The sequence below is a fragment of the Kitasatospora sp. NPDC059408 genome (assembly GCF_042751525.1).
Taxonomy (GTDB): Bacteria; Actinomycetota; Actinomycetes; order Streptomycetales; family Streptomycetaceae; genus Kitasatospora.
Window position 1 is genome coordinate 162,093 of the sequence record NZ_JBHYWI010000004.1, and the last position, 55,667, is coordinate 217,759.

At 74.5% G+C, this 55,667-nt stretch carries 43 protein-coding genes; 17 read left to right on the plus strand and 26 right to left on the minus strand.

Features of this window, described 5'->3' with window-relative positions; translation table 11 throughout:
• Positions 1-117: 117 nt before the first annotated feature.
• From ACFXDE_RS05330 to ACFXDE_RS05345, 4 genes are all read right to left on the minus strand, one after another.
• Positions 118-2,493 carry a bifunctional salicylyl-CoA 5-hydroxylase/oxidoreductase gene (locus tag ACFXDE_RS05330; RefSeq protein ID WP_380491092.1) on the minus strand — a complete coding sequence of 792 codons (2,376 nt, stop codon included), beginning with the start codon at positions 2,491-2,493 and terminating at the stop codon, positions 118-120.
• Positions 2,490-4,163, minus strand: a complete 1,674-nt coding sequence (locus tag ACFXDE_RS05335; RefSeq protein ID WP_380491094.1) for an AMP-binding protein — start codon at positions 4,161-4,163, stop codon at positions 2,490-2,492. Before ACFXDE_RS05335 ends, ACFXDE_RS05330 begins: the two co-directional genes overlap by 4 nt.
• Positions 4,164-4,373: 210 nt before the next feature.
• Positions 4,374-5,273 carry an acyl-CoA thioesterase gene (locus tag ACFXDE_RS05340; RefSeq protein ID WP_380491096.1) on the minus strand — a complete coding sequence of 300 codons (900 nt, stop codon included), beginning with the start codon at positions 5,271-5,273 and terminating at the stop codon, positions 4,374-4,376.
• A complete protein-coding gene (locus tag ACFXDE_RS05345; protein ID WP_380440877.1) occupies positions 5,273-5,755 on the minus strand; it encodes a cupin domain-containing protein in 483 nt (160 codons plus the stop codon). The genes ACFXDE_RS05340 and ACFXDE_RS05345 overlap by 1 nt, the downstream gene beginning before the upstream one ends.
• A 95-nt stretch (positions 5,756-5,850) precedes the next feature.
• Between ACFXDE_RS05345 and ACFXDE_RS05350 the strand changes: the two genes are divergently transcribed.
• The 3 genes from ACFXDE_RS05350 to ACFXDE_RS05360 all read left to right on the plus strand — a co-directional run bounded on the left by ACFXDE_RS05350 (position 5,851) and on the right by ACFXDE_RS05360 (position 8,233).
• Positions 5,851-6,270 (plus strand): RidA family protein, encoded by a 420-nt coding sequence (locus ACFXDE_RS05350; RefSeq protein ID WP_380491098.1) that lies wholly within the window; start codon positions 5,851-5,853, stop codon positions 6,268-6,270.
• Between the two features lie 137 nt (positions 6,271-6,407).
• Positions 6,408-7,295: a fumarylacetoacetate hydrolase family protein gene (locus ACFXDE_RS05355; RefSeq protein ID WP_380491100.1), complete on the plus strand. Its 888-nt coding sequence runs from the start codon at positions 6,408-6,410 to the stop codon at positions 7,293-7,295.
• 62 nt (positions 7,296-7,357) lie between these two features.
• Positions 7,358-8,233 (plus strand): PaaX family transcriptional regulator C-terminal domain-containing protein, encoded by an 876-nt coding sequence (locus tag ACFXDE_RS05360; RefSeq protein WP_380491102.1) that lies wholly within the window; start codon positions 7,358-7,360, stop codon positions 8,231-8,233.
• Here the strand turns inward: ACFXDE_RS05360 and ACFXDE_RS05365 are convergent.
• Entirely contained in the window at positions 8,172-9,632 is a 1,461-nt protein-coding gene (locus ACFXDE_RS05365; RefSeq protein ID WP_380491104.1) for a DHA2 family efflux MFS transporter permease subunit, read from the minus strand. The genes ACFXDE_RS05360 and ACFXDE_RS05365 overlap by 62 nt on opposite strands.
• A 200-nt stretch (positions 9,633-9,832) precedes the next feature.
• Here ACFXDE_RS05365 and ACFXDE_RS05370 point away from each other — a divergent pair, with 200 nt between their 5' ends.
• The 8 genes from ACFXDE_RS05370 (at position 9,833) to ACFXDE_RS05405 (ending at position 14,732) form a co-directional block, all read left to right on the plus strand.
• Positions 9,833-10,180 carry a YciI family protein gene (locus ACFXDE_RS05370; protein ID WP_380440910.1) on the plus strand — a complete coding sequence of 116 codons (348 nt, stop codon included), beginning with the start codon at positions 9,833-9,835 and terminating at the stop codon, positions 10,178-10,180.
• Positions 10,177-11,448 (plus strand): RNA polymerase sigma factor, encoded by a 1,272-nt coding sequence (locus tag ACFXDE_RS05375; protein ID WP_380491192.1) that lies wholly within the window; start codon positions 10,177-10,179, stop codon positions 11,446-11,448. Before ACFXDE_RS05370 ends, ACFXDE_RS05375 begins: the two co-directional genes overlap by 4 nt.
• Before the next feature lie 211 nt (positions 11,449-11,659).
• The gene (locus tag ACFXDE_RS05380; RefSeq protein ID WP_380491106.1) at positions 11,660-12,142 is read left to right on the plus strand and encodes a hypothetical protein; all 483 of its coding nucleotides are present in this window, start codon (positions 11,660-11,662) and stop codon (positions 12,140-12,142) included.
• Positions 12,130-12,729 carry a hypothetical protein gene (locus ACFXDE_RS05385; RefSeq protein WP_380491108.1) on the plus strand — a complete coding sequence of 200 codons (600 nt, stop codon included), beginning with the start codon at positions 12,130-12,132 and terminating at the stop codon, positions 12,727-12,729. The genes ACFXDE_RS05380 and ACFXDE_RS05385 overlap by 13 nt, the downstream gene beginning before the upstream one ends.
• An 11-nt stretch (positions 12,730-12,740) precedes the next feature.
• Entirely contained in the window at positions 12,741-13,196 is a 456-nt protein-coding gene (locus tag ACFXDE_RS05390; protein WP_380491111.1) for a peptidase inhibitor family I36 protein, read from the plus strand.
• A gap of 37 nt (positions 13,197-13,233) precedes the next feature.
• Positions 13,234-13,695 (plus strand): hypothetical protein, encoded by a 462-nt coding sequence (locus tag ACFXDE_RS05395; RefSeq protein ID WP_380491113.1) that lies wholly within the window; start codon positions 13,234-13,236, stop codon positions 13,693-13,695.
• 14 nt (positions 13,696-13,709) lie between these two features.
• Positions 13,710-14,018: a hypothetical protein gene (locus tag ACFXDE_RS05400; RefSeq protein WP_380491115.1), complete on the plus strand. Its 309-nt coding sequence runs from the start codon at positions 13,710-13,712 to the stop codon at positions 14,016-14,018.
• A 75-nt stretch (positions 14,019-14,093) separates the two neighbouring features.
• Positions 14,094-14,732, plus strand: a complete 639-nt coding sequence (locus ACFXDE_RS05405; RefSeq protein ID WP_380491118.1) for a nucleotidyltransferase domain-containing protein — start codon at positions 14,094-14,096, stop codon at positions 14,730-14,732.
• A 45-nt stretch (positions 14,733-14,777) separates the two neighbouring features.
• On the opposite strand, the gene ACFXDE_RS05410 is transcribed toward ACFXDE_RS05405, so the two are convergent.
• Positions 14,778-15,542, minus strand: a complete 765-nt coding sequence (locus ACFXDE_RS05410; RefSeq protein WP_380491121.1) for an alpha/beta hydrolase — start codon at positions 15,540-15,542, stop codon at positions 14,778-14,780.
• A gap of 279 nt (positions 15,543-15,821) precedes the next feature.
• Between ACFXDE_RS05410 and ACFXDE_RS05415 the strand changes: the two genes are divergently transcribed.
• Complete coding sequence (locus tag ACFXDE_RS05415) at positions 15,822-17,201, plus strand: DUF2254 domain-containing protein (RefSeq protein WP_380440847.1); 1,380 nt, start codon at positions 15,822-15,824, stop codon at positions 17,199-17,201.
• Positions 17,202-17,303: 102 nt separating this feature from the next.
• Positions 17,304-18,047, plus strand: coding sequence for a BTAD domain-containing putative transcriptional regulator (locus tag ACFXDE_RS05420; RefSeq protein ID WP_380491123.1), 744 nt, complete (start codon positions 17,304-17,306; stop codon positions 18,045-18,047).
• 184 nt (positions 18,048-18,231) lie between these two features.
• Here the strand turns inward: ACFXDE_RS05420 and ACFXDE_RS05425 are convergent, their stop codons facing one another.
• Positions 18,232-19,098: an alpha/beta fold hydrolase gene (locus ACFXDE_RS05425; protein ID WP_380491125.1), complete on the minus strand. Its 867-nt coding sequence runs from the start codon at positions 19,096-19,098 to the stop codon at positions 18,232-18,234.
• 101 nt (positions 19,099-19,199) lie between these two features.
• Here ACFXDE_RS05425 and ACFXDE_RS05430 point away from each other — a divergent pair, with 101 nt between their 5' ends.
• The gene (locus ACFXDE_RS05430) at positions 19,200-19,622 is read left to right on the plus strand and encodes a winged helix-turn-helix transcriptional regulator (RefSeq protein ID WP_380491128.1); all 423 of its coding nucleotides are present in this window, start codon (positions 19,200-19,202) and stop codon (positions 19,620-19,622) included.
• A gap of 262 nt (positions 19,623-19,884) precedes the next feature.
• On the opposite strand, the gene ACFXDE_RS05435 is transcribed toward ACFXDE_RS05430, so the two are convergent.
• From ACFXDE_RS05435 to ACFXDE_RS05525, 19 genes are all read right to left on the minus strand, one after another.
• On the minus strand, positions 19,885-21,258 hold the full coding sequence (locus ACFXDE_RS05435) for a DUF6519 domain-containing protein (RefSeq protein WP_380491130.1): 1,374 nt from the start codon (positions 21,256-21,258) through the stop codon (positions 19,885-19,887).
• 21 nt (positions 21,259-21,279) lie between these two features.
• The gene (locus ACFXDE_RS05440) at positions 21,280-23,400 is read right to left on the minus strand and encodes a hypothetical protein (protein ID WP_380491133.1); all 2,121 of its coding nucleotides are present in this window, start codon (positions 23,398-23,400) and stop codon (positions 21,280-21,282) included.
• A 31-nt stretch (positions 23,401-23,431) separates the two neighbouring features.
• Entirely contained in the window at positions 23,432-26,740 is a 3,309-nt protein-coding gene (locus ACFXDE_RS05445) for a putative baseplate assembly protein (protein ID WP_380491135.1), read from the minus strand.
• Positions 26,737-29,589 carry a putative baseplate assembly protein gene (locus ACFXDE_RS05450; RefSeq protein WP_380491138.1) on the minus strand — a complete coding sequence of 951 codons (2,853 nt, stop codon included), beginning with the start codon at positions 29,587-29,589 and terminating at the stop codon, positions 26,737-26,739. The genes ACFXDE_RS05445 and ACFXDE_RS05450 overlap by 4 nt, the downstream gene beginning before the upstream one ends.
• Positions 29,586-29,948 (minus strand): GPW/gp25 family protein, encoded by a 363-nt coding sequence (locus ACFXDE_RS05455; RefSeq protein WP_380440834.1) that lies wholly within the window; start codon positions 29,946-29,948, stop codon positions 29,586-29,588. The genes ACFXDE_RS05450 and ACFXDE_RS05455 overlap by 4 nt, the downstream gene beginning before the upstream one ends.
• 3 nt (positions 29,949-29,951) lie before the next feature.
• A complete protein-coding gene (locus ACFXDE_RS05460; protein ID WP_380440832.1) occupies positions 29,952-30,302 on the minus strand; it encodes a hypothetical protein in 351 nt (116 codons plus the stop codon).
• A gap of 3 nt (positions 30,303-30,305) precedes the next feature.
• On the minus strand, positions 30,306-30,836 hold the full coding sequence (locus tag ACFXDE_RS05465; RefSeq protein ID WP_380491142.1) for a phage baseplate assembly protein V: 531 nt from the start codon (positions 30,834-30,836) through the stop codon (positions 30,306-30,308).
• Positions 30,833-31,954 (minus strand): hypothetical protein, encoded by a 1,122-nt coding sequence (locus ACFXDE_RS05470; protein ID WP_380440828.1) that lies wholly within the window; start codon positions 31,952-31,954, stop codon positions 30,833-30,835. Before ACFXDE_RS05470 ends, ACFXDE_RS05465 begins: the two co-directional genes overlap by 4 nt.
• Positions 31,947-32,282 carry a LysM domain-containing protein gene (locus ACFXDE_RS05475; protein ID WP_380440826.1) on the minus strand — a complete coding sequence of 112 codons (336 nt, stop codon included), beginning with the start codon at positions 32,280-32,282 and terminating at the stop codon, positions 31,947-31,949. The genes ACFXDE_RS05470 and ACFXDE_RS05475 overlap by 8 nt, the downstream gene beginning before the upstream one ends.
• Positions 32,283-32,339: 57 nt before the next feature.
• Positions 32,340-32,972, minus strand: a complete 633-nt coding sequence (locus ACFXDE_RS05480; RefSeq protein ID WP_380491146.1) for a hypothetical protein — start codon at positions 32,970-32,972, stop codon at positions 32,340-32,342.
• Positions 32,969-35,017 (minus strand): DUF4157 domain-containing protein, encoded by a 2,049-nt coding sequence (locus tag ACFXDE_RS05485; RefSeq protein WP_380491148.1) that lies wholly within the window; start codon positions 35,015-35,017, stop codon positions 32,969-32,971. Before ACFXDE_RS05485 ends, ACFXDE_RS05480 begins: the two co-directional genes overlap by 4 nt.
• Positions 35,014-36,906 carry a DUF4157 domain-containing protein gene (locus ACFXDE_RS05490; RefSeq protein WP_380491151.1) on the minus strand — a complete coding sequence of 631 codons (1,893 nt, stop codon included), beginning with the start codon at positions 36,904-36,906 and terminating at the stop codon, positions 35,014-35,016. Before ACFXDE_RS05490 ends, ACFXDE_RS05485 begins: the two co-directional genes overlap by 4 nt.
• A complete protein-coding gene (locus tag ACFXDE_RS05495) occupies positions 36,896-37,180 on the minus strand; it encodes a hypothetical protein (protein WP_380491154.1) in 285 nt (94 codons plus the stop codon). Before ACFXDE_RS05495 ends, ACFXDE_RS05490 begins: the two co-directional genes overlap by 11 nt.
• Positions 37,177-38,976, minus strand: a complete 1,800-nt coding sequence (locus ACFXDE_RS05500; protein ID WP_380491156.1) for an ATP-binding protein — start codon at positions 38,974-38,976, stop codon at positions 37,177-37,179. Before ACFXDE_RS05500 ends, ACFXDE_RS05495 begins: the two co-directional genes overlap by 4 nt.
• Positions 38,977-39,264: 288 nt before the next feature.
• Entirely contained in the window at positions 39,265-40,455 is a 1,191-nt protein-coding gene (locus ACFXDE_RS05505) for a DUF4255 domain-containing protein (protein ID WP_380491158.1), read from the minus strand.
• Positions 40,452-41,141, minus strand: a complete 690-nt coding sequence (locus tag ACFXDE_RS05510; protein ID WP_380491160.1) for a hypothetical protein — start codon at positions 41,139-41,141, stop codon at positions 40,452-40,454. The genes ACFXDE_RS05505 and ACFXDE_RS05510 overlap by 4 nt, the downstream gene beginning before the upstream one ends.
• Positions 41,138-41,884: a hypothetical protein gene (locus tag ACFXDE_RS05515; protein ID WP_380491163.1), complete on the minus strand. Its 747-nt coding sequence runs from the start codon at positions 41,882-41,884 to the stop codon at positions 41,138-41,140. Before ACFXDE_RS05515 ends, ACFXDE_RS05510 begins: the two co-directional genes overlap by 4 nt.
• Positions 41,885-41,886: 2 nt before the next feature.
• Complete coding sequence (locus ACFXDE_RS05520) at positions 41,887-42,411, minus strand: phage tail protein (protein WP_380491165.1); 525 nt, start codon at positions 42,409-42,411, stop codon at positions 41,887-41,889.
• Between the two features lie 25 nt (positions 42,412-42,436).
• Positions 42,437-44,089, minus strand: a complete 1,653-nt coding sequence (locus ACFXDE_RS05525) for a phage tail sheath family protein (RefSeq protein ID WP_380491167.1) — start codon at positions 44,087-44,089, stop codon at positions 42,437-42,439.
• 202 nt (positions 44,090-44,291) lie between these two features.
• On the opposite strand from ACFXDE_RS05525, the gene ACFXDE_RS05530 reads away from it, so the two are divergent.
• The 3 genes from ACFXDE_RS05530 to ACFXDE_RS05540 all read left to right on the plus strand — a co-directional run bounded on the left by ACFXDE_RS05530 (position 44,292) and on the right by ACFXDE_RS05540 (position 55,633).
• The gene (locus ACFXDE_RS05530) at positions 44,292-44,972 is read left to right on the plus strand and encodes a hypothetical protein (RefSeq protein WP_380491169.1); all 681 of its coding nucleotides are present in this window, start codon (positions 44,292-44,294) and stop codon (positions 44,970-44,972) included.
• Positions 44,973-45,194: 222 nt separating this feature from the next.
• The gene (locus ACFXDE_RS05535) at positions 45,195-50,177 is read left to right on the plus strand and encodes an amino acid adenylation domain-containing protein (RefSeq protein WP_380491172.1); all 4,983 of its coding nucleotides are present in this window, start codon (positions 45,195-45,197) and stop codon (positions 50,175-50,177) included.
• Complete coding sequence (locus ACFXDE_RS05540) at positions 50,174-55,633, plus strand: amino acid adenylation domain-containing protein (RefSeq protein WP_380491174.1); 5,460 nt, start codon at positions 50,174-50,176, stop codon at positions 55,631-55,633. Before ACFXDE_RS05535 ends, ACFXDE_RS05540 begins: the two co-directional genes overlap by 4 nt.
• The last annotated feature ends 34 nt before the right edge of the window (positions 55,634-55,667 follow it).

Sequence of the window (55,667 nt, forward strand, 5' to 3'; positions counted from 1 at the left end):
GCCCCCCCGTCGACGCCAACGAGCGGGTTGTGGGGGGGTTCTCCGCGCGCGTCGGTGACACTCCTCCCGCGGCGCCGGGGGGGGAGGGTGCTCGCGAAGCGCGCACCGTCCACCGGCTCAGGAGACGGGGGCCGGTTCACGGGGCGGGGTCCAGCGGAGGTGGACGGCGCGGTCGGGGTCCTCGGCGCGCAGCAGGGTGAGGCGGGGGCGGATGGCGTCGGTGCGGGAGGTGGGGGGTTTGCGGCTGCCGGCGCGGTAGGGGAGGGGCCAGTCGGCGGCCGGGCCGCGGTAGTCCTGTTCGGCGGCGGCGTGCAGGGTCCACTGCGGGTCGTAGAGGTGGGTGCGGCCGATGGCGCAGAGGTCGGCGCGGCCGGCCATGAGGATGGAGTTGACGTCGTCGTAGGAGGCGATGGCGCCGACGGCGATGACGGCGGTGCCGGTGACGGCGGCGACCTCGTGGCGGATCCGGTCGGCGTAGGGGGTCTGGTAGGAGCGGCCGTAGGCGGGGCGTTCGTCCTTGGTGACCTGGCCGGTGGAGACGTCGATGCCGTCGGCGCCGTGGGCGATGAAGGCGCGGGCGATCTCGACGGCGTCGTGTTCGGTGTTGCCGTCGGGGGCCCAGTCGGTGGCGGAGATGCGGACGATCACCGGGCGGTCGGCGGGCCAGGCCGCGCGGACGGCGTCGAAGACCTCCAGGGGGTAGCGCAGGCGGTTCTCCAGCGGGCCGCCGTACTCGTCGGTGCGGTGGTTGGCCAGCGGGGAGAGGAAGGACGAGAGCAGGTAGCCGTGGGCGCAGTGGAGTTCGAGGAGGTCGAAGCCGGCTTCCGCGCCGCGCCGGGCGGCGGCGACGAACTCGGCGGTGATCCGGTCGAGTTCGGTGCGGGTGAGCTCGCGCGGCGTCGCGGAGGCCGGGCCGTAGGGGAGTTCGGACGGTCCGACGACGTCCCAGTTGCCCTGTTCCAGCGGTTCGTCCATGCCCTCCCACATGAGCCGGGTCGAGCCCTTGCGGCCGGAGTGGCCGAGCTGGAGGCCCATCCGGGCGGTCGAGTTGGCGTGCGCGAAGGAGACGATGCGCTGCCACGCGTCGCGCTGCCCGTCGTTCCACAGGCCGGTGCAGCCGGGGGTGATGCGGCCCTCGGGGGAGACGCAGACCATCTCGGTCATGACCAGGCCGGCGCCGCCCATCGCCTTCGAGCCGAGGTGGACGAGGTGGAAGTCGCCGGGGAGGCCGTCGACGGCGGAGTACATGTCCATGGGGGAGACGATGACGCGGTTCTTGAGCTCCAGCGGCCCGAGCCGGAAGGGCTGGAACATCGCCGGGACGACGCTGTCGGCGCCCTGCGCCTTCGCGAAGGCCTCGTCGACGCGGTCGGCGAAGTGCGGGTCGCGGGTGCGGAGGTTGTCGTAGGTGATGCGGCGGGAGCGGGTGAGCAGGTTGAAGCAGAACTGCACGGGCTCCTGGCCGGTGTACCTGCCGATGTTCTCGAACCACTCAAGGGAGGCCTGGGCGGCGCGCTGGGTGGACTCGACGACCGGGCGGCGCTCGGCCTCGTAGGCCGTCAACGCGTCTTCCAGCGTGGGGTGTTCGTGCAGGCAGGCGGCGAGGGCGAGGGCGTCCTCCATGGCGAGCTTGGTGCCCGAGCCGATCGAGAAGTGCGCGGTGTGCGCGGCGTCGCCCAGCAGGACGAGCCCGCCGTCGTGCCAGCGCTCGTTGCGCACGGTGGTGAAGTTGAGCCAGCGCGAGTTGTTGGCGAACAGCCGGTGTCCGTCGAGCTCGTCGGCGAACAGGGCGCGGATCCGCTCCACGGCGGGCTCGTCGGAGGCGCCGGGCGGGAGGTCGGGGCCGGTGTCGAAGCCGGCCCGGCGCCACACGTCCTCGTGCATCTCGACGATGAAGGTGGAGCCGGTGGCGGAGTAGGGGTAGCCGTGGACCTGCATGGTCCCCCACTCGGTCTGCTTGATGAAGAACTGGAAGGCTTCGAAGACCAGGTCGGTGCCGAGCCACATGTACTTGTTGCGGCGGGTGTCGAGCGTGGGCCGGAAGGCGTCCGGACTCGCCTGCCGGACGGCCGAGTTGACGCCGTCGGCGGCCACGACCAGGTCGTGTCCGGCGCGCAGCGCGGCGGTGTCCGGCGCGGGCGTGCCGAAGCGCAGGTCGACGCCGAGGTCGCGGCAGCGCTCCTGGAGCAGGTGCAGCAGCTCGCGGCGGCTCATGGCGGCGAAGCCCTGGCCTCCGACGGTGTGGGTGCGGCCGCCGACGTGGATGTCGATGTCCGTCCAGCGGGCGAAGCGGTCGGCCATGGCGGCGGCGAACTCGGCGTCCGCGTTCTCGATGCCGCCGAGCGTCTCGTCGGAGAAGACCACGCCGAAGCCGAAGGTGACGTCGGGCGCGTTGCGCTCCCACACGGTGACCTCGTGGGCGGGGTCGAGCTGCTTCATGAGCGCGGCGAGGTACAGGCCGCCGGGGCCGCCGCCGACGATCGCGATCTTCACTGGGTTCCTTTCTCGGCAGGGGCCTGGCCGCCGCTGCGCTCGCCGTCCGCGACGAGCCGGCGCAGCACGAAGCGCTGGAGCTTGCCGCTGGTGTTGCGGGGCAGGGCGTCGCAGAACCGCACGTCGCGCGGGTACTTGTAGGGGGCCAGGACCTGTTTGACGTGGTCCTGGATCTCCCTGGCCTTGGCGGCGGCCGCCTCGCCGTCCGGGACGCCGTCGCGCAGGACGACGAACGCGCAGACGACGGAGCCGCGTTCGGGGTCGGGCTTGGCGACGACGCCGGACTCGACGACGTCCGGGTGGGTGTCGATGGCGGCCTCGACCTCGGGGCCGCCGATGTTGTAGCCCGAGGAGACGATCATGGCGTCGCTGCGGGCCTGGTAGAAGAAGTAGCCGTCGGCGTCGCGGTGGAAGAGGTCGCCGGTGACGTTCCAGCCGTCCACGACGTACTCGTCCTGGCGCGGGTCGTCCAGGTAGCGGCAGCCGACCGGGCCGATGACGGCGAGCCGGCCGGGCTCGCCGGGGCCGAGCTCGTGGCCGTCGAGGTCGAGGATGGTGGCCCGGTAGCCGGGCAGCGGGCGGCCGGTGGCGCCGGGGCGGATGTCGTCGCCGGCGGCGGAGATGAAGATGTGCAGCAGCTCGGTGGCGCCGATGCCGTCGATGACGCGCAGGCCGAGGCGGTCGCGCAGTTGCTCCCAGGTGGTCTGCGGGAGGTGTTCGCCGGCCGAGACGGCGACGCGCAGCCCGGCGAGCCGGTGCTCCTGCTCCTCCCGCAGGATCGCCTTGTACGCGGTGGGGGCGGTCGCGAGGACGGTGACGCCGTGGCGCTCGACGTGTCCGGCGAGCTGGAGCGGGGTGGCGGTCTCGGTGAGCAGCGCGCAGGCGCCGGCGCGCAGCGGGAAGACGACGAGCATGCCGAGGCCGAAGGTGAAGGCGAGCGGCGCGGAGCACGCGACGGTGTCGCCGGGGCCGAGGCCGAGGAGGGGGCGGCCGAAGGTGTGGTCGATGGAGAGCACGTCGCGGTGGAAGTGCATGGTGATCTTGGGGACGCCGGTGCTGCCGGAGGTCGGACCGAGCAGGGCGACGTCGTCGGCGGCGGTCGGGACGTTGGTGAACTCGCCCGACTTGGCGGCGGTGCGGGCGAGGAGGTCGTCCGGGGTGTCCGCGCCGTGGGTGACGATCACGAGGGAGGCGTTCTGGAGCCGCTCGACCTCCTCGGTGTGGCGGTGGTCGACGAGTGCGACGGCGGGCCTGGTGCGTTCGACGATCGGGGCGAGCTCGCGGGCGCGCAGCGCGGCCATCGTGGTGACGGCCACGCCGCCCGCCTTGAGCACGCCGAGCCACGCGGCCACCGCCCAGGGGTTGTTGGGCGAGCGGAGCAGCACGCGGCCGCCGGGCACGAGGCCGAGGTCCTCGGTGAGCACTTGGGCGACCTGGTTGGCGCGGCGCCGGAGGAGGCCGTAGGACCAGGTCTCGCCGTCGGGCGTGCGGAGGGCTGGGAGGTCGGGGCCGTGCTCCGCCACCGGGCGGTCGATCAGCTCGGTGGCGGCGTTGAGCCGGTCCGGGTAGCGCAGTTCCGGCGTGGTGAACTCGATCGTCGGCCAGTGGTCCGCCGGCGGGAGGTGGTCGCGGGTGAAGGTGTCCTGGTGGGCCGAGGGTGAGAGGGACAACGGACGGGTCCTTCCGGGGGAACTCGCGGGCGGTGGGGGCGCCGCGGGCCTGTCTTCGAACCCCCGGCGTTCGCCCGGAGGGCGGGCGTGGCGGCGTCTGGGTGCGTGCATCGCAAGGCGGAGGAGGGAGTTCCATGCGGTGGGGGCACCTCCCGGCCGTCAGGCTGGGGGAGCGTCGCCACGCAGGCGGGGGTTCGAAGACAGGCACGATCAGGTGGTGCGGATCATGCCCTCCTGGGCGACGGTGGCGAGGTGGCGGTGGTCGCGGGTGAAGAACCTGCCCGTGCCGAGCCCGCGTCCGCTGTCGGCGGCGACCGCCTCCTGCACGTACAGCAGCCAGTCGTCCACCGGTCCCGGCCGGTGGAACCACATGGCGTGGTCGAGGCTCGCCGTCACCAGCCCGGGCCGCGCCCACGCGAGGTCGAGCACGCGCAGGACGGGCTCCAGGATCGTGTAGTCGCAGACGTAGGCGAGGGCGGACTGGTCGCGCTGCGCGTCGGTGAGGCCCTCGACGGGCCGCAGGTGGTCGAACGGCTTGATCCAGACGGCCTGGTGGGGGGTCCGCTCGCCCTCGACGGTGAGGTAGACGGGGCCCGGCACGTGGCGCATGTCGAAGCTGCGGCCGCCGGACCAGTAGGCCTTGGACGCGTCGGTCATCGTGCCGCCGGTGCGGTCGGCGAGGTAGGCGGCCGAGCTCGGCAGGTCCTCGGGGGCGGGCAGCGAGCCGTCGAAGCCGGCGGCGAAGGTGCCACCGGGCTCGCCGGCCGCGAAGTTGGCCAGGCAGACGTACAGCGGCTTGCCGTTCTGGTAGCCGCGCACCTGGCGGGTGCTGTAGCCGCGGCCGTCGCGCAGGACCTCCACCTCGTAGCGGACGTCGGCGCCGATGTCGGCCGGGCGCAGGAAGTAGCCGTGCATCGAGTGCAGCGACTTGCCGTCCGTCACCGAGCGCATCGCGGCGGCGGCGGCCTGGGCGACGAGGTCGCCGCCGTAGGCCTTGGGCCACGGGCAGGGCTGGGTGGTGGCGGTGAAGGCGAGGTCGAAGTGCTCGGGCTCGGCGGGCTTGAGGGTGACGGCCGAGGTGAAGGCCTCGGAGGTGGGACCGGCGGCCATCAGCGGTCCGTCCAGTCGCGCAGGTCGTCGTCGGCGACGTCCGGCAGGTTGACGACGATGTTCTCGGGCGTGCGGGTGGTCATCCACACGAGGCGCTCGGTGCGCGAGAGGTTGCACTCGATGTGGGGCATGAACGGGGGCACGAAGACCCAGTCGCCCTGCTCCATGTCGATGTAGTCCTCGAACCGTTCGCCGAAGTAGATGCGGCCGCGGCCCTCCAGGACGTAGCCGCCGGTCTCGGCCTCGCCGTGGTGGTGGGTCACCGAGCGGTAGCCGGGCTCGTTGCTGACCTGGCCGAACCAGAGCCGGCGGGCGGGGGTGTGCTGGATGCTCACGCCCGAGATCCGCACGGCGCCGCCGGAGTCGGCGGTGCCCGGGTCCTCCATGCCGCGGCGGGTGACGACGGGGGCGACCAGACCGCTCGGGAGGCGGTACATCGAATTGTCGCCGTCGAGTTGGTACGTGCTGAGATCGGGCTCCATGCGGACGGCTCCGTTTCTCGGGATCGGTATCTCGTTTTTTTCACGACCGTCATCTAGTGTCAATACATCTCGCCCCGACACACGATGGAGGCCGCATGACGCCGGTGCCCGTCAACCCGAGCTCCCTGCCGAAACCGAGCGGTTACTCGCACGGGACGCTGGCCGGCAACATCCTCCACCTCGGCGGGCAGACCGCCCTCGACGCCGGCATGCGGATCGTGCCGGGCGGCATCGTGGAGCAGTTCCGGCAGGCCTTCGGCAACGTCCTCGCCACCCTGCGCGAGGCGGGCGGCGAGCCGCAGGACCTGGTCAGCGTGACGATCTACCTGACCGACATCCCCGACTACCAGGCGCACGGCAAGGAGATCGGCGAGGTCTGGCGCGAACTGGCCGGCCCGGTCTACCCGGCGATGGCGGGCATCGGCTGCACCGCGCTGTGGCAGCCGGAGGCGCTGATCGAGATCCTCGGGGTCGCGGTGATCCCGGACGAGCGGCTGGTGCGGCCCGCGGCGTGAGCCGATCTGCGGGGGTGGAGCACCGCGCCCCGGGCAGCGCGAGTGGATCGCCGTGAATCGGGCACCTGAACCGGGCGCCGTGACGAGTGCACGGTGGATCGATCTTCCCTGACGGTCGCAACGGAGGTACCGCAACGATGAAGCTCGCAGCCCTGACGGTCGACGGCCGGCCGCGCGCAGGGGCCGTCGACGAGGACGCGAAGGCCCTGGCCCTGCTGCCCGAGTGGCTCGGCACGGTCGACGTCCTCGTGCGCGGCGGGCCGGAGGGGCTGGCGGCGGCGCGGGCCGCGGTGGCCGACGCCCCGGTCGTCGCGCTCGCGGACGTCCGACTGGAGTCGCCCTTGCAGCACTTCAACCGCGACATCCTGTGCACCGGATGGAACTACTGGGACCACTTCGAGGAGTCCCGCGGCAAGCGCGGCGGCCAGGACCCGGCCGGGCGGCCCGACCGGCCCACCTTCTTCACCAAGGGCCCGGACACCGTCATCGGCCCGGCCGACGACATCGCCTACGACCCGGAACTCTCCGCCCAGTGGGACTACGAGGCCGAGATCGCCCTCGTCATCGGCCGCGACGGCCGCTCGATCCCGGAGGCCGAGGCCCTCGGCCACGTCTTCGGCTACCTCGTCGCCAACGACGTCTCCCAACGCGACCTCCAGCGCGCCCACGGCGGCCAGTGGCTCAAGGGCAAGAGCATCGACGCCACCATGCCCCTCGGCCCCTGGCTCACCACCGCCGACGAAGTGCCGGACCCGGGCGCCCTGCGCGTGCGCTGCGAGGTCAACGGCGAGCCGCGCCAGGACGCCACCAGCGCCAAGATGGCCTTCCCGATCGCCCGGTTGATCGCCGAACTGAGCCTGGGGATGACGCTGCGCGCCGGCGACGTCCTGCTCACCGGCACCCCGAGCGGCATCGGCAGCGCCCGCGACCCGCAGGTCTTCCTGCGCGACGGGGACGTCGTCGTCACGCGCGTCGACGGGCTCGGCGAGCTGCGCAACCGGGTCGTGCGGACGTCGCTGATGTGATGACCCGCAGAGGCGATAGGCTGCCCGCGGCCGAGCTTGATCAACACCGGGCTTGATCCACGATGCCGGCCCGAGACGAGGAGAGCGCACCTGTGACGGCCGGGCACGAGGAGTCCCCCGCGGCCGGCCGCGACGCGCGGCACGGCCCCCTGATCACCACCACCTTCGGCCTGTACGCGCGCGGTGAGGAGAACTGGCTCTCCGTCGCGTCGGTGGTCCGGCTGATGGGCGACCTGGGCGTCGAGCCGCCCGCCGTCCGCTCGTCCATCTCCCGCCTCAAGCGGCGTGGCGTCCTGGAGAGCGGGCGGCACGGGGGCGCCGCCGGGTACGCGCTCGTCCCGTCGGTGCTGGAGACGCTCGCCGAGGGCGACGCCCGCATCTTCGAGCGCGTGCGCGCCGTGCCCGAGGACGGCTGGATCGTCGTCGTCTTCTCCGTCCCCGAGTCCGAGCGCCAGAAACGCCACGAGCTGCGCACCAGCCTCACCCGGCTCGGCCTCGGCACCGCGGCGCCCGGCGTCTGGGTGGCGCCGGGCAACCTCGCCGCCGAGACCCGCCGCACCCTGGAGCGCCGCGGGCTCGCCGCCTACGTCGACATCTTCAGCGGCGAGCACTACGCCTTCGGCGACCTGCGCTCCAAGGTGCGCAGCTGGTGGGACCTCGACGAACTCGCCGAGCTGTACGCGGAGTTCCTCGCCCGCCACCGCCCGGTCCTGGACCGGGTGAAGACCTCCGGCGTCACCCCGCTGGAGGCCTTCCGGGTCTACGTCCCGATGCTCACCCAGTGGCGCCGCCTCCCGTACCGGGACCCCGGCCTGCCGCTCTCGCTGCTCCCCCCGGGCTGGAGCGGGGTCAGTGCCGGCGCCCTGTTCGACGAGCTCAACGCGATGCTGAGTACGGGCGCGCGGGAACACGCGCTGTCGGTGATCCACGCCGAGTAGGCGCGGGGGCCTTGCGCCGGAGGCCGAACAGGCCGACCAGGACGCCGACGGCGGAGAATCCGACGCCCACCCACAGTGCCGTGGTGAAGCCGTCGACGAACACGGCGGGCGAGGAGTACGCGCCGGGGCGGGCGAAGACGGAGGCCAGGACGGCCACGCCGAAGACGCCGCCGAGCTCGCGCATCGCGCTGTTGGTGCCGGCCGCCATGCCGACGTCCCGGTCGTCGACCGACTCGACGACGGCGTTGGCCACGGTCGGGAACACCAGGGAGGTGCCGATCCCGGCGATCGCCAGGGCGACGCCCAGCGCGGCGAAGCCGGAGGCCGGCTGGGCGATCCCGGCGACCCAGGCGAGCCCGCCGGCCTGGAGCAGCAGGCCGAGGACGATGAACGGCCGGTTCCCGTAGCGGTCGGCCAGCCGTCCGGCGAGCGGCGCGACCACGACCGGCGCCGCCGTCCAGGCGAGCAGGCGCAGGCCCGCCTGCATCGGTGTGAGGCCCTGCGCCGTCTGGAAGAACTGCGCCATCAGGAACAGCGCGCCGAACAGGCCCGCGTAGAGGAAGAAGCTCACGCCGTTGGCCGCGGAGAAGCTGCGGCGCCGGAACATCGCGAGCGGCAGCATCGGCGCCTGGGCCCGCCGCTCCCACCACAGGAACGCGCCGACGACGGCCGCGCCCGCGAGCAGCGACCCGAGCACCTCGCCGCTCGCCCAGCCGACGGTGTTCGAACGGACCAGCCCCCACGTGAGGCCGAAGAACCCGGCCCCGGCGAGCAGCAGCCCGGGTACGTCCAGGCGCGGCCGCGGACCGAAGCTCTCGCGCAGGCGGGTCGCCGCGAGCGGGATCAGGGCGAGGCCGATCGGCACGTTCAGCCAGAAGATCCAGTGCCAGCTGATCCCCTGCACGACCGCGCCGCCGACCACCGGACCGGCCGCCACCGCCAGCCCGGCGATGCCGCCCCACAGGCCGATCGCCATGCCGCGCTTCCCGGCCGGGAACGCCGCGCTGATCAGGGTGAGCGTCAGCGGCATCACCAGCGCCGCACCCGCGCCCTGCACGGCCCGGGCGGCGATCAGCGCGCCGACCGTCGGGGAGAGCGCGGCCGCGGCCGAGGCCGCCGTGAACACGGCCAGCCCGACGGCGTACATCCGCCGCCGGCCGAACCTGTCGCCCAGCGCGGCACCGGTGAGCAGCGCGCAGGCGAAGCACAGGTTGTAGGCGTTGACCGTCCACTCCAGGTCGGACAGGCCGCCGTGCAGGGAGATCCGCAGCGCGGGCAGGGCGGTCGTGACGACGAGGGTGTCGAGGGCGGTCATGAAGACGCCCAGCGAGGCGAGGACCAGGGTCCAGGCCTGCCGGGCCGGCCGCGCGGTGGCGGCTTGCGCGGTGGCGGTGGTCATCGGGACGCACCTCCTCGGGGTGGGTGGCTTGCACGGGTGGGACGAACGGGAACGCGTCCGGAGGACAGCGATGGCCGGGTGCGCGGTGACGTCGGACGATGGAGTGGTCCATCCGGCTCCGTCCCGTTCGTCCCATCTGTGACCGACCGATTCCGGGACTCCGGTCCACTCGGTCCAAGGGCTGTTGCGAGGAGGACGACATGCGATACCTGCTGATCATCTGCACCGACGAGAACGCGATCGGCGCCCTCGGCCCCGACGAGGGCGCGGCGATGCTCGCCGAGTACACCGCCTTCGGCGAGGAGATGGGCCGCCGCGGCGTCCTCCTCGGCGGCGAGCGCCTGCGGCCGACCGCCGACGCCACCACCGTCCGCGTGCGCGACGGCGACGTGCTGGTGGCCGACGGCCCCTTCGCGGAGACGAAGGAGCAGGTCGGCGGCTACTACATGGTCGACGCCCGGGACCTCGACGAGGCGATCGAGATCGCCTCCAAGATCCCCGGCGCCCGGCACGGGACGATCGAGGTGAGACCGATCTGGGAGCGCTGACCGACCGCGCGGCGGACGCCGTCGCCGAGACCTTCCGCTCCGAGTGGGGCCGCATCGTCGCCGTCCTGATCCGCTGGACCGGGGACTGGGACCTCGCCGAGGAGTGCGCCCAGGACGCCTTCACCAAGGCGCTGGAGCGCTGGGGCCGCGACGGCGTCCCCGACAACCCGCGTGCCTGGCTGATCACGACGGCCCGCAACCGGGCCGTCGACCGGCTGCGCCGCGCCCGCACCGAGGCCGCCAAACTCCGGGAGGTCGCCATGGACCCGGACCCCGGGCCGGCCCCGGCGGACGGCGGCGGCGCGGACGAGGCGGACGAGGCGGACGAGAGCGGCATCGCCGACGACCGGCTGCGGCTGATCTTCACCTGCTGCCACCCGGCGCTGCCCCTGGAGGCCCGCGTCGCGCTCACCCTGCGCACCCTCGCCGGGCTGACGACCGCCGAGATCGCCCGTGCCTTCCTGGTCTCCGAGCAGACCATGGCCAAACGGCTCGTCCGCGCCAAGGCCAAGATCCGCGACGCCGGCATCCCGTACCGGGTACCGCCCGGCCACCTCCTGCCCGAGCGCACCGCCGGCGTCCTCGCCGTCCTCTACCTGCTGTTCAACGAGGGCTACAGCGCGACCGAGGGCGCCGAACTGATCCGCACCGGCCTCTGCGCCGAGGCGATCCGGCTGGCCCGCCTGCTGTCCGCACTCATGCCCGACGAGCCGGAGACCCTCGCCCTGCTCGCGCTCATGCTGCTGCACGACGCCCGCCGCGCGGGCCGGGTCAACGCGGCCGGCGAGCTCGTGCCGCTGGAGGAACAGGACCGCCGCCGGTGGGACGCCGCGTCGGTGGCGGAGGGCTGCGCCGTCCTCGACACGGCCGCGCGCCGGGCCGCCCGGCCGGGCTTCTACCAGCTCCAGGCGGCGGTTGCCGCCTGCCACGCGACCGCCCCCACGGCCGCGGACACCGACTGGGCGCTGATCGCGCGGCTGTACGGGCTGCTCGCGGAGCTCACGTCCTCGCCGGTGGTCGCGCTGAACCAGGCCGTGGCGCGGGCGATGGCCGAGGGCCCGGCGGTCGGCCTCGACCTGGTGGGGCGGCTGGCCGAGGACCCCCGGCTGGCCGGCTACCACCTGCTGCCGGCGACGCGGGCCGACCTCCTGCGCCGGCTGGGCCGCCGGCCGGAGGCCGCGGCGGCGTACCGCGAGGCGCTCGGCCTGACGGCGAGCGCGGCCGAGCGGCGCTACCTCCGGCGGCGGCTGGCGGAGGTCGGGGGGTGAGTGGTCCGACGGAGACGACTCCAAGGTCTCGGACGCGCATTCGATGAAGATCACAAACCGGCAGGTCGGCCAAGATCGACGGGAACATCGGTTCGTCCGATGATCACCGGGAGGGTGATCATCCGTTACTTCGAGCAGTTCCTCCCACTTAGGCACGGTGCTCGACCCCCGGGAGTCAAGTCCCTGGGATCACTTGTGACTTGGGAGGACCGTGTTCCACTCACCACCCGCGCCCGCCCGCCGCGGCCGCATCATCGCCGCGGCGGCCGGAGCCGCAGCCGTCTTCGCCATCTCGGCCGGCGCCCCGGCCGTCGGCGCCCAGACCCCGACCGCCGAACCGGCCTGCACCGGTGCGGCGGGGTCTGACATGCAGGTCACCGGCGGCACCGTCACGTGGTGCCCGACCGCCGCGGGCGGCCGGCTGACCTTCACCAACACCGGCCGCGCGTACCGCGACCTGTCGCTCGTGGTCTACGACTGCGACGGCGGCAAGGCGCCCAAGGTCGACATGGCCAAGTGCGCGCAGTCGATGAAGAACATGAACGACATCATGTGGCGGCAGATCAAGTCGAAGGAGAGCGTGCACGCCGACTTCGACATCAAGAAGGGCTCCAACGCCCAGGTCTGGTGGACGGCCGACAAGACGGACCAGGCCACCGACCTCAAGCTCCTGGGGACGCCGTGGAACTCCTGAACCGCTCCCGCGCGGCCGTCCTCGCCGCCGCGCTGCTCGCCGCCTCCGTCCCGCTGCTCGCCGCGCCGCAGGCCGCGCTCGCGCAGCAGCCGACCGTCGAGTGCGACGGCAAGTGGCACTTCGAGCCGATCGGTGATCCGGTCTTCAAGCGTGAGATCGCCGACAAGTTCACGCTGGACAACCGCAAGGGGCCCGAGCCGTTGGACGAGACGGTGAAGACCAAGGAATCGCTGACCAAGAAGTTCTCGCACAAGGTCGACCTGGGCTACGAGGTCAGCGCCGAGGCGAGTTCCAGCTTCGGCGTCTTCTCGGCCAGCGTGAAGAGCAAGTTCTCGGCCTCCTACGGCTTCGCCTTCGCCGAGACCAACTCCGTGGAGAAGGAGACCGAGATCCGGCTGGTCGCGGGCCCGGGGGTCGGCTACACGCGGTACGTCGGCATCGAGAGCGTTCAGGTGACCGGCTACTACGAGCGGATCCTCGACTGCGACAAGAAGACCCAGCGCTACCAGCGCATCGGACCGGTCACCGACGAGGCGCCGATGGTCGGCAAGGCCGTGTGGACCGAGACCCTGCCCGACTCGAAGTGAGGACCAGCCAGATGACCACGACGACGAGCAGCCGCCCCGGTCGCGGTGCGCGGCTCGCGAAGACCGCGCTCGCGCTGGCCGGCACGGTGGCGGTCACCTGCGGTACGGCCGTCGCCGCCGACGCGCCGCCGACGGCGAACCCGCCGGGTGTGCACGTCCTGCAGGGGGACAGCAAGAGCGACAAGGCCGTGCCCTGCCCGGCGGGTTGGGTGTGCGTCTACGACGGGTGGTACGACTACGGTGCCATCGCCGTGCTGCCGGGCACCGAGATCGGGGATCTCACGCGAGTCAAGCTCACCGACGGAGCGACCCTCACCGGGAAGCAGACGATCAGCGGCTGGATCAACAACTCCCCGGTCCACTACTGCTGGTACGAGAAGGGTGCGTTCCAGGGCACCTCCCACGAGATGGCGCCGTTCGGCAAGGACTCCAAGTTCAGCGGATTCAACTCGTTCAAGCCGTGCTGACCCCGGACCCGTCCAACTCCTCGAAGGAGGAACGCTCGTGAGCCTGCCCCTCAAGCGCACGGCGGCGGCCGTGGCCACCGCCGTGCTCGGGGTCGTCCTGACCGCCACCGCCGGCCAGGCCGCCCAGTCCGCGCCCGCCCCATCCGCCCCCGGCGTCCGCGCCGGCGGCGTGGACGCCACCACCGCCAAGGTGGAACGCCTGTGGGCCCTCGACGGCGACGACCAGAAGGTGAAGAGCGGCCAGCAGGTGCCGGTGCGCCTCAAGGTCCGGGCCGTTGACAAGGACCGCAAGCCGGTCAAGGGCGCGACCATCGCGTTCTCCACCCCCGGCCCGGGCCTCAAGTTCCCCGACGGCAAGGACGACGCCGCCGTCACGACCGACCAGGACGGCTACGCCACCGCTCCCCAGCTGACCGCCGCGGGCCACGCCGGGCCGGACCTGGTCACCGCGAGCGCGGGCACCAAGGCCCAGGTCGCCTTCTCGATCACCATCACCTAGGAGCCCCGAACCCCGTGAACGCAACAGTCGACCGCTTGCCCCGCCGCTACCTCGGCCGGGCCGCCATCGGCGCCGCGGCCACCGTGCTGCTCGCCGCGGCCGGCACGGTGGCGGCCACCGCCGACACCACCCCGGCGCCCACGGCCAAGCCGCAGGTGGCCACCCCGCACTGGGAGTACCGCTGGGCCACCGCCCAGCCCGGCGGCAAGAACGTCGGCGACCTGGAGAAGCTGGGCAAGGAGGGCTGGGAGGTGGTCGCCCCCGTGAACCCCTACTCCGGTGACCGCTGGAACTTCCTGCTGAAGCGCCAACTTCCCGAGTAGTCGCTGTCGCCGGCCACCTCCCGGAACGATCCGGGAGGAGGCCGGCCCGCGTGCTGCGGGCAGTACGTTGTCCCGGTGACCGGATCCCTGCCGCCCGGCGGCGTTGAGCACAACGCGGACGAACTGGAAGCCCGATGGGCGGACGCCTGGCGGCCGGAGCAGGTCGCCGAGCGGCTGCACGGGGTCGCTGCGCCCTGGTGCGTCGCGGCGGGGTGGGCGCTGGACCTGTTCCGCGGGACGCAGACGCGGGCGCACGGCGATCTCGAGATCGCGGTGCCCGCGGCGGGTTTCCCGGAGATCCGGGACCGCTTCCCCGCGTACGCATTCGACGCCGTGGGCTCGGGGCGGGTCTGGCCGGCGGCGGGGGCGGAGGCGTTGGCGGCCACGCACCAGACCTGGATGCGGGATCCGGCGAGCGGGCGGTTCCTGCTCGACGTCTTCCGCGAACCGCACGACGGCCGGAGCTGGATCTGCCGTCGGGATGAGAGCCTGCGGCTGCCGTACGAGGCGGTCATCGAGCGGACGGCGGGCGGGATCCCGTATATGGCCCCGGAGTTGGTCCTGCTGTTCAAGGCGAAGGCGGCCCGGCCCAAGGACCGGGCGGACTTCGACGGCGTGCTGCCGCTGCTGGACCGGGCACGGCGCGACGCGCTCGGCGGGTGGCTGGAGCGCGTGCACGCCGGTCACCCGTGGCTGGAGCGGCTGGTGGAGTGACCCGCGGCGCCCGGCTGTCGAGGCGGGCGCCGCCGGCCGGGTGCGTCAGGCGGCCGGGTTGGCCGCCGTGCCGAGGTGGCGGGCGAAGAAGCGGACCGCGCTGTCGACCTCGAAGCGCGGCAGCTCCTTGTGCTTGCCGGAGTTCACGTGCAGGGACTTCTCCGCCGAGGCGAAGGCCTCGAACAGCGCGAGGCCCTCCTCGCGGGAGATGTGCTCGTCGTCCCACTGCAGGTCGAACTCGATCGGGATCGTGATCCGCCGCGCGTGGTCGGCCAGTACGTGGGGCCAGTGCTGCCCGAAGACCGCGGCCGTGATCCGGGGCTCGGCGGCCACGAACGGCACGCCGATCGCGGTGCCCATGTTGATGCCCCAGAAGCCGACCGGACCGTCGGTGCCGATCTCCGGCAGCTGCTGGAGGGCGTCCAGCAGCGCGTGGTACTCGGGCACGGCGGTCCTGGCCAGGTGGTCGTTGTAGCGGACCACGATCGGGCCCTCCGGCTCGCCGGCCGCGCGGGCCGCGTACAGGGCGGCGATCTCCTGCTCGTCGTGCTCGGTACGCGGCCGGTCGCCGTGACCGGGCGCGTCGAGGACGGCCACGTGGTAGCCGCACCCGTGCACGAGGTGTCCGGCCCGGCCCGCCATCGCGGGGTGCTTCTTGTGGTTGCCGCCGCCGTGGGCCTGGAGGACGAGCGGCGCGGGGCCGGTCGCGGACTCGGGCGACCAGAGGACGCCGGGGATGCCGTCGAGGGCGAAGTCGCGCTCGACGATGCCGCCGGCGGTGGACTCGGCGGTGATGAGGAAAGTGTTCATGGCGGATGCCCTTCGAGAGTGCCTGATGAAGGGGCGCTCCCGGCGACGTCTGCGTCAGTCGCCGGCCGTGGCAGGAAGGGGGAGCACCCATGTCGGTCCAACGTTCACGGGTCTCACCTCCTCGCGCGGTTTCACGGTCGACCGGGAAGCTACCAGCTTGATCGTCACCGCCACAACCCCGTTCTCCCGGTCGTGCGGGCTCCCGGGGCGGCGTCTGCGCGGTGCTCCCGGTCCGTTCACTTTAGGGTGGAAATGTTCCGCTGGGCCGGGTGTCGGGAGGTGGGCGAGGTGATCCGCGGCGTCCACCTGGAGGCGCAGTGGCGGCGGGAGGCCCTGCGGACGAACCTGTGGGTCGTGCCGATCCTGGAGGTCGGCCTCGCCGGGGTGCTGTTCGTGGTCACGCTCGCGCTGGACAAGGCCGCCTACCGGGGGGACCTGGGGCTTCCCACCTGGGTGATCAGCGGGACCGCGGACGCGGCGCGGCAGATCCTCGCGGCCATCGCGGCCGCCCTGATCACCGTCGTCGGCGTGGTGTTCTCCATCATGATCGTGACGCTGACGCTGGCGTCCACCCAGTTCGGGCCGCGCATGCTGCGGACCTTCATCCGGGACCGGACCACGCAGCTCACCCTCGGGACCTTCGTCGGGACGTTCGTGTACGCGATCCTCGCGCTCGTCGTCATCGGGCCCGGGACGCACGGGGACTTCGTGCCGCACCTGTCGATCACCGTGTGCATGGTGCTCGTCATGGCGGACCTCGCCGTGCTGATCTTCTTCATCCACCACATCGCCACGTCGATCCAGCTGCCCCGGGTGATCGCCAGCATCGCGACGGAGCTGTCCGAGGCCATCGAGGCGAGTGCGGGCGGGCCGGGGCCGGCGGCGGGGGTCGCGGCGAAGGGGCCGACGGTCGAGGAGCTGAACGTCCGGCTGGACACCTCGGGGGCCGCCGTCCCGGCGCCCGCCAGCGGGTACCTCCAGTTCGTCCGGCACCGCACGCTCGTGCGGATGGCGGCCGGGCTGGACGCCGTCATCCGGCTGGACCACCGGCCCGGGCACTTCCTCGTGCAGGGGCACCAGCTCGCCACCGTCTGGCCCGCCGAGGCGGCGCCCGAGGTGGCCCGCAGCTTCGCCCGCGCCCACATCACCGGCTCGACCCGCACCCTCGCCCAGGACATCGCCTTCGCCGTCGACCAGCTCGTGGAGATCGCCATCCGGGCGCTGTCCACCGCCGTCAACGACACCTTCACGGCCCTGACCTGCATCGACTGGCTCGGCGAGGGCCTGTGCCGGATCGCCGCCCACTGGAGCCCGAACCCCGTCCACCGGGACGAGGACGGCTACATCCGGGTGATGACCGTCCCCGTCAGCTACGAGCGGCTCGTGCAGCGGAGCTTCGAGAAGATCCGCCAGGCCGCCCCCGGCATGCCGGCCGTCCTGATCCGCCAGCTCGACGCGCTCGCCGAGATCATGACCGAGACCAGGACCGAGCAGCAGTGCCGGGTGCTCATCGCCCAGGCCGAGATGATCGAACGCCTCAACCAGGAGTCGGTGGCCGAGGCCACCGACCGGGACGACGTCCGCCGCCGTTACCTCGGGGTCCTGGCCGCGTACGGCGAGGCGCGGGCCCGGCGCGGGCCCGACGTCAGCCCGGAGTGACGGAATCGCTCGAAAGGGTGAATTCGTGACGTTCGGGGTGAGGGCGCCGCAGCGGGGCATGATCGTACGCGGACATCCATGAGGGCATGAGGGGGCGGGTGTATGGCTGTTTCCGCTCGGCTGAGGCTGCTCGACGGCTTCGCGCTCGACTGCGGGGCGAAACCCGTCCACCTGACCAGGACGCTCCAACGCCTCCTCGCCTTCGTCGCCCTGCGCCGCGAGGCCCACCGCGCCCTCGTGGCCGGCACGCTGTGGCCGGAGTCCGACGAGGCCAAGGCCTCCGGCCGGCTGCGGACGGCGCTGTGGCGCCTCCAGCAGTCCGGCGCGCCCGTGCTCGCCGCCCCGGTGCTCGCCGCCGCCGGCGAGACGCTGCGGCTGCACGCCTCGGTGCGCCTCGACGTCGACGAACTGCTCGGCGGCATCGGAGAGTCCGGGACGGGCGATCCGCGCGTACTGCTCGCCGGCGGCCCGCGCGAGCTCCTGCCCGGCTGGTACGACGACTGGGTGCTGCTGGAGCGCGAACGGCTGCGCCAGCTCTACCTCCACACCATGGAGAAGCTCGCCCTGCGCGACCTCCGCGCCGGCGACTACGGCGGTGCCCTCGAAGCCGTCCACGCCGCGTTGCGCGCCGAGCCCCTGCGGGAGAGTCCGCACCGGCTGCTGCTGGAGATCCACCTCGCCGAGGGCAACTACAGCGAGGCGATCCACACCTACCACGCCTACCGCCTGTTGCTCCAAAGGGAGTTGGGGGTGAACCCCTCCCCGGGGATGCGGCGCCTGCTGGACGCGGCGGTGCAGGCGGCCCCGGGCGCGGACGACGGGATCGCGCGCGCCCGGCTCCGCTGAAACGCGGCAGGCGCCGGTGGCCACGCCCGCGTTGCGGAGGGTCTCGCGAGCCGGGAGGGCGACGCTCTCGGCCTGCCCGACGCCGGGCGCGCAGGCGCCGATCCGCTCCCACGCCGCGTCGAGCGACTGCGCGAGGCGCTGACGTCCATCCTCGACCGAGTCGGCTACGGGCGTGTACCGAAAGTCAGCCTCCGGTCCCGGTCACGCTTTTCGTGTCCTCACCCTCCAGGAACGGATGCAGCAGCGCGAGCAGGGCGCGCGGGCGGTGCAGCGGGATGATGTGGCCGCAGTCTTCGATGACGTGTCCGGTGAGATCGTCGGTGATGGGGCGGAGCTGGCGTTCCAGCGCGGCACCGACGGGCCGGGCGCCCAGCGCCATTGTCGGCACTGTCAGGCGGGCGGTGGCGACCGCCTGCTCGATCTGTACCGCGCTCTCGGGTAGTGCCCGGTAATACGAGAACGCGCGGCTCAGCGCCTGGCGTCCGGTGTATGCGCGGACGAAGGCGTCCCGGAGGTCGGGGTGCACTCCCTCGCCGAGCGTGCCAGCGCGCAGGAACCAGTCGACGTAGGCGGCTTCGTGGCCCTCCAGCACGGTCTCGGCAAGGTCGGGCGCGGCGGAGTGGAAGCCGAACCACCAGGGCGGCCCGTCGGCGAGGAATTCCTCCGCGCCGGGCAGCCCGCCCAGAAGGGACTCCATGACGACCAGGCGCCGGACCAGGCCGGGGCGACGCATGGCGAGGAGAAAGGCCGGCGCGGTGCCCGCGTCGATGCCCACCACCGCGGCCGAGGACACGCCGAGCGTCGCGAGAAGCGCTGCGGCGTCCTCGGCCAGGGTGCCCGCGTCGTATCCGGAGGTGGCCCGGCTGCTCGCGCCGAACCCGCGCAGGTCCGGCGCGATGACGCGGTAGCGGCCGGACAGGTCGGCCATGACGTCCGTCCACAGCTCCCAGGTGTGCGGGAAACCGTGCAGCAGCAGAACGGCCGGGCCTGATCCGACGAGAGCGACGTTCAGTTCGACACCGTTGACGGGGACGCGCCGCAGCTCGGGCATGGAGAGGCTCCAGGGGTGGTGAGGATTGGTGACCAGGTCACGCTAAGGAACTATCCTGGTGCGTCCAAGACGGCACTTTTCCTTCAGGTGGTGAGCCCCGGGTGATCACATCGAGGCGCGGCGGACCCGGCCCGCGGCCCGGTGAGCGGGGTGATCTGCTGGATCCGCGCTGCCCGACCCGCGAGTTGCTCGACCGTATCGGCACCAAGTGGACGTCGATGGCGGTCAAGGTGCTGGCCGAGGGGGCTCCGGACGAGCTCCGTTTCGCGGAGCTGCGGCGCCGCATCCCTGGCATCTCGCAGAAGATGCTGTCCGTCACCCTGCAAAGCCTGGTCCGCGACGGCCTGGTCGCGCGCCGGGTGGAACCCACCGTGCCGCCCGCCGTCCACTACCGGCTCACCGAACTCGGCCTGTCCCTCGAAAGGCCACTCGCCGCCCTACGGCTCTGGGCCGAGACACACATGCCGGAGATCGACCGCAGCAACCAGCTCGCCGACGAGTCATCCCCCAGCCAGGCGCGTTGACTGTCGGCTGCGGCCACTGCTCAGCCTTTCCGCCCCCAGCGATCCGGCGAGGATCGGCAGCGGGCGGCGGTCCTCCCACGGCGATGGCGCCGCCGCCGGTGAAGGGCACCACGGTGCCGACGTCGAAGGCCTCCAGCAGGTCGGCCGCCCGTCGGGCGGCGGCCGCGGCCGCAATCACGAGAAGCCGTCGAGTGCGGCGGGCCACGGGTGGAACTCTTTCGGGATTGCGTGAGGGTCAACGGCGTTCCGAGCGGGCCGCCGCTCAACTGCCCAGGGGGCGGAAGGTCTTGCGGGGGGACGCGTCGATGGTGGCGCCGTTGACGTAGGCGAGCGGGGCGTAGTGGTACTGCACGCCGGCGGGGGCCTGGGGGGCGGGGCCGTCGGCGCCTTGGGGCCACAGGACGTCGCCGATGGCGGTGCGGGCGGGGACCAGCCAGTGGTCGCCGCGGCGGTAGGTGCCGGTCTTGGCGCCCGGGGCGGGCTGGAACCGGACCTGGACCCCGTCCTCCAGGTCCAGCCAGGTGTTCTCGATCAGGGGGAGTGCGCCGTCGTCCGCCGCCGCGAGGTGGTCCCAGCGGCGCAGGAACGGGTGGGGGCCGAGGCCGCAGTCGGCGTCGCCGTCCTGCCGGTCGAGGGTGACGAGGAGGTCGACGGCGTCGATCGCGAGGACCTGGTGCAGGCGGGGGGCGGGCCGGGGCGGGTCGGTGAGGACGGTGTCGTCGGCGACGTGCCCGGCGGTCGTGTCGTCGACGAGTTCGATCCAGTCGCCCACCTCCAGGCCGAGTTTGCCGTCCCGGCCGAGCGCCGAGACGGTGGCGACCGCGCCGTGGAGGGCGGTGACCGGGAACACCACGGAGGCGTTCTCCCGGGACCACTTGAACGTGGCGCCGGGGAGGAAGCCGCGGCGCGACCTCGGGCCGGTGGTGGCGGGCCAGGCGGGGCCGCCGGTGTGCACCTCGATGCGGTAGAGCTGGTTCTCCGGGCCGCGGAACCGGCTGTCCGGCGGCAGTTCGCAGCGGTCCTCGGGGACGGCCGGCGGCTGCTTGGCACCGGCGCGCAGCCGTCCGGTGCGGCGGAAGGCGGCGAGGCGGGTGGCGAACTCGGTCAGCGCGTCGGCGGTCGTGGCGGCGGCCACCGGGAGTGCGGCGACCTGCCAGACGGTCTTCGCGCGGGCCGCCGTGTCCGGTCCGGGGTCGCCGAGGGCGACCTCGCGGATCGTCGGGTCCTGGAGGGAGGTGACCAGCCGCTCCCACACCCGCAGGTACACCACGAAGGGCTTGTCCTGGGGGAGTTGGGCGGTGGGGTCGGTCGGGTCGAGGCGCAGGTCCGGCTGGGTCCAGTAGGTGGTGTCGAGCTCGTTCTCGACCAGGATGCCGTCCACGTACATCCGGCCCGCCGGGATCTTCAGGTCCTCCTGGGGCTTCCTGCCCGTGACCGCGTCGATCGCGAAGCCGCCGCCGACGGCGGGCGCGACGGCCGGGCCGAGGAGGTCGGCGATCGTCGTGCGCAGCTGGTGCAGGAGGAGGGCGCCCTGTTCGTTCAGGTCGGCGTCGAGCTGGACGCGGCCCTGCTGGGTGAGGACGGCGGAGTAGTGCTTGCCCGGGTCGAAGGTGGTGCGGGAGAAGTCGCCTTGCATGGACGGGCTCCTAAGGGGCGGTCACGTGACGATCACGAGGCCGGCGTCGCAGCCGGCGGGGGTGTACTCGGCCAGGCGCAGCCGCAGGTTGTCCTCGCGCTGGGGCTGGAAGAGGTCGTGGAAGGCGCCCATCTCGGAACCGTCGTCGGCGCCGCGCCGGATCACGTCGGGGCAGTCCTGGGCGAGTTGGGCGTAGCCGGGGGTGCCGTAGCGGGTGCTGGTGAAGCGGGGGAGGGGTGGGCCGTCGACGCAGTGGAACCGGCGGGGTGTGCGGGAGCCGGGGCCGAGCCGGGTGAAGCGGACGCAGCCGGACTGGCGGTGGTCGACGTGCAGGCAGCCCGTGACGATGGTGTTCTCGACGAGGCCGACGGCGTGGGTGAGGACCGAGCCGAGGACGGTCGTGCGGCGCAGGTCGACGACGGCGTGGGCGGGGCGGCGGTCCGGGGCGGACAGGGCGGCGAGGCCGTGGGCGGTGGCGTCGAGGACGCTGTCGCACAGCGAGACGCGGTTGGGCTCGGCGTGGACCTCGTCGGCGTTGACGACGACCGGGCCCAGGATGCTGTGCTCGACCCGGAGGCAGGCCGGGGTGTCGGCGAGTTCGACGCTCGCCTCCTCGACGTGCTCGGGGTTGCAGTCCTGGTCGAGCGACCAGCCGGGCACGAGGGTGCAGTGGCGGACGGTGACCGCGCCGACGCCGCCGGAGACGCGCAGGCCGCGGCCGGCGATGAGGAGGCCGTCGAAGGTGATGCACGGGGGCTTCTCGCCGGGCGCAGGGCCGGGGCCGATGACGTGCAGGGCGTCGGGGCGGTTGCTGCTCCAGTCGAGGACGCGCACGAGCGGCCGGGTCCGCTGGGCGGCGCGGATGGTGAGGCGGTCGCCGGGGTCGAGGGTGACGGCGAGGTGCTCCAGGTAGTCCCCGTTGTCGGTGATCTCGATGACGGCCTCGTGCCTGCCGCCCGGGTCGGCGGCCTTGTCGGCCTGCCAGCGGCGCAGCGCGTCGTCGATGCCGGTGAGCTGGTGGCCCCTGCCGACCGGGTAGAACGCGGGCGGGCGGCGGAGGCCGAGCGGGCGGACGTACTCGCCGCCGCCGAGGTCGGCGCTGAAGCCGTGGTGGTAGTCCACCCACACGCCCTCGGTGGGTGCGTGGCGGGCGGGGAAGGCGATCCGGCCGAGGACGGGGTCGACCGCGACCTGGTCGTTGGCGGGGTGGTGGCGCCAGCCGGTGAGGTCGGCGGGCACGATCCGGTGCAGGGGCACGGGCTCGTCGCCGACGTAGACGCACAGGCTCTTGCCGGGGCCGTAGAACTGCGCGGTGCGCTCGGCGAAGGCGCGGCGGCGGATGAACGCGGGCACGGCGCTCTCGTCGGCGAGGCGCGCCCCGGGGGCGTCGACCGGGCTGACGATCAGCGGCGCGCTGTTGCCGAGCACGCTGAAGGTGAAGTGGGTGCGGGCGCGGTCGTCGCAGTGGGCGGGCGCGCGGGTGACGGGGTACGGGCGCAGCCGCCAGAGGAACAGGCCGACCTCGGGGATGTTGTAACGGCCCTGGGTGCGGGCCGAGTCGATGCGGCGGACGTCGACGGTCCGGGCGGTGCGCTCGAACGGGCCGCCCAGGCGGTCCAGTTCGTCGACGGCGTGGAGGTCGGCCGTGCGGCCGCGGGCGAGCCGGCGGCGGTCGGCGCGGGGGTCGCGGCCGAGGAGGCGGACGGGCTGGGTGAGGCCGAGGAGGGTGCGGAACTCGACGGCGTGCGCGGGCCAGGCGGCGACGTCGGCGGCGAGCTGCTCCAGGAGGGCGAGGGTGCCCTTGCGGCGGCGGTTGGCGACGGTGTGGGCGACGTCGCGGCGGCCGGCGACGGCGGCGAGGAGACGGCGGGCGGCCTCGGTGGGGGTGCCGCCGGGCGGGGTGCTCAGGGCCTCGGCGGAGCCGGGCAGGACGCGGTAGCCGACGAGCTCGCCGAGGTAGGGGGCGACCCAGGCCTGGCAGGTCTCGATGAACCAGTCGTCGGCGAGCTGGTCGATGTCGGCCTCGATGACGTCGGCCTGCTCCTGGATGACGCTGATCAACGCCCGGAGCGGCCGGCCCTGTTCGGCGTCGCGGGTGCGGACGACGGCGGGGAGGAGGTCGTACAGGCGGTCGGCGGTCACGGGAGCCTCCGGGGGGTGGGGGTGTGGAGGGTCATGGGACCCTCCGGAGGGTGAGGGCCTCGGGGACATCGGCCGGGAGGACGGCGAGTTGTGCGGGGCGGATGCCGCGGTACACCGTGAGGTGGCGGCCGATGTCGAGCTCGGGCGAGTCCAACGCCGGGTTGAGCGCGGCGAGTTCGGCGAGGCCGAGGCCGTACCGCTGGGCGACCGTGGTCAGCGTTTCACCGCGGACGATCCGGTGCCGGATCTGCTCGAAGTGGGCCGGAAGCGCCGGGAGGCAGGCGTCGGCCGTGGTCAATCCGGTGGCCAGCCGCGCCAGTTGGATCGGGGTGACGTCGCCGGGTACGTCCGCGAAGACGTGTACGTCCGTGTAGTCCACGCCTTCGACGCCCTGGATCGTCGCGATCGCCTCGCTCAGGTACGCGGGCCGCCCGAGCGTCCGCGCGGCGAAGCCGAACCGGGCCGCCAGCGCCGCCCGGACGGCGGGTTCCACGAGCTCCCACGCGTAGTCGGGCAGCACCTTGACGCCCGCGTCCAGAATGATCAGCCGCAGCTCCCGCGCGGCCACCCGGACCGGGACGCCGATGTCCCCGAAGTCCACCAGCGAGCGTTCGAGCGTGATGAACAGGTCGGACAGCGGGTCGACCGGCGCGTCGCCGACCGCCGCGACGGTCACGTGCACCACCTCCCGGGTGCCGTCGAAGAGCTTGGCGGCGCTCGCCTTGCCGATGCCCGCCCGGGCCCGGGTGAAGTCCTCGTAGTCCTGGACGGACACCAGCCGGTCGAGCGCCCGCAGCCGCAGCGGGATGACGGTGCGCGCGTCGTCGGGGCCGTCGCCGTCGGCGCCGCCGGTGGCGGGCAGCGGGTTGGTGACGGCGCTGACGCCGAGCGGGCGGGCGGCGAGCTGGTTGACCTTGCCGGCGGGGAGGTTGCCGGAGGCGCCGGCGCCGGTGCGGTAGCGGGCGGTGACGTTCTGCGTGCCGGTGGGGAGCCGGGCGCCGTGCACGCCGTCGCCGAACGCGACGGTGGCGCCGCGCAGTTCGTAGGCGTGGTCGTTGGGGCCGTTGAGCGCGAGGGCGGGGGTCTCGTGCCAGGCGACGCCGTTGACGCGGGGGGTGAGGGAGTTCTGCGCGCCGAGGGGGTTGTCGGCGGCGGTCCAGGTGAGCGGGGTGGAGTCGGAGACGAAGTGCAGCGGGAACGCCTGGCCCGGCAGGCTCGCGTCGCCGCTGCCGAGGACGTCGTCGCGGGTCTCGCCCTGGGTGGCGGCGACGACGTTGCCGAAGATCGTGACGCTGGACCGGCGGTAGGTGTAGGCGAGGTCGTTGGCCAGCAGGAGGCGGGTCTGCGGGCCCTGGCCGCGCTGGAGCACCGGCTCGCCGTCGACCGTCCGGTCCAGCCGCTGGCCGACGCCGGCGATCATGGCGAGTTCGGCGGCCTGCACGCCGCTGGTGTGCGGGACGTCGGTGCGTTCGCCGGAGACGACGATCCAGCGGCCGGGCTTGAGGCCGTCGTAGCACTGGGCGAGGTCGATCGCGGCGGCGCCGACGTCGTCGGGGATCTGCGGGCCGACGGGGGTGAGCGGCTCGCCCTGGGCCCACAGCGGGGTGCCCCTGGCGAGCTTCGATGCCTCGACCGGGGTGTCGAACTCCAGCATGGTGACGGTGACTTCGCCGATCTTCTTGCCGCTCGGGTCGGTCACGTCGAGCTGGGCGGGCAGGACGCGGTCGGGGAACAGGACGAGTGTGTCCGTGCCGTCGCCGGTGCCGACGAGGACCGGGCGCCCGGGGAGGACCGTGTCGTGGAGGGAGTCGAGGAGGACCTGGTCGACGGCGTTGTCGGAGGCGGGCGTCTTCCGCCGGGCCAGCGCGATGGCGGCGCGGACCCGCAGGACCACCAGCCCGGCGAGCGGCGGCGGGTCGGCGATCCGCTCGCGCCGCCATGCGTCGTACAGCTCGCTGAGCCGGGGGTCGGCGGCGGCGAGCAGCCGCAGGTGGGCGTCCGCGTCGGGCCGGAACAACTGCCGGACGGACGTGTCCAGGGCGCGCGCCGACGTCGGCGGGCGGGACGGCGGGCGGCGCAGGGCCGGCAGGACGGGCGTCAACGCGACCAGCCCGACGGCCTGGTAGGGGTCGGGGCAGTCGTCGCCCCCGTCCGTGAGGTCGGCTTCGCAGCTCACCGGGCAGACCAGCGAGCGGGCGAGCGAGCGCAGTCCGGTGAGCTCGGGGTCCGTCCGGCGGGCCAGTCGGGCGGCGAGGACGAGCAGGGCGGCGCCGTCGCTCCGGACGGTGGCGACGGGGCTCGGGGTGGTGGTGGAGTCGGACCCGAGCCAGTCGGCGAGGGCGCAGCTCGCGCCGCGGGCCGCCAACGCGACGGCCTCCGCGAGCCGTTGGAGCTCGGGGGCGACCTCGAACAGGGCGCCGGCCGGGGTGAGCGTGGGCAGGAGCAGGGCCGCCAGCGGGGTGAGGATGTCGCTGACGATGCGTGCCGCCACCGGGTCGGTGCGGGTCACGGCATCCCCGGTGGTGGTGCGCACGGAGTCGGCGAGGGCGGCGACGGCGGCGGTGAACGCGCCGAGCGGTGTGGTGGCGGAGACGAGCGTGACCTCGGTCCGTCCGGCGGTGAAGTCGACGGCGGACTCGGCGACCGTCCGGGCGTGGACGTCGGGGGCGAGGCCGGTCGGGGCGAACGTGAACAGCAGCCGGTCCCCCTTGCGGAGGTTGGCGGTCGTCCCGTCCACGGCGAAGGTGACGAGCGCCGAGTCGATGTTCTCGCGCGTGATGTCCGGCGGGTCGGCGAGGCGGACGGCCAGGGTGTTCCACTCGGCGCGGGCGACGAGGTCCTCGCTCGTCTCGAAGGTCTGCGGCAGCTGCCCGGCCGCCGCCTGGCTCTTCACCCCGGACCCGGCCGGGACGAGGGTGTGCGCCCCCGGGTCGAGCGTGTACGCGAGGTGGGTTCTCGACCCGAGCGGCGGGCGGGGGCGGTGGCCGGCGAGCAGGCCGAGGTGGTCGAGGGACTCCGGCTCGGTGGCGGTGCGCAGGTAGCCCTCGTCGGCGATGCGCTCTTGGTAGAAGGTGAGCACCTCGCCGACCACCGCCCAGCAGTCGAGCAGGGCGATCGCGGGGTCGTCCGGTTCGCGGGTGGTGAGCGGGTCGAGGGCGCGGCGGCTGGAGAGCCGGGCGAGCATGGACGCGCGGAAGGTCGCGTAGGTGCCCGCGCGGTAGGCGAGCGCGGGCTGCCCGGGCGGGTTGAAGACGGGCGTCGGCGTGACGGCCTCCACGCCTGTACAGCAGGTGCCGCCCGTGCAGCAGGTGTCGGCGCAGGAGCCGGACGTGCAGGTCATCGGCCGCCCTCCAAGTCGAGTGCGAGCCGGCCGTGTTCGGGCCGGGACGGGTCGTTGTCGAGCTGCGCGACCTCCAGCGGACCGATCGGCAGCACCCCGCTGGTGAGCGCGTCGCCGCGGTCGGCCGGATCCGCGAACAGGCGGTGCAGGCGGGTGACTTCGGCGTGCTGCACGCCGGGGACGGCCGCCGCCGCTGCCACCAGCCGGCTGACCCGGACGGGGTCGCCGAAGACGAGCGCGTCCGGGGCGAAGAGCGCGGCGAAGGCGGCCAGCAGCCCGGCGCGGACGTGCCCGGCGACGTGGTCGGGCTCGACCCGCACGTGGAGCGCGACGTCGAGCGGGACGAGCGTCGCGGTGAACTCCGCGAGGTCGTGGCCGATCCGGCGGTAGCGGAACAGCGCCGCCCGGACGGCGTCGAGCAGCGCGCCGGGGGCCGTCTCGGTGCCGAAGGCCTCGACGGCCACCTGCGCCTCGTACCAGCTGCCCGTCCAGCGGAGGTCCGCCGCCGCCCGGCGGACGCCCGGGACGGCGGCGGCCAACGCCGCGTAGTCGTCCGCGGTGATCGCGCGCAGGAGCCGGGTGGTCGGCACGACCGGCGCGAGGCGGCGGACGTCGTCGACGGGCTCGGGATCGACGCCGCCGGCGGCGGGCAGCGGGTTGCGGACTGCGCGGATGCCGTGCCGGTGGGTGGCGCAGAGGACGATCCGGCTGATCGCCTCGGGGCCGACGTTGCCGGGTGTGCCGTTGCCGACGCGGTAGCGGGCGGTGCACTGCGCGCCGGGGGCGTCGGCGAGGGGGAACGCCGCGCCGTTCAGGCCGTCGCCGAAGCGCAGCCGCAGGACGCCGTCGTCGTCCGTCTCGCCGACGAAGTCGCGGTCCGCCGGGCCGCTGTCGAGCAGGTCGCGGCGGGGGTGCCACTCCTGGCCGTCCTGGTCGGTGAGGCAGACGGCGGGCAGCGCGGCGCGGGGGTCGGGGGTGGTGGCGAGCGCGGCCGGGCCGCGGAACGCGGGGTCGTCCTCGCGGAGGTGCGCGGCCTCGTCCTCGCCCCAGCTCTGCCCGAGCTCCCAGCCCTCGGCGTCGTGCCGGAGCACCTGGCCGGCCCTCGCCCGGCGGACGAGCTCGCGCAGGCGGGCGAGCTTGGCCGCGAGGAGGTCGTCGAAGCGGGCGAGCAGGGTGCGCAGCGCCTCGCGAGGGTGGTCGTCGGCACCGAGGCGCTGGAGGGCGGCCTCGCCGAACAGCACGACCAGGTAGGCGCGTTCGGCCGGAGTGAGCGTGCCGTCGTGCGGGGGCAGGCGGTGCCAGATGGCGGTGAGGCGCTGCCGGGCGCGGTCGGGCAGGCCGAGGAGGCGCGCGGCCTGGGCGGCGGCGATGACGGCGTCGGTGGGGAAGGGGGCGCTCTGCGTGACGGGGAGCCGGCGCAGCGCGGGGGAGAAGCGGACGGGCAGCGGCGGGTAGGCCGGCCGGCCGACGGTGTCGTCTGCGCAGCACGAAGGACAGCCGGGTTCCTGCGCAGGCGCGACGGGCACGTCGATCGGCTCCGCCGGCTGGTCGCACCAGTCGATGCTCGCGCCGTGCTCGACGAGCACGGCGTTGCCGCGCGCGACGCCGACCTCCAGGTCCGTGCAGTCGAGGCCGCCGCGCGCGCTGACGCAGAGTGGGAAGGCCAGCGCGTCCTCGTGGGCCCAGGTGACGTTCAGGAGGGGCTGGTCGTAGAGCCGGTCGAGGTCCTCGGTGACGGAGACGAGGCGGACGGCCTGGCGGTGGGTGCGGTCGGCGTCGGCGGGGGCGCCCGTCCTGGCGCCGAGGACCTCCTCGAAGACCAGGACGTCGCCGGGGCGCAGGCACAGGGCCCGGCGGTCCGGTGAACCGTCGACGAGGGAGGCCGAGGTGGCACCGGCCGGGAGGCAGCACTCGGCGTCGCCCCACGTCCACACGTGGATCAGGTTGTGGGCGGGGCGCAGTGGCACGGGTTCGGCGTGGACGGGTTCGAAGACCTGGTACGGCGGCAGGTGGCGGCGCTGCCGGAGGTCGGTGGCGAGCAGGGCGGGGCCGAGCTCGGGCAGGACGGTGGGGGCGAGCGTGAGGAAGCGGAAGTCCCCGGCGGGCAGGGTGAGTTCCTCGTCGGTCTCCAGGCAGACCCAGGCGCGGGCGGCGCAGCCGTCGTGCATGGCGTAGTCGACGAGCCGGGCGTGGCGGCGCACGGAGACGCGGTGGCGGGCGGTGTCGAGGTAGGCCTCGGTGGCGGCGGCGTCCTGGCGGTAGCCGAGGCGGTCGGCCTCGTAGGCGAGGAGTTCGACGAGGGTGATGGCGAGGTCGGGGACGTGCCGCTCGGTCCAGGCGGGCATGGTCAACGAGAGCCGGTCGAGCAGGAGTTGGCGGAAGCTCGCGTAGTCCTTGGCGAGGTAGTCGATCTCGGGCGCGGGCGGGGGCGCGGGCGTGCAGGTGTCGGCGGGGGCGCAGTCGAGCGTCGCGCACTCGGGCCGGAAGGTGAACGCGGCGCTCGCGTACCGGGAGTCGAATCCGGGGTACGGGTCGGTGCTCGGCCGCCCGTGCGGGTCGGCGCGGACGACGCTCAGACGGTAGGTGGAGAGATCGCCGGGCCGGTCGACGGCGAGGACCAGCCGGTCGGCCAACTCCCGTTCCGCGTCGGCCTCCCGGCGCACCGCCGTGACGGTGATGCCGGTGATCCGCTCGCCGCCGTCGATGCGGAAGTTGGCGGGCGTGAGGCCCGCGGGCGCCTTGCCGAAGAGGACGACGACGAGGGCGTCGTCGAGGACGTCCACGCTGTCGATGCCGTTGAGGTCGGAGGTGCGCAGCTTGGCGCGCCGCCGCTCGTCGGAGCATTTCACCGTGCCACGCTCCCTTCGAGGACGTCGGTGCGGACCTCGCCGGTGGCGATGAGCAGGTAGCGCAGCTCGATGCGCAGGGTGCTCTCCTCGGCCGTCACCCGGAGCGAGTCGACGACGATGACGTCGCCGAGCCAGCGGTGCAGGGCGCCCTCGGCGGAGACCTGGAGGGCGGCGGCGAGTTCGACGCTGTCGGGCTCGAAGACGAGGTCGAGCAGGCCGCAGCCGAAGTCGGGGCGGTTGACGCGCTCGCCGGGGGTGGTGAACAGGAGCTGTTCGATCATGTCGCGCACGTGGTCCGGGTAGGCGGCCTCGGCGGTGCGGCCGCGGCCGTCGATGCGGAAGGGGAAGGCCGGGTCCATGGCTCACAGCCCCGTGACGAGGGTCTGCATCGCAAGGACCAGTGGAGGAGCGGGAGTCGGCGACCCGATGCACACCCCGCCGCCGGGCACGGGCGGCGGGGTCGGCGGCGGCGCCTGCACCAGCAGTGGCGCGCCGTTGACGAGCACGGAGGACACGTTCGCCCACTGCACGGTCGCGCACGGCGGCGTCACGGCGCAGCCCGCGATCACGAGCCGGCCGGCGCTGGTCGCGACCGGCATCCCCTGGACCAGCGCCCCGGGCGGCCCGGCGGGCAGGATGGTCACGGTGCCGCCGTGCGGGCAGGTCATGGTCGCTCCGGTGTGGAGGGCGAGGCCGGGCATGTGGTCCCCCAAGCGCTATTGCGGTACGACGAGCGTGCCGTTGTTGATGATCACGGAGGTGCCGACGAGGCGGATGCTCGCGAGGCCGGGCCCGCAGGAGAGTTCGATCCCGGCCTCGCTGAGCTTGATGTACGGCCCCGCGGCGCCGTGCAGTTGGAGCCGGATGCCGCCGGTGGGCTCGGTGGCGTCGGTGAGCAGCACGTAGGTGCCGCCCGGGGTGCTGAGCACGACCTGCGGCACCTCGGGCGGCACGAGCGCGGCGACCGGCGGCTGCTCGATCGTCCCGCCGCGCCAGAAGCCGGTCCACACGGCCCGGTTGACGTCGCCGTCCTCGAACTTGACCCACACGCCGGACTGCACGGCCGGCACGACGTGCATCCCGGCGGTCGCGTACTGCGGGACGGCCCAGATGCACGGGTCGTTGCCCAGGACGTCGTCGACCCGGACCATGACGCGGTTCTTTTGCAGCGGGTCGAAGTTGGAGACGACGACGCCGCGGTAGAGGTCGCGGAAGTCGGGCTGCTGGTTGGCGCTGGGCGCGGTCACGGGGCCACCCGGTCGGTGAAGGGGACGAAGCCGTCCCGGGCGAGGGTGAAGCTCTGGGTGTACTCGCCGCGCTTGATGTCGTGGGTGACGCTGCCGACGTAGTACAGGCCGTCGTACGCGGGGCCCGCGCCGCGCACGCCGACGAGGCCGCGCGCGGCGAGCACGCGGCCGTAGCGCAGGACGTCGAGCTTGCCCTGTCCGGACACGGCGTCGGCGGCCTGGGACGTGACGCTGACGGCGCGCAGCATCGCGTCGGTGAGCGAGCGGTCGGTGACCTTGACGAGCGGTTCCTCGCGCAGGGCGACGGCCGGGCGGGCGGCGAGCGGCGGCTTGAGGAGGCTGAGGCTGGGGATCGGCACCGAGATGCCGATCTTGGTGGTGGGTTCGGTGATGCGGACGGTGTACTGGGTGCGCGCGAGCCCGTCGAAGGAGAAGGACAGGTGCTCGACGTTGTCCGCCGCACCGGAGTTGACGGTCAGCGCGGGCTGCGGCACGCCGATGCGCACCTCCGGGCCCCAGTAGGCGATGCTCGTGCCGGGCGCCGGCCCCGGCACGAGGTAGAAGGTGTACCCGACCTCCTGGCCGAGGCTGCGCAGGTACGCGAGGTCGGTGGACGACTGGACGGGGATCTGGTCGAGCGGGTTCGGGACGGTCGGGACGATCGGCGGGACGGCGACCGGAACGACCCCGTACAGCGCGTACTTGAGCAGGACGAGCGTGGCGCGGACGTTGTGCGGCATGGCCGGGTAGCAGGCGTGCTCGGTGCGCAGGTCCATGAGGAGGGTGAGGTCCTCGCCGGTGACGGTGAGCGTGCCGGTGCCGGGCGCGTCGCCGGGGTTGAGCTCGTGCCGGGTGATCACGCCGTCCATCAGCACCTCGGTGGAGCCGGCGACGATCGCGGCGATCACCACCCGGGCGGGCGGGTCGAGCAGGCCGGCCGGCAGCAGCGTCCGGGTGATGACGGACTTCTTGCTGACGGCGAAGGTGAGCTGGAAGCCGCTGCGGGCTCCGGCGCTCGACGTCACCTGCACGGACTGCAGCGCGTCCATGAGCGGCTGCGGCGCGGGCGCGGTGACGATGTCGCCGATCCGGAGCAGGAGTTGGACGCTCCTAGCCATGGAGCGCTCCGGGGACGAGCAGTGAGGCGGCGCCCGGTCCCGGCACGGCGGGCAGTGTCACGCGCAACCGCCGCCCGGTGACGGCGAGTTCGTCCGGGTCGTCGGCCCGGTTGGCGTCCGCGAGCTGCCAGGCGAGCTCGGCGTCGCCCAGTTCGGCGAAGGCGATCCGGTCCGCCCGCTCGCCCGCCGCGACGACGTGTTCGCGCAGGAGGGTGAGGTCCTCCGGGTGCGGCAGGAAGCGCCGCCGGACGTACGTCACCGTCCGCCCGTCCGGCAGGCGGTGGGTGGCGGTCGGCAGGGCGCGGTAGCGGCTGGTGAGGGCGAACACGGCTGTCTCCTCGTGGGGTCGGTCGGACGCGCGGGGGCGGTCGGACGCGCGGGATCGTCAGACGCGCGGCGTGCCGACGTCGGAGACCGGATTGCGGACGGACTGCGCGAAGCCCTCCTTGCGGCCCTGGTAGGTCAGGTAGAGCACCCCGCCGTGGTGCTGGTGGCCGAGGTCGTCCACGGTGAGCACCCGTACGCCGATCCCGACCTTCGCCCGCACCGGGTTGAGTGCCTGGTCGAAGAACTCCTCGGTGACGGTGAACTCGGTGATCCGCACCGGCACCACCCGCTTGGGACCGAGCACCAGGACCAGCAGCGGCGACTCCGTCGGCGCCACCTCGATCTGCCCGGCCCGCGCGAGGGCGTCCTCGTGGCGCAGCTGCTCGACCGTCGGGTACATGCTCAACTCCAGGGCGGAGAGCACCGGGTGGAGCCCGTCCGGGTACTTCTCCGGGGCGTCGGCGGCGTCGAACTCGGCGTCGAACCGGAACTGCTCGTGCGCCGGCCCCTTGAGCCGCAGCACCTCCAGCCGGTCGCCGGGCTCGCTGCCGATGCCCTGCGGGGTGAGCGTGCGGGTGAGCGTGTCCGGGTTGTACTGGAACGGGATCGTGCGCTGTACGGTGCCGCGGTCGGGGTCGACCAGCACGAACCCGCCGCGCACCGGGTTGAACGCCTCGGGGAGCGCGGTCACGGCCCCTCCTCTCCCGGCAGGAAACGGATCCTGGACGTGCCGACGAACGGGATCTCCAGCGTGGCCCGGGAACAGGCCCCGCCGCGGACGCAGGTGTCGAACAGGGCGTCACTCCAGGCGGTGCCGAAGGCGATGTCGGCGGAGACCGTCGCGTCGACGGCGCGCAGGGCGGTGAGCGTGTTCTCCAGGGAGTTCCTGATCCGTTCGAGGTCCACGGAGGCGGCGAAGAGCTCGGCGAGCTCGCCGGTGCCCTGGGTCGCGGTCGCGATGGCGACGCGGGCCGACTGCGACTCCAGGATCGCCATCGCGGCCCGGTGCTTGGCCCGGACGGCGGTCAGGGCGCCCTCGACCTTCGCGATCCGGGCGGGCAGGTCCCAGCGGGACGAGGTGAGCTGGTCCACGCGCTCGGAGAGCCGGCCCGCCGTGCGGCCCGCCGAGACGGGATCGGCCGCGGCGCCGAGCAGCCGGAAGGACTCGCCCTGGAAGCGGCCGGAGAAGTCGGCGGCCGCGTCCCGCCAGGCCTCCGCCTCGGTGGCCATCCTGGCCGCGGCGGCCACCTCGTCGGGAAGGACGAGGCCCTGACCGGAGAGTCCGCGCTGGGCGATGGCGGTGAACTTGTCCAGGAGGTCGAGCGCGCCCTTGACCTGGAGCACCTGGGTGGCGATCACGAAGACCCGGGCGGCGGCCAGCAGGCGCAGGTTGGTGCGGGCGGCCCGGCCGGTCTCGGCGGCGAGTTCGAGGGCCTCGGCGGACGGGGCCGCCGCCGCACGGCCCGTCGGCGGCACGCGACCGGCGGTGGTCGCGGGGACGGCGCGGGCGGCCGCGGTGGGCCCGCCGGCGGCGGGGGGAGGCGCTCCACCGGCGGGAGGGGCGCCAGGGGCCGCAGGCGCCGCGCCGCCGGGCGGGGGCGTGCCGCCCGGCGGTGGCGTTCCGCCGCCCGGTCCGCCGCCCGGTCCGCGGGTGATCGTCCCGGTGAGGGAGATGTCCACGGGCCGGAGGTTCAGCAGCTGACGCGCCACCCGGTAGTCCTTGGTGCCGGCCACCAGGGGCACGCTGGTGCTCTCGGGCGCGACGCGGACCCCGACGGGCTTGAGGTTGCCCGGGTTGTTCCGCACCACGCGGTCGAAGCTCCACAACTCGCCCCCGCCCGCCACCGCCTCGCCCGCGATGATGGCGTCGGCGGGTGCGATCGGGACCTTGGCGGCCTTCACCTGCTGGAGGAAGGACTGCGCGCCCCCGGCGGGGAGCGCGGGGGCGCGGCCGATGCCCAGTTCGTCGAGGAGCAGCTGATTGGCGACGGCCTGGCGGGGGATCGCGCGGTTGACGATCAGCTCCTGGTAGGCCTGGTCCGACACCAGCACCCTGACCCCGGACGACAGCATCGACCGCAGGGCGTTCGCGGCCCCGGTGTTGCCGCGGGCGATCTGGTCGAACACGCTCGGGTCGAGGAAGACGACGCGGGCCGGGGCCGGACCGCCGGGCGGCGTCTGGCGCGCCACCACCCCGCTGGTGCGCGCGGTGGCCAGGACCGGCGTGGCCGCTCCGGCGGTGACGGAGCGCGCCACCTGCTCGGCCTCGCGCTCGGCCGGAGCGTCCGCCGCGCCCACCTCCAGCGGCGCGGCGGCGAGCCCGGGGCCGGCCTGCCTCTGCTGGACGACGTGCGCGAGCTCGTGGGCCAGCAGGTGACGGCCCTCGGTGGTGTGCGGCGCGTAGCGGCCGGACGCGAAGACGATGTCCGTGCCGACCGTGTAGGCCCGCGCGCGGACGGCCTCCGCCGACGCCGCCGCGCGGTCGTCGGTGTGCACCCGCACACCGCTGAAGTCCTGGCCGAAGCGCGGTTCGAGCAGCTCGCGGGCCTCCGCGTCGAGCGGCGCCCCCGGGGAGCCGAGCACCGCGCGGACCTCCGGCGGTGCCAGCGCCGGGCCTTCGCCGGTGGCGTGGCGTCGCAGCTGCGGTTCGTCGGTCTCGCACCCGCAGGCCTCGGTGCCGCAGCGCCTGAGGACGGGCGTGCGGTCGGCGGGTTCGGCGACTTCGCGGGCGGTCACGGCTGCCTCCCCGGGGCGGGCAGGCGGTCGGCGAAGTGCTGGTACAGGTGGGGGCGCAGGCGCTGGAAGGTCTCCGGGTCGGTGAGGTAGAGGGCGAAGGACTCCGCATAGAACTCGCGCCAGTTGCGGTCGGCGTAGGTGGTGATCCGGGTGTCGCCGTCCTGGGCGGCCGCGGTGCGGAAGGCGGCGGCCTCGCCCGTGGGGAGGGCGTCGGTGAGGGTGTTCGTCCCGGTGCGCGGGTCGCGGACGAAGCGGGCGCCGGACCCGCCGCGCGCCGTGCCGACGGCGGCCCGGGCGTCGTCGTCGGCGTGCCGGACCCGGTCCCAGGCGGCGGTCTGGCCGGGCGGGATGGAGAACTGTCCGCCGCGCCGGGGCCGCCCGTTCTGCCGGAGGAAGGTGTTGCGCGCCGTGGTGGCCTGGGCGGCGGCGGTCTGCGCGGCGCGCAGGGCCGCCCAGTCGTACGCGTGTCCGAGCTCGTGCACGATCAGCCGCTGGAAGCCGCTCCCCGGCTGGTCCGGGCCCTGGAAGGCGCGCAGGGAGCCGGCCCGTCCCTGGAAGGCGCTGTCGGCAACGGACACGGTGTGGTCCGCGAGCGAGTATTCGGCGTCGTGTCCCGAGGACAGGGAGGCCACGCGGACGAACGTGATCTGCTCGATCCGGCCGAGGACGCCGTCGGGGACGGCGGCCAGCGCGCCGAGGAGCTGGGCGTACTCGCCGTCGGTCCAGGCGGTGCCGCGGACGAACCGGTGCCGGGTGAACAACTCGTCGCCGCCCGGCCGTGGTTGGCCCTGGTCGCGCTCCGGCCCGAGGGTCGCGAGGTGCTCCACGAGCACCTCGCGCCGGACGGGCGGGCCGGGGTGCTCGACCTCGGTGAACCGGTAGGTGCCCCGGCCGCCGCCCTGGGCGGTGAGGTCGAGGCGCAGCGTGGTGCTCCGGTTCGGCGCGAGGAGCGGCGGGGCGTCGGTGACGAGGTAGCGGGCCAGGTTGGCGAGGCCCGTCCGCTGTCCGGCGGGGATGGTGGGCGCGAGCGTCACGGTGGTGTCCGGCGGCAGCGGGCGGACGGGCGGATTGGGGCCGAAGACCGTGGCCATCCTCGCGAGGGTCACGTCGTCGGTGGTGACGCGGATCCGGGTCCGTTCGGCGGCGGGCAGGGTGTCCAGGAGGACGTTCCGCTGCGGGTCGAGGCGGGTCTCGGGCCAGCCCCAGGCGTGGATGAGCTGCTGGTGCCGGAGGTAGAGCGCGTCGGCGGTCGTGCCGGGGGAGGCGGCGGCCGCTGCGGTGAGCAGGGTGCGGACGGCGTCGGCGTAGGCCCTGCGGAGGGTGCCGGTGCGCGTCGGGTCGCCGCCCAGCACCGCGGTGATCGCGGTCGAGGCGTCGTCGCGGATGCGCAGGAAGTCCTTCAGCCGGCCGGGGACGGCGGCGGGCTGGACCCGCACCAGCGGCCCTCCGCCGGGGCCCGGCGGGCCGGAGAGGCCGTAGTACTCGGCGGCGCCGCGCAGGAACCGGGTCGCCTCGTCGACGAAGAGCCCCCGGTCGGTCTCCGGCGGGGCGACCGGCTGCCCGGCGGGCTGGCGGGCGAGCCGGGGGCCGGTGGTGCGCTGCTCGACGACGTGGCCGAGTTCGTGGGCGAGGAGCCGGTCGCCGTGTTCGGTGCCCGGGGCGAAGCCGCCGTCGGCGAACACGACGTCGTGGCCGACGGTGAACGCCTGAGCGTCGGCCGCGCGGGCCGCCCGGTCGGCGTCGGCGCCGGTGTGGACACGGACCTCGCTGAAGTCCCGGCCGAGGGCGGCGCCCATCCGCTCGGCGGTGGGCGCGGGCAGGGGCGCGCCGGCGTTCTCGGCCTTCCCGCGGGCCCGGTCGGCCGGACGGTGGACGTGTTCAGCGCCCATCGCGCACCGCCCGGAAGACGGATCCGGCGAGCTCGCGTCCGGTCGACTCGGCGCCGCCGACGGTCACCTCGGGACCGCGCAGCACGCCGGCCCGGGCGGGGCGCCACGTCGCCGCCGGGGCGGAGGAGAGGAGGCGGGCGAGCTCGGTGCGCAGGGCGGCGGCGATCGCCTCCGTGGCGCCGCGCGAGCCGTCCGGGCCGTCCGGGCCGTCCGGGCCGTCCAGGCCGTCGAGGCCGTCGAGAACAAGGTGGTCGATGTGCAGCTCGATCGTCACGGCCGCTCTCCTTCCCAGGCGAAGTCCCGTTCGGTCATGGGCAGTTCGAGCTTCTCGAACTCGCTGCGGGCGGCCGACAGGACGTGCGGCATGGTGATCGGCGTGCCCGCGGCGGCGGCCAGGAAGGCGGCGTTGACGGCGATGTTGCGGATCATGCCGCCGCTCGCCTGGAGCCGGGCGAGCCGGTCGAGGTCGAGACCGCCCCGCGGGGCCGGGTCCGGGAACGCCTTCGCCCAGATCGCCTGGCGCTGCTCGGGGCCGGGGAATTCGAACTCGACGACGAACCGCAGCCGCCGCAGGAACGCGCCGTCCAGCGCCGAGCGCAGGTTGGTGGCCAGCACGGCGAGGCCCCGGTAGGCCTCCATGCGCTGGAGCAGGTAGTTGACCTCGATGTTGGCGTAGCGGTCGTGCGCGTCCCGCACCTCGCTGCGCTTGCCGAACAGCGCGTCCGCCTCGTCGAAGAACAGGATCGCGCCGCCGTCCTCGGCCGCGTCGAACAGGCGGCGCAGGTTCTTCTCCGTCTCCCCGACGTACTTGCTGACGACGGCGGACAGGTCGATCCGGTACAGGTCGAGGCGCAGGTGGTGGGCGAGCACCTCGGCGGCCATCGTCTTGCCGGAGCCGCTCGGGCCGGCGAACAGCGCGGCCACGCCGAGGCCCCGGGTGATGCGCTCCCCGAAGCCCCAGGTCTCGTAGATCGTGGTGCGGTGCGCCACCTGGTCGGCGATCCGCTCCAGCGCGCGCCGGCCGGCCTCGGGCAGCACGATGTCGTCCCAGGTGACCTTGGGTTCGAGGCGCTGGGCGAGGGAGTCCAGGCGGGGCCGGGTGCGGATCCGGCAGGCTCGCCAGGCGGCCGCCGGGTCCCCGTCGGCGACGGCGACGGCGGCGGCCGCGCGGATGGCGGGCAGCTCCAGCCCGAACTGCGCGGCGAGCGCGTCCGTTTCGGGCACCGGGCCGTAGAAGTCCCGCCAGGCGCGGGCCCGTTCGGCCGGGGTCGGCGGCGCGACGTCGAGGAGCCGTGCCTCGCCGTCCGGGTCGGGGCGGCCCTCGCGGGCGGCGAGCAGGCGGGCGCCGCCGGCCCGGGCGAGGAAGCGTTCGGGCAGCGGGTCCGCGGGGTCGGTGTCCTCGGCGTCGAGGTAGAGCGCGAGCGGCAGGAGGGCGGCCTCGCGGCGCCAGAGCCGGGCGAAGTGGTCGAGCGCGGCGGGATCGGCGGGCAGCAGCGCGGCGGGCAGGCGGCAGACGAGCAGTCCGCTCTCGGCGGCGGCGCGGGCGGCGACGAGCCGCTTGCCGGGGGCGTCGGCGCCGACGAGCTGGACGACGGGTGCGCCGGGCCGCCGCCAGGTGCGGGCGATCTCGTCGGCGACGGCCTGCTGGGAGGGCGGCAGGTCGGCGGGGGAGCCGGGGCGGAAGCGCTCGACGAGCGGGGTGAGGCGGTCGTCGAGGTCGTTCAGGCCCTTGAGGTGGTTGACGACCCGCTCGTCCGCGCGCAGGACGCTGCCGACCAAGCTCTGTCCGGGCGGGCGGGCGATCTCGACCAACTGCCAGTAGCGCAGGCCGCCTTGCGGGGAGACGACGTCCCACGCGGGGTCGGGGAGGACGGCGAGGGCGAGGCCGAAGGTGGGGTGGGTGAGGCGTTCGTCGCCCTGGGCGAGGGCGTAGAGGCTGGTGATGGAGGGGTCCAGTTCGACGGCCGCGCACAGGAACAGGGTGTCGCGCTCGAAGCGGGTGAGGCCGAGGCGGCCGGCGAGTTCGGCGAGGGGCGGGGTGGCGACGGCCTCGGCGTCGCTGATCTTCATTGCGGCCGACAAGAGTTGACGGTCGGTCACTTTCGTCACGGCCGGAGTGGCCGCGGGGGGGGGGGGCGCCCCCGGGGGCGGGGGGGGCGGGGCGGCGGGGCCCGCCCCGGCCCGCCCCGGGCGCCGCCCCCCCCCCCCCCGGGCCCCGGGGCGCGGGGGGGGGGGGGGGGGGTTCCGTCCGCGCCGGACCGTCCGCGATCGCCCGGTGCAGCAGCAGCCGCAACCACGCGAGCGACGCGGCGAGGAACCGGCTGTTGGCGGCTTCCTTCTCCTCACCCGTCCCGCCGCTCACAGGACCGTCACCGCTTGGCTCGGGTCGAACACCGGCCGGGTGCCCGAGCGGTCGACCAGGAGGCTGTCCACGCCCGCGACCCGCAACCGCACCAGGTGCCGCCCGGGGGCCGCGTCCGGCACGGTGAACCGCGCGTGGCCGGGCGGGCGCGGCACGCCGTGCGGCAGCGGGTCGGGCGGGACGGCGCGGCCGTCGAGGACCAGCAGCACCGGCTGTCCGGGCAGGGCGGCGGGGGAGTAGCGGACGTCGATCTGCGCGCTCCCGTCGTCGTGCCGCCCGACCTGCGCGGGCAGGTGCGTGATCCGCGGCGCGACGGCGAGCGGGACCTCGTTGGTGAGCTGCCCGGCGAGGGAGAACCCGGCCGACCAGAGCCCGGCGGCCGTGCCGACGGGGACGGTGAACTGCACCTGGGTACCGGTGACGTGGTCCGGGGCGACGGCGACCGGCGCCGGGAGCAGCGGATGGCTCAGCCGCACCTCGGCCGGGGCCGCCAGCCCGCTGCCGCGCAGCACCGCCGTCTCACCGCCCCGCACGGCGGGCTGCCCGCCCGGCGGCACGGCGGCGTCGAGGGCCGGCAGGCCGAGCGGGAGGAAGCCCTGCGCGACGGGCCCGCGGTCGTCCGCGCCCCGGGTGAGCACCGGCACGGGGACGGTCGGCGGGCGGTGGCCGTCGATCAGCACCACGCCGACCTCGTAGGCGACCGACATCCGGTACGGGGTCTGGAACGCCGTCCAGAGCGAGTAGATGTCCTTCTCGCCGAACGGCTGCCAGGTGATCCGGATCCGGTCGAGCTGCTTGGCGACGTCGCTCTCCGGCGCGAACGCGGCCAGTTCGCCGCGCTGGAGCACCGGGTTGTCGTTCAGGACGCGGACGGCGCGGGCGAGCAGCCGCTGGGCGTCGAGGCCGGGGTCGCGCTTGACGAACGGCGTGACGAGGTAGTGCAGGGTGAGCGGGAACGGCGGACCGCCGCTCTCGCCGGGGGCGAGGCCGGGCTGGTCGGCGTCGCGCAGGGCGCCGTCCACGTCGGCCTGGAAGAGGTAGAGGTTGACGAGCTTGTCGCGGGTGCCGTCGACGAGTTCGTCCAGGGGGCGGGTGTCCACGCCCGCGCCGGGCACGTCGGCCAGGGCGCCGAGCACGAGTCCGCTCAGGGTCTTGGTGACGGCGGCGATGGCCTCTTCGTCGCTCACCTCCCGCCGCCCCCTTCGGAGCGGGTGCGCAGGTAGTCCTCCAGGCTCATCGCCGGGCGCCGCCCGGGGATCCGGCGCGGCGGCTGCGGGACGGGCGGCTGGCGGCCGGCGCGGACCTCGACGCGGCCGATGGTGATGCGCACGGTCGGCACCGCGGCGGCGCGCTCGCGCCGGGGCGTGAGGAGCGGGTCGACGAGCGACGCGTCGATGGGGGAGGACGGCACGGGGTGCGCGTGGACGGGGTCGGGCGCGGGCGCCGCCGGGGCGTCCTCCGTGGGCTCCTCGGGCGTGGCGTGCTGCTCCGACGGGCCCTCCTCCTGCGCGGGTTCCCCGGGCGGGGCGTCCGCACGGCGGGGTTTCGGGAGGGCGAAGGCGGTGGGTTCCGCAGGCCGCCCGGGGCCGGTGGGGGGCTCCGCCCGGACGGCCTGCGGAGGTTCGGGTGCGCGCCCGGCGGAGGCGCGCGGTGTCGGCGGGAGATCGTGTGGCGCGCCGACGGGCAGCTCCTGCTGGGCGGCCGGAGGGTTGGCGTCAGCGACCTCCGACTCCGCGGGGAGAGGGGAAGGTTCGGTGAACGGAAGCCACGGCTGTGTCCTCCGCCGGGGCTCGAAGATCGACCCGATCAGCGGCCGTATCGGCGGCCCGTCCGCGCCGCCGGCGCCCAGCAGGCGGCTCACGAAGTCGTTCATGCCGTCACCAACTCCAGGTACAGCTGCCGTCGTTCGGGCCCGACCGCGAGCACCTCGGCCTCCGTCCAGCCGTAGGCGGTGGCGAGCGCGTGCACGTCGTGGAGCAACCGCCTGGCGTGGGCGTCGAGTTCGGCCCACAGGTAGCCGGAGGCGTCGAACGGCGACGTCCAGGCGTGGCCGCACTCCGCGCAGTCGAGGTCCAGCCGGACGTCCGACTGCGGATCCAGCGCGGCCAGGGCGCCCGCCACGGCCTCCAGGACGTCCGCCGGGAGCGCGTCGGCGGCGACCGGCCGTCCGTCCGCGACCGCCGAGGTCAGGACCCGCCGGAGCAGGGCCCGCCGGGCGGCGGCGCGCGGCGCGCCCCGGACGGCGAGCAGGTCCCGGGTGGTGACCGGACGGAACGCGAGCTCGAAACCCCCGGCCCGTACGACGCGTTCGCCCTCCGGCGCCGCGGCCGTGACGTCCTGCGCGGTCAGTTCGAGTTCCAGCTCCGTCCGGCAGGACGGGCAGGTGACGGCGCACGGCAGGCCGGGGCCGAAGCACCGCACGCGCAGGCCCAGCACCAGCTCCTCGCGCCGCCCGACGGCCAGGTCCGCGACGGCCGCCGGATCGCCGCCGCCCGCCGCGGCGAGCACCAGGGCGCGCCGGACCGGGTCCTGCCCGCGCCCGGCCTCCCAGACGGCGAGCAGGCCCTCCTCCGTCAGCGCGGTGACATCGGCTGGGGCTCCGGTGAGTTCGTCCATCGTCAGGCCGGGTCCTCGAAGGACGTCTCGACCGGCTCGGGCAGGTCCTCGCGCACCCAGCCCTCGTTCTCCAGCTTGATGTGCTGGATGGCGACCGCGTTGGCGTTGGCGTCGAGGTCGGAGACCGGCTGGTACTCCGACACCCAGCAGTTGAACACCTGGTAGGAGAGCACCTTCTGGCCGGCCTCGTTGAAGACGTCGACGATGATGTCCCGCCGGAAGTCCTTGAGCGAGGACTCCAGCCCGCCGCTCGCATTGGTCAGGCTCCAGACCCGGTTCGCCCACTGCTCGAACACCTTGTCGCTCGTGACCCCGCGCTCCAGGGTGATCGCGTCGTACTCGGTGCGCCCCGGCAGCTTGGTGCTGGTGGCCGGGTCGCCGCCGCTGCGGTGCTTGATCACCTCGGTGCTGCGCTTGAACCCGGTGACCCTGCTGACGCCCGCGATGTAGTCGGTGCCGCCGCCGAACTTCACCCGGAAGCGGAAGTTCTTGTACGGGTCGCGGCGCTTCGTCCTGCTGTCGGCCATGGCCTGCCTCTCCGTGAGGGTGCGCTCAGACCTGGATCTGGCCGGCGAGCTGCTGGATGTGGATGATCACGAACTCGGCGGGCTTGAGCGGGGCGAAGCCGACCTGGATGTTGACGATCCCGCGGTCGATGTCGTTCTGCGGGTTGTTCGTCGCGTCGCACACCACCTGGTAGGCGTCCCTGGGCGTGCGGCCCTGGAAGGCGCCCTGGCGGAACAGCGTGTTCATGAACGCGCCGACGTTGAGCCGGATCGAGGACCACAGCGGTTCGTCGTTGGGTTCGAACACCACCCACTGGGTGCCGCGGAACAGGCTCTCCTCGATGAACAGGGCGGTCCGGCGCACCGGGACGTACTTCCACTGGTCGGCGAGGACGTCGGCGCCGACCAGCGTCCGCGCGCCCCACACGAGGTTGCCGAACACCGGTCGCCGGCGCAGGCAGTTGACGCCGTACGGGTTGAGGATGCCGTTCTCCGGGTCGGTCATCGGCACGAGCGGCGCGACGACGCCGGCGAGGCCCGCGTCGGTGCCCGCCGGGGCCTTCCACACGCCGCGCGCGACGTCCGTGCGGGCCCACACCCCGGCGACGGCGCCGCAGGGCGGGAAGTCGCGGACGAGGTTCTGCTGTTCGGTGTCGGCGAGCAGGACGCGCGGGAAGTACACGGCCGCGTTGCGGGCGCCCGGGTCGCCGGCGAGCGGCAGGCCGGTGCCGCCCGGGGCGGCGGCCCTGGTGACGTCGGCCACGTTGTGCCAGGCGTCCGGCGGGTCGACGACGAGCATCGCCCGGCGGTCCAGGCAGAGCTTGGCGGCCTGGGGGAGGATCCCGGCCGGGCCGTTCTGGCCGGGCGGCCCGGGCAGGCAGAGGATGTTGAAGATGTCGGTCTTGAGCAGCTGGTAGATGCCCTGCTTGCCGTCCTTGACCGGGGAGCTGTCGCCGAGGTAGTCGGCGGCGACCGGGGTCGCCGTCCCGTCCAGGCCGCCGCCGGCAGTGACGTACCAGTTGCCCTGGCCGGGGCCCTTGCCGTCCGGGAACGGGTCCTGGCCGGGCGGGACGTCGGTATTGGCCGCGAGCAGCCTGCCGTCCGCCGAGGCCGGGACGGTGACGAGAGCGGAGGCGGCGAGGGCGACGCTCAGCCGGTCGGGGCTGCCGGGCAGCGAGCTGACGTTGAGGTAGCTCTCGGTCACGCCGGTGACGGCGTCGCGCAGGGTGAGGTTGAAGCTCTTCTGGTCGGCGGCGCTCGCGGCCTTGTCGCGGGTCTGGTGGTCGACCCGGGCCCGCAGGTGGTTGCCCCAGTCGCCGGGGCTGACGGCGGTGAGCGTGACCGCGTCGGCGGCGGCGCCGGAGGCGGCGGGCAGGACGAGCGTGGCGGGCGCGGGGTAGCTGGGCCCGTCGGCCGGCGGGTTCTTCGGCTTCACGGCGGTGATCCGGACGATCTCGGCCTCGGCGCCGCCGTTCTGGAAGAACTGGTAGACCGCGTAGCTCAGGTCGGAGGTGCGGTCGAGGCCGCCGAACTCCCGCTCGTAGTCGGCCCAGCTGGTGATGTGCACCGGGTCCGTCACCGACCCGCGCGGCGCCGTCCCGACGAACGCGGCGATCGACGTCGGCACGCCGACGATCGTGCGCACGGCGCTCGGCAGCTCGTCGATGTACACGCCCGGATAGGTGGGGCTGATGGGCATCGTGGCTCCCTTCGCGAGGGCAACGGCTGCGCCCGCGGACACCGCCCAGCGTCCGGGCCGGCCATCACGGCGGCGTCACCGCGGCCGCACGGCGCGGAACGCGTGGCGTGACGCGGCCGTGACGGGCGTCCGCACCCGGGGAACCTTCGCGGGGGCCGGGGCGTCTGTCGTCCGGTAACGATCACGCGATGAAGGAGCGTTCATGTCGTACTGCCCGCCGAACCCCGAGGAGTCCTGGCTGATGGGCGGGGTGATGTCGGTCCTGCAGACCGGCATCGACGTCCAGCTCGGCTACTGGGCGGGCGGGGACGAGCTCAGCCACGACGACGGCAGCAGCAACCGCTGGCAGCTCCGCTGGGTCGACGGCGGCCGGGCGGTGCTCACCGGCTTCGACGTCGACTACAGCACCGAGCGCGAACTCGACGAGTTGCTGCAGGGCGCGCCCGACTGGCTGCCGCTGCGCTGGTCCGGGCTCACCGACCGGATCGCCTTCTGCTACTGGTGGGAGAGCGGCGCCGGCGCGTGGGACTGCGCTCCCGTCGAGGACGACCGCGGCGTGGGGATCACGGGCTCGCTGGACCGGCTGGAGTCCCTCCTGACCGACCGGGTGATGGAGCGGATCCCGGAGCCGGAGGACGAGGACGACGACGAGGTGGACGAGGACGCGTACCTGGACGAGTTCACGCGGAAGCTGGAGGAGCTGGTCGAGGCGGCCAGGGAGCAGCGCCTGACCGAGCGTGAGCTGGCCCCCGTCCTGGGCTTCCTGGAGGAGCCGGGGCGGCTGAACCTCGCCGACGCGCTCGACAACGCCCGGGACGCCGGGTTCACGCCGGGCAGCTCCCGCCCCTGGGAGCGCCCGGCACCAAGTGTGCATGTCAACTGACGTGCATTGTACGGCTGTTGACGTTCCGTAAGGACATGGACGACGCCGCGTCATGATCCCGCACCGCTCAGGACCGAATCGGAGGTGACCTTTCCGGCATATCGAACGAGTGGTGGAATTGTGCTGGTAGTGCGAACATCTTTACCCCATCATCTCCGGAGGTACACCACCCATCCGCACCGGCCACGAGCCGGTGCGCGGGCCACCCCTCAGGAGTAGTGGATGAGTTCGACGGAATTCCCCGCACTGGATCCCACGGCCACCCTCGCCGGCCTGATCGAGGCCCAGGTGAGACGCACGCCGGACGCCGTCGCCGTGATCGACGGCGAGCGCCGCCTGACCTACCGCGAACTTGGCGAGCGCTTGACCTCCGCCGCCGCCCGCCTCGCCCGGGCCGGGGTCGGCCCCGGGACGCTGGTCGGCGTGTGCCTGCCGCGCTCGGCCGAACTGGTCGTGGCCCTGCTCGCGGTGCTCCGGGCCGGCGGCGCCTACGTGCCGCTGGACCCGGCCTACCCCCAGGACCGGCTGGAGCTGGTGATCGGCGACGCACGGGCGCCGGTCGTGCTCACCGACCGGGCGCACGAGCACCTCGTGGCGGGGGCCGGGGCCGCCGTCCTGTACGCGGGGCCGGACGAGCAGGGTCCGTTCGAGCAGGGTCCGGACGGGCAGGGTCCGACCGCTCCCGTCGCGCCGGTGGGCAGCACCGACGCGGCGGCGGCGTACGTCCTGTACACCTCCGGCTCCACCGGCCGCCCCAAGGGCGTCGTCGTCCCGCAGCGCGGCGTCAACGCCCTGCTGCGCTGGGCCGCCGCCACCTACCGGCCCGAGGACGTGGCGGGCGTGCTGTTCGCCACGTCGGTCTGCTTCGACATCTCGGTGTACGAGGTCTTCTTCCCGCTCGCCGTCGGCGGCACGGTCGTCGTCGCCGAGAACGCCCTCGCCCTGCCCGACCTGCCCGCGCGCGACGCGGTCACCCTCGTCAACACCGTCCCCAGCGCCATGGCGGCCCTGCTGCGCGGCGGCGGCCTGCCCGCCGGCGTACGCGTCGTCAACCTGGCCGGGGAGGCGCTGCCGCGCCGGCTCGCCGACCAGGTCCACGCGCAGCCCGGCGTCGAGCGGCTCTACAACCTGTACGGGCCCACCGAGGACACCGTCTACTCCACCTGGGCCCTGGTCGGCCGGGACGAGACCGGCGAACCCCTGATCGGCCGTCCGGTCGACGGCACGACGGCGCACGTCCTGGACGAGCGGCGCGCGCCCGTGCCGGAGGGCGGGATCGGCGAGCTGTACCTGGCGGGCGAGGGCCTGGCGCACGGCTACCACGGCCGCCCGGACCTCACCGAGGAGCGGTTCGTGACCGTCGGCGGCGAGCGCTGCTACCGCACCGGCGACCTCGTCCGGCGGCGCGCGGACGGCAGCCTGGAGTACCACGGGCGCGCCGACCACCAGGTGAAGGTGCGCGGCTTCCGCGTCGAGCTCGGCGAGATCGAGGCCGTGCTCGCCGCACACCCGGCGGTGGAGGCGGCGGTGGCCGTCGTCCAGCACGACGACGCGGGCGCCTACCTGGCCGCCTTCGTCCAGTCCTCCCGGGAGCTCGCGCCCGGCGGGCTGCGCGCCCACTGCGCCGCCGCCCTGCCCGGCTACATGGTGCCGCTCGCGATCGGCGTGCTGGAGCGCCTGCCGCTCACCCCCAACGGCAAGACCGACCGCGCGGCCCTGCCCGCGGTGGCGCGCGGGCGGGACGGCCACGGCGTGTTCGTCGCGGCGCGCACCCCCGTCGAGGAGCGCATCGCCGGGCTGTGGCAGGAGCTCCTCGGCATGCCCAGGGTCGGCGTGCACGACGTCTTCCTCGACCTCGGCGGCCACTCGCTGCTCGCCGCGGGCGTCCTCGCCCGGGTCGAGCGCGAGTACGGCGTCCGGGTGCCGCTCGCCGAGTTCTTCGCCGCGCCGACCGTCGCCGCCCTGGCCCTGCGCGTCGCGCGCGGCGGCGGGCGCCCCTCGGTCGCGCCGCCCGTCCGCGAGCCCGGACTGCCCGCCGAACCGACGGCGTTCCAGCGCGACCTGTGGCTCCAGGAGAACGTCGAGGCCGGCACGTCGCTCTACAACGTCCCGCTGCGCGTCCGCGCGACCGGCACCCTGGACGCCGCCGCGCTCGGCCGCGCCTTCACCGAGGTCGTCCGCCGCCACGAGGCGCTGCGCACCGCCGTGATCGGCCGCGCCGGCGAACCCGCCGTCGAGGTCCGCCCGCCCTACGCCGTCGACGTGCCCGTGCACGACCTCACCGGCGCCGACGAGGCGCTGCTGGACGCCGCACTCCGCGCCGAGGCGGCCCGCCCGCTCGACCTCGCCACCGGGCGCCTGCTGCGCGTGCTCGCGCTGCGCACCGGCGAGGACGCCCACGAGCTGCTGATCACCGTCCACCACGCGGCGATGGACGGCTGGGCCACCGGGCTCCTCCTCGCCGAGCTCGACCGCGCCTACCGGGACGGCGAACTCCCGGAGCCCGGACTCCAGTTGTCGGACGTCGCCCGCTGGGAACAGCGCGCGCACGCCGCCGCCCGCGAGGACGCGCTGCGCTGGGGCGACGGCCTCCTCGGCCTCGACCACGAGCAGCACCTGCCCGGCGACCGCCCGCACCCCGACCCGCAGGACTACGCGGGCCGCCGCATCGAGCGCCGGGTCCCGGCCGAGCTGCTGCGCGCCGCCGAGCGGTGGGCGGCGGAGGAGGGCGCGAGCCTCTACATGGCGGTGGTCGCCGCGCTCGGCGGGGTGCTGCACCGCTACACCGGCCGCACCGACGTCGCCGTGCTCAGCCCGTTCGCCGTCCGGCCGGTGCCGGAGCTGGAGGGGGTGCTCGGCTCACTGGTCAACACCGTGGCGCTGCGCTTCGGCGTCGCGGGGGCGGACACCTTCCGGCAGCTGGTCGGGCGGGTGCGTCCGGCGGCGCTGGACGCGGCCGAGCACAGCGTGCTGCCGTTCGTCGAGCACGCGCGCCGGACGGCCGGTGCGTCCGGGCGGGCCTCGTCCCCGGTCTCGCAGGTGCTGGTCGCGGTGCAGAACCATCCGGTGGCCGGGGCCGAACTCCCGGGCCTGAGCCTGGAGTTCGTCTCCGAGGTGTGCAACGGGACGGCGAAGACGGACCTGTCGCTGTTCCTGGAGTTCCCGGCGGACGGGCCGCTGCTGTCCGCCGAGTACCGGACCTCGCGCTATGACGAGCGTTCGGTGCGCGCCGTCTTCGACCACCTGCTCGCCGTGCTCGCCGCCGGGATCGCCGAACCGGACCGCCCGCTCTCGGAGCTGGCGATGCTGTCGGCCGCGGAGATCGCCGCCGCCGAGGACGGCATGGTCCGGGCGGACACCCCGGTGGCCGACCTGCGCCTGCACGAGCTGTACGCCGGGTGGGACCCTTCGGCCGTCGCCGTGTCGGCCGCCGACGGCAGTCTGACCTACGGCGAACTCGGTCTGACCGCAGGCAGGCTGGCGTCCGTCCTGGCCGCCGCCGGCGCCGGACCCGGCGGGCTGGTCGCGGTGGCCGTCCGCCGCGGGCGCCTGCTGCCCGCCGCCCTGCTGGCCGTGCTGCGCAGCGGCGCCGCGTACCTGCCGCTGGACCTCGACCAGCCGCTCGCCCGCAACCGGGCCGTGCTGGACGACGCCGGAGTCTCGCTGGTCCTGGCCGAACAGGCCGACCGGCACGACGAGTTGTTCGCGGGCCGGACGGTCGTGGCGGCCGACGGCCAGGACGTGGACGCGGCCCCGGTCGCCCCGCCCGTCGCCGTCGGCCCCGAGGACCCGGCCTACCTGCTGTACACCTCCGGCTCGACCGGCACGCCCAAGGGCGTCGCGGTGCCGCACCGGGCGATCGTCAACTTCCTGCGGGCGATGGAGGACCTCGTCGGCCTCGACGGGCAGGACGTCATGGCCGCCGTCACGACCGTCACCTTCGACATCGCCGGCCTCGAACTGTGGCTGCCGCTCACCGTCGGCGCCCGGGTCGAGATCGCCGACCGGGCCACCGCCACCGACGGCGCCGCCCTCGCCGCCTGGCTGGAGCGCACCGGCGCCACCCACCTCCAGGCCACCCCCGCCACCTGGCGCATGCTCCTGGAGGCCGGCTGGACCGGCCATCCGGCACTCACCGCCCTGTGCGGCGGCGAGGCGCTCACCACCGACCTCGCCCGGGCCCTGCTCACCCGCACCCGGACGCTCTGGAACCTGTACGGGCCGACCGAAACAACCGTCTGGTCCACCGCCCTGCGCGTCACCCCCGAACTCGCCGCCCACGACGGCGTGGTGGCCCTCGGCGAGCCGATCGCCAACACCCGCCTGCACCTCCTCGACGCCGCCGGCCGGCCCGTCCCGGTCAACGGCATCGGCGAACTCGCCATCGCCGGAGCCGGCGTGGCCCTCGGCTACCACGGCCGGCCCGACCTCACCGCCGACCGCTTCGTCGCCGAACCCGGCCGCCCCGACGGCGCGCCGATGTACCGCACCGGCGACCTCGCCTGCCGCCGCCACGACGGCCGGCTGGAGTACCACGGCCGCGCGGACGCCCAGGTGAAGCTGCGCGGCTTCCGGATCGAACTCGGCGAGATCGAGGCCGCGTTGACCTCCGTGGACGGCGTGACGGCGGGCGCCGCCCGGCTCGTCGACACGCCCGCGGGCCCGGTCCTCGCCGGGTACGCCGTCACGGACGGCACGCTCACCGAGGACGACCTGCGCCTCGCCCTGGCCGCCCGCCTGCCCGACTACATGGTCCCCGCGGGGCTCCTGCTGCTCGACGCCCTCCCGCTGACGCCCGGCGGAAAGGTCGACCGGGCCGCGCTGCCCGCCCCTGAACTGGGCGGCCTCGGCGCACCGCCCGAGGGCGACTGCGAGGAGATCCTCGCCGAGGTGTGGCAGGAGGTCCTGGGCGCGGTCCGGGTCTCCCGCCACGACGACTTCTTCAGCATCGGCGGCCACTCGCTGCTCGCGACCCGCCTGACGGCCCGCATCCGGGACACCTTCGACATCGAGGTGCCCCTGCGCGCGGTCTTCGGCGACCGCACCTTGGCCGCCATGGCCCGCCGCATCGAAGACCTGCTGCTCGCCGACCTCGACGACGAGCTCGCCGCGCTCGGAAACGACGCGGCGGGCGAGGACGCAGCGGGCGATGACGCAGTGGGCGAGCACGCAGTGGGGGACACCACCATGGGGGACGACGCATGACCGACCGACCAAGAGAAGGCACCGCCGACGCCCGGCGCCAGGAACTGCTGCGGCAGCGGCTCGCCAAGGCGAAGGCCGCCAGAGCCGCAGCGGCGCCGGCCAGGGCCGCCATTGCGCCGCGCCCCGCCGACGAGCCGATGCCGCTCTCCTCCGCGCAGCGCAGGATGTGGTTCCTCGCCCAGTACGAGCCCGACAGCGCCGCCTACCACATCCCGCTCGCGCTGCGCATCGCCGGGGAACTCGACGAGGCGGCCCTGGCCGCCGCCCTCGCGGACGTCGTCGACCGGCACGAGGTGCTGCGCACCGTCTACCCGGCGTCCGAGGGCGAGGTGCGGCCCGAACCGCTCGCGGCGGGCGCCTTCGCCCTCGCCACCGCCGACGTCCCGGCCGCCGCCGTGGACGCCCGGCTCGCCGAGGAGGCCGCCCGGCCCTTCGACCTCGCCGCCGACCCGCCGCTGCGGGCCGTCCTGCTGCGCACGGGCGAGGGCTTCGTGCTCAGCCTCGTCCTGCACCACATCGCCGCCGACGGCTGGTCCCTCGGGGTGCTGTTCGCCGACCTCGGCGCCGCCTACGCGGCCCGCCGCGAGGGCCGGGCGCCCACGTGGGCGCTGCTGCCCGTCCAGTACGCGGACGTCGCGCACTGGCAGCGCACCGCGCAGGCCGCCGAGCTCGCCGCGCAGGAGACGTGGTGGCTGGAGCGGCTGCGCGGCGCCGCCACCACCGTCACCGTGCCCACCGACCGGCCCCGCCCGGCCGTCGCCGGCACCCGCGGCGCACGGATCACCGCCGAGTTCGGCGCCGAGCGCTCCCGTCGCATCCGCACCCTCGCGGAACACACCGCCACGACCCCGTACATGGTGCTGCTGGCCGCCCTCCAGACCGTCCTCGGCCGCTACACCGGCAGCGACGACGTCGTGGTCGGCACGCCCGTCGCCGGGCGGACCCGCAGCGAGACGGAGGCGCTGGTCGGCTGCTTCGTCAACACGCTCGCGATGCGCACCGACCTTTCCGGCGAGCCGACCGTCCGCGCACTCCTCGGCCGCGTCCGCGAGGGCGCCCTGGGCGCGTTCGCCCGTCAGGACCTGCCCTTCGAGCGGCTGGTGGACGCCCTCGCGCCCGAGCGCGAGCTCTCCCACACCCCGCTCTTCCAGGTCCTGCTCAACGTCCACAACCAGGACCGGGCCAGGCCCGAGCTGCCCGGCCTGGACGTGGCCTGGCACCCGGTCGGCACCGACACCGCCAAGTTCGACCTCTCCGTCGCCGTGGTGGACGAGGACGGCGCCCTGCTCGCCGACCTCGTGTGGCGCGCCGAGCTGTACGACGAGCCGACGGTCCGCCGGTTCTTCGGCCACCTCACCACCGTCCTCGACGCGATGGCCGCCGACCCGGACCGCCCGCTCGCCGAACTGCCGCTGCTCACCCCGTCCGAGCGGCGCCGCCTCGACGCCTGGGACGACACCGCGCGCACCTGGGACCTCACCGGCACCCTGCACGGCCTGGTCGAGGAACAGGCCCGCCGCACCCCGCACGCGCCGGCGGTCCGGGGCGCCGACGGCGTCCTCACCTACGCCGAACTCGACCGGCGCGCCAACGCGCTGGCCCACCGGCTGCGCGCCCTCGGCGTCGGCCCGGACCGCCCGGTCGGCCTGTTCGCCGAGCGCTCGGCCGCCCTCGTCGTCGGCATGCTCGGCATCCTCAAGGCGGGCGGCGCCTACCTGCCGCTGGACCCCGTCCACCCGGACGAACGCATCGCCGCACTCCTCACCGCCGCCGGCACCGCCGCGGTGGTCACCACCGACGACCTCCGCGCCCGCGTACCGGGCGAGGCCGTCGTCGTCCCGCCGCTCACCACCCCGGCGGAGCCGTGCGACGGGCCGCCCGAGGTGGACGTCCGCCCCGAGCACCTGTGCTACCTGATCTTCACCTCCGGCTCCACCGGCGCCCCCAAGGGCGTCGCCGTCGAGCACCGCAACTACCGCAACTACCTGCACGGCCTGCGCGAGCGGATCGGCCCCGGCAGCGAGGGCTGGAACTGGGCGCTGGTCTCCACCTTCGCCGCCGACCTCGGCACCACCAACGTGTTCGGCGCCCTCACCGGCGGCGGCTGCCTGCACCTGCTCACGCGCGAACAGGCCACCGACCCGGCCGCGTTCGCCCGGTACGCGGCCGAGCACCGGATCGACGCGATGAAGCTCGTCCCGAGCCACCTGGAGGGCCTGGCCGCGCACGGCGACGGCCTCGCGGGCGTGCTGCCCGCACGCCTGCTGATCTGCGCGGGCGAAGCGCTGCGCCCCGACCTGGTGGCGCGCATCCGCGCCGCCCGGCCGGACCTCCCGCTGCACAACCACTACGGGCCCACCGAGACGACCGTCTCGATGCTCGGCGCGCCCGTTCCGGTCGGGCCCGATGCCGCTGTCCCGCTGGGCCTGCCGTTCGGCAACGCCGGCGCCCACGTCCTCGACGCCCGGCGGCGCCCGGTGCCGGTGGGCGTGCCCGGCGAACTGTACGTGTCGGGCGGCGGCGTGGCACGCGGCTACCTGGGCCGCGACGACCTGACGGCGGAACGGTTCGTCGCCGTCGACGGACGGCGCTGCTACCGCACCGGGGACCTCGTGCGCCGCCGCCCCGACGGCGCGATCGAGTTCCTCGGCCGGATCGACCACCAGGTGAAGATCCGCGGCTTCCGGGTGGAGACCGGCGAGGTCGAGGCCGAGCTGACCGCCCGCCCCGAGGTCCGCGAGGCGGTCGTGGTCGCGCGCGGCGAGGGCGCCGCCCGCAGCCTCGTCGCGTACGTCGTGCCCGCCGTCCCCGACCCGGGGGACCTGCGGGCCGCGCTGCGCACCCGGCTGCCCGACTACATGGTGCCGGCGGCCGTGGTGCTGCTGGAGGCGCTGCCGCTGAACGCCAACGGCAAGGTGGACCGGCACGCGCTGCCGGAGCCGTCGCCGGTCCAACAGGTCTCCGGCGGGGGAGAGTTGGAGACGGAGGCCGAGCACGCCGTGGCCGGCGTCTACCGGCAGGTGCTCGACGTCGAGGACGTCGGCCCGGCGGACGACTTCTTCGCCCTCGGCGGGGACTCCTTCTCCGCCGTGCGCACCGTCCGGCTGATCGGCCGCGGCCTGTCGGTGATCGACCTGTTCCAGCAGCCGACCGTCCGCGCCCTGGCCGCCCTGCTCGACGCCCGGGCCGGCGGCGGCCCGGCCCAGGACGGTCCGCGCCGCCTGCTGCACAAGCTCACGCGCGGCGGCGAGCCGGCCGAGGTCACCGTCGTCTGCGTCCCGTACGGCGGCGGCAGCCCGATCACGTTCCAGCCGCTCGCCGACGCCCTGCCCGCCGGGCACCGGCTCTACGCCGTCGAGCTGCCCGGCCACGACCCGAGCCGCCCGGACGACGAGCTCGCCGAACTCGACGGCCTCGCCGACCGGTTGGCCGCCGAGGTCGCCGAGCGGATCGAGGGCCCGGTGCTCCTGTACGGCCACTGCCTCGGCGGCGCGCTGGCCACCGCCCTGGGCTCCCGCCTGGAGGCGGCCGGCGTCGACCTGCGCGGCCTCGCCCTCGGCGGGACGTTCCCGGCGGCCCGCCTGCCCGGCCGCTTCGCCGAGTGGTTCGCCCGCCGCATGCCCGGCGACCGGATGCTCTCCAACCGCTCCTACCTCGACTACCTGCGCGCGATGGGCGGCTTCACCGACGTCTACGACCGGGCCGAACAGGACTTCCTGGTCCGGGCGTTGCGCCACGACGTGCGGCAGGCCGAGGACTTCTACACGCGCGCGTACGGGGACGGGCGGCCCGCGCGCATGGCCGCGCCGATCCTGTGCGTCGTGGGGGAGAAGGACCGCGCGACCCAGCTGTACGAGGAGCGGTACGCCGAGTGGGAGCACTTCGGCGCCACCGTCGACCTCGCCGTGATCCCGCGCGCCGGGCACTACTTCCTCAAGCACCAGGCCGCCGAACTCGCCCGCGTCCTGGCCGGGTTCGCGGCGACGGGCGGCGTGGCCGAGCAGGTCGCGACCAAGCGCCCGGCGGCCCGCGCCGAGCTCGCGACCTTCGCCAAGGTGGCGATCGGCCAGTTCGTCTCGATGATCGGCACGAGCCTGTCCGGCTTCGCGCTCGGCGTCTGGGTCTACCAGCAGACCGGCTCCGCCTTCGACTTCGCGCTCATCTCGGTGGTCGCGGTGCTGCCCGCCGTCCTCCTGCTGCCGATCGCGGGCGCGGTGGCCGACCGGGTGGACCGCCGCAAGATCATGATCGTCACGGACACCGTCGCCGCGGCGGGCATGCTCGCACTGGGCCTGCTCCACTGGGCGGACCTCCTCCACGTCTGGCACATCTACGTGGTGGCCTGCACGGGATCCGTCTGCACGGCGTTCCAACGGCCCGCCTACCTGGCCGCGATCACCCAGCTCGTGCCCAAGCGCTACCTCGGCCAGGCCAACGGCCTCGCCCAACTCGGCACCGGCGCGGGCGACATGATGGCCGTCCTGGCCGGCGGCGTGCTCGTGTCGCTGATCGGCCTGCACGGCGTCGTCCTCTTCGACATGGCCACCTTCCTGACCGGCGTCACCTGCCTGCTGCTCGTCCGCTTCCCGGACGCGATGTTCGACAAGCAGGAGGAACCGCTGCTGCGCGAGGTCGTCACCGGCTGGCGCTACATCGTCCGGCGGCACAGCCTCGTCGCGATGGTCGTCTTCTTCGTCGTCTTCAACTATCTGTTCGCGGTCGCCACCGTCCTCGTCACCCCGATGGTCCTGGCCGACGGCACGTCCGTGGAACTCGGCGTCATCACCGCCGTCGGCGGTGTCGGCGCGATGGCGGGCGGTGTCGTCATGGCACTGTGGGGCGGCACCCGGCGCCGCGCGGTCGGCATGGTCGGCTTCACGTCGGTGGTCGGCCTCGCCGCCGTCGTCGCCGGCAGCGGACCGCACACCGCGCTCACGGCGGCGGGCATGTTCGTGCTGTGGGGCGCGCTGATCATCCTCAACGCCCACTGGATGGCACTCATCCAGACCAAGGTCGGCATGGAACTCCAGGGCCGCGTCCTCGCCACCAACCAGATGCTGGCCATGTCGATGATGCCGCTCGGCTTCCTCACCGCGGGCCCGCTCTCCGACCACGTCTTCGCACCGCTGCTGCGCCCCGGCGGCGCGCTCGCCGACTCCGTCGGCCTGGTGCTCGGCACCGGTCCCGGCCGCGGCGCGGGTCTGCTGCTCGTCCTGGTCGGCGCGGTCATGACGGTGTGGGGCCTGCTCGGCCTCGCGTACCGGCCGCTGCGGCTGCTGGAGGACCTGCTGCCGGACGCGCTGCCGGACGCCGAGATCGGGGACAAGGACGCGATCCAGGCCGAGGCCGACCGGCGCCTCGCCGCCCTGTCACGCCCGGCGCCGCCGCGGCAGACGCGCGGGGAGCCGGAACCCGTCGAGGACGAGCCCGACCCGGTGGGCGCCGCGCGGAGGTGACGGACGGGCGCGCCCGCTCCGCCCGGTGCGGAGC

Coding starts and splice junctions, on each gene's coding strand:
- ACFXDE_RS05340 (WP_380491096.1), bottom strand. CDS start 5,273: ATGGCCGCCGGTCCCACCTCCGAGGCCTTCACCTCGGCCGTCACCCTC.
- ACFXDE_RS05345 (WP_380440877.1), bottom strand. CDS start 5,755: ATGGAGCCCGATCTCAGCACGTACCAACTCGACGGCGACAATTCGATG.
- ACFXDE_RS05350 (WP_380491098.1), top strand. CDS start 5,851: ATGACGCCGGTGCCCGTCAACCCGAGCTCCCTGCCGAAACCGAGCGGT.
- ACFXDE_RS05355 (WP_380491100.1), top strand. CDS start 6,408: ATGAAGCTCGCAGCCCTGACGGTCGACGGCCGGCCGCGCGCAGGGGCC.
- ACFXDE_RS05360 (WP_380491102.1), top strand. CDS start 7,358: ATGCCGGCCCGAGACGAGGAGAGCGCACCTGTGACGGCCGGGCACGAG.
- ACFXDE_RS05365 (WP_380491104.1), bottom strand. CDS start 9,632: ATGACCACCGCCACCGCGCAAGCCGCCACCGCGCGGCCGGCCCGGCAG.
- ACFXDE_RS05370 (WP_380440910.1), top strand. CDS start 9,833: ATGCGATACCTGCTGATCATCTGCACCGACGAGAACGCGATCGGCGCC.
- ACFXDE_RS05390 (WP_380491111.1), top strand. CDS start 12,741: ATGACCACGACGACGAGCAGCCGCCCCGGTCGCGGTGCGCGGCTCGCG.
- ACFXDE_RS05410 (WP_380491121.1), bottom strand. CDS start 15,542: ATGAACACTTTCCTCATCACCGCCGAGTCCACCGCCGGCGGCATCGTC.
- ACFXDE_RS05420 (WP_380491123.1), top strand. CDS start 17,304: ATGGCTGTTTCCGCTCGGCTGAGGCTGCTCGACGGCTTCGCGCTCGAC.
- ACFXDE_RS05425 (WP_380491125.1), bottom strand. CDS start 19,098: ATGCCCGAGCTGCGGCGCGTCCCCGTCAACGGTGTCGAACTGAACGTC.
- ACFXDE_RS05435 (WP_380491130.1), bottom strand. CDS start 21,258: ATGCAAGGCGACTTCTCCCGCACCACCTTCGACCCGGGCAAGCACTAC.
- ACFXDE_RS05445 (WP_380491135.1), bottom strand. CDS start 26,740: ATGACCTGCACGTCCGGCTCCTGCGCCGACACCTGCTGCACGGGCGGC.
- ACFXDE_RS05455 (WP_380440834.1), bottom strand. CDS start 29,948: ATGGACCCGGCCTTCCCCTTCCGCATCGACGGCCGCGGCCGCACCGCC.
- ACFXDE_RS05470 (WP_380440828.1), bottom strand. CDS start 31,954: ATGGCTAGGAGCGTCCAACTCCTGCTCCGGATCGGCGACATCGTCACC.
- ACFXDE_RS05490 (WP_380491151.1), bottom strand. CDS start 36,906: ATGGGCGCTGAACACGTCCACCGTCCGGCCGACCGGGCCCGCGGGAAG.
- ACFXDE_RS05500 (WP_380491156.1), bottom strand. CDS start 38,976: ATGAAGATCAGCGACGCCGAGGCCGTCGCCACCCCGCCCCTCGCCGAA.
- ACFXDE_RS05510 (WP_380491160.1), bottom strand. CDS start 41,141: ATGAACGACTTCGTGAGCCGCCTGCTGGGCGCCGGCGGCGCGGACGGG.
- ACFXDE_RS05515 (WP_380491163.1), bottom strand. CDS start 41,884: ATGGACGAACTCACCGGAGCCCCAGCCGATGTCACCGCGCTGACGGAG.
- ACFXDE_RS05520 (WP_380491165.1), bottom strand. CDS start 42,411: ATGGCCGACAGCAGGACGAAGCGCCGCGACCCGTACAAGAACTTCCGC.
- ACFXDE_RS05525 (WP_380491167.1), bottom strand. CDS start 44,089: ATGCCCATCAGCCCCACCTATCCGGGCGTGTACATCGACGAGCTGCCG.
- ACFXDE_RS05530 (WP_380491169.1), top strand. CDS start 44,292: ATGTCGTACTGCCCGCCGAACCCCGAGGAGTCCTGGCTGATGGGCGGG.
- ACFXDE_RS05535 (WP_380491172.1), top strand. CDS start 45,195: ATGAGTTCGACGGAATTCCCCGCACTGGATCCCACGGCCACCCTCGCC.
- ACFXDE_RS05540 (WP_380491174.1), top strand. CDS start 50,174: ATGACCGACCGACCAAGAGAAGGCACCGCCGACGCCCGGCGCCAGGAA.